General features: G+C 65.3%; 44 protein-coding genes, 2 tRNA genes and 1 pseudogene. 14 read left to right on the forward strand and 33 right to left on the reverse strand.

Annotated features, from left to right (window positions below; translation table 11 throughout):
* Positions 1–96: 96 nt before the first annotated feature.
* Positions 97–495, reverse strand: a complete 399-nt coding sequence (locus ABU113_RS13150; RefSeq protein WP_454559958.1) for a hypothetical protein — start codon at positions 493–495, stop codon at positions 97–99.
* Between ABU113_RS13150 and ABU113_RS13155 the strand changes: the two genes are divergently transcribed.
* From ABU113_RS13155 to ABU113_RS13165, 3 genes are all read left to right on the forward strand, one after another.
* Entirely contained in the window at positions 494–1,150 is a 657-nt protein-coding gene (locus ABU113_RS13155; protein ID WP_454559959.1) for a helix-turn-helix domain-containing protein, read from the forward strand. The genes ABU113_RS13150 and ABU113_RS13155 overlap by 2 nt on opposite strands.
* 271 nt (positions 1,151–1,421) lie before the next feature.
* On the forward strand, positions 1,422–3,806 hold the full coding sequence (locus tag ABU113_RS13160; RefSeq protein ID WP_454559960.1) for a TonB-dependent receptor plug domain-containing protein: 2,385 nt from the start codon (positions 1,422–1,424) through the stop codon (positions 3,804–3,806).
* Between the two features lie 386 nt (positions 3,807–4,192).
* Positions 4,193–6,532, forward strand: coding sequence for a TonB-dependent receptor (locus ABU113_RS13165; protein WP_454559961.1), 2,340 nt, complete (start codon positions 4,193–4,195; stop codon positions 6,530–6,532).
* A 177-nt stretch (positions 6,533–6,709) separates the two neighbouring features.
* On the opposite strand, the gene cobA is transcribed toward ABU113_RS13165, so the two are convergent.
* The 10 genes from cobA to ABU113_RS13215 all read right to left on the reverse strand — a co-directional run bounded on the left by cobA (position 6,710) and on the right by ABU113_RS13215 (position 20,704).
* Positions 6,710–7,510: a uroporphyrinogen-III C-methyltransferase gene (cobA, locus tag ABU113_RS13170; protein ID WP_454559962.1), complete on the reverse strand. Its 801-nt coding sequence runs from the start codon at positions 7,508–7,510 to the stop codon at positions 6,710–6,712.
* A complete protein-coding gene (locus ABU113_RS13175) occupies positions 7,507–10,086 on the reverse strand; it encodes a nitrate reductase (RefSeq protein WP_454559963.1) in 2,580 nt (859 codons plus the stop codon). Before ABU113_RS13175 ends, cobA begins: the two co-directional genes overlap by 4 nt.
* On the reverse strand, positions 10,086–10,427 hold the full coding sequence (nirD, locus tag ABU113_RS13180; protein WP_454559964.1) for a nitrite reductase small subunit NirD: 342 nt from the start codon (positions 10,425–10,427) through the stop codon (positions 10,086–10,088). Before nirD ends, ABU113_RS13175 begins: the two co-directional genes overlap by 1 nt.
* A complete protein-coding gene (gene nirB, locus ABU113_RS13185) occupies positions 10,424–12,925 on the reverse strand; it encodes a nitrite reductase large subunit NirB (protein ID WP_454560003.1) in 2,502 nt (833 codons plus the stop codon). Before nirB ends, nirD begins: the two co-directional genes overlap by 4 nt.
* A gap of 253 nt (positions 12,926–13,178) precedes the next feature.
* Positions 13,179–14,450 carry an alginate export family protein gene (locus tag ABU113_RS13190; RefSeq protein ID WP_454559965.1) on the reverse strand — a complete coding sequence of 424 codons (1,272 nt, stop codon included), beginning with the start codon at positions 14,448–14,450 and terminating at the stop codon, positions 13,179–13,181.
* Between the two features lie 48 nt (positions 14,451–14,498).
* The gene (locus tag ABU113_RS13195; protein ID WP_454559966.1) at positions 14,499–16,181 is read right to left on the reverse strand and encodes an ABC transporter ATP-binding protein; all 1,683 of its coding nucleotides are present in this window, start codon (positions 16,179–16,181) and stop codon (positions 14,499–14,501) included.
* A 23-nt stretch (positions 16,182–16,204) separates the two neighbouring features.
* Complete coding sequence (locus tag ABU113_RS13200) at positions 16,205–17,242, reverse strand: ABC transporter permease (RefSeq protein ID WP_454559967.1); 1,038 nt, start codon at positions 17,240–17,242, stop codon at positions 16,205–16,207.
* 26 nt (positions 17,243–17,268) lie between these two features.
* Positions 17,269–18,696 carry a CmpA/NrtA family ABC transporter substrate-binding protein gene (locus ABU113_RS13205; RefSeq protein WP_454559968.1) on the reverse strand — a complete coding sequence of 476 codons (1,428 nt, stop codon included), beginning with the start codon at positions 18,694–18,696 and terminating at the stop codon, positions 17,269–17,271.
* A gap of 221 nt (positions 18,697–18,917) precedes the next feature.
* Positions 18,918–20,126, reverse strand: a complete 1,209-nt coding sequence (locus ABU113_RS13210; RefSeq protein ID WP_454559969.1) for a CmpA/NrtA family ABC transporter substrate-binding protein — start codon at positions 20,124–20,126, stop codon at positions 18,918–18,920.
* Complete coding sequence (locus tag ABU113_RS13215) at positions 20,126–20,704, reverse strand: ANTAR domain-containing response regulator (protein WP_454559970.1); 579 nt, start codon at positions 20,702–20,704, stop codon at positions 20,126–20,128. The genes ABU113_RS13210 and ABU113_RS13215 overlap by 1 nt, the downstream gene beginning before the upstream one ends.
* A gap of 266 nt (positions 20,705–20,970) precedes the next feature.
* Here ABU113_RS13215 and ABU113_RS13220 point away from each other — a divergent pair, with 266 nt between their 5' ends.
* Positions 20,971–23,376 (forward strand): TonB-dependent receptor, encoded by a 2,406-nt coding sequence (locus ABU113_RS13220; protein ID WP_454559971.1) that lies wholly within the window; start codon positions 20,971–20,973, stop codon positions 23,374–23,376.
* A gap of 82 nt (positions 23,377–23,458) precedes the next feature.
* Entirely contained in the window at positions 23,459–24,301 is an 843-nt protein-coding gene (locus ABU113_RS13225) for an SMP-30/gluconolactonase/LRE family protein (protein ID WP_454559972.1), read from the forward strand.
* 69 nt (positions 24,302–24,370) lie between these two features.
* Here ABU113_RS13225 and ABU113_RS13230 read toward each other — a convergent pair whose 3' ends face one another.
* A complete protein-coding gene (locus tag ABU113_RS13230; protein WP_454559973.1) occupies positions 24,371–25,138 on the reverse strand; it encodes a sulfite exporter TauE/SafE family protein in 768 nt (255 codons plus the stop codon).
* 204 nt (positions 25,139–25,342) lie between these two features.
* On the opposite strand from ABU113_RS13230, the gene ABU113_RS13235 reads away from it, so the two are divergent.
* On the forward strand, positions 25,343–26,152 hold the full coding sequence (locus ABU113_RS13235; RefSeq protein WP_454559974.1) for a sugar phosphate isomerase/epimerase family protein: 810 nt from the start codon (positions 25,343–25,345) through the stop codon (positions 26,150–26,152).
* A gap of 10 nt (positions 26,153–26,162) precedes the next feature.
* Here ABU113_RS13235 and ABU113_RS13240 read toward each other — a convergent pair whose 3' ends face one another.
* The 3 genes from ABU113_RS13240 to ABU113_RS13250 all read right to left on the reverse strand — a co-directional run bounded on the left by ABU113_RS13240 (position 26,163) and on the right by ABU113_RS13250 (position 27,457).
* Positions 26,163–26,627, reverse strand: coding sequence for an acyl-CoA thioesterase (locus ABU113_RS13240; protein WP_454559975.1), 465 nt, complete (start codon positions 26,625–26,627; stop codon positions 26,163–26,165).
* Positions 26,628–26,741: 114 nt separating this feature from the next.
* Complete coding sequence (locus ABU113_RS13245) at positions 26,742–27,077, reverse strand: hypothetical protein (RefSeq protein WP_454559976.1); 336 nt, start codon at positions 27,075–27,077, stop codon at positions 26,742–26,744.
* A complete protein-coding gene (locus tag ABU113_RS13250; RefSeq protein WP_454559977.1) occupies positions 27,077–27,457 on the reverse strand; it encodes a phage holin family protein in 381 nt (126 codons plus the stop codon). The genes ABU113_RS13245 and ABU113_RS13250 overlap by 1 nt, the downstream gene beginning before the upstream one ends.
* Before the next feature lie 327 nt (positions 27,458–27,784).
* Between ABU113_RS13250 and ABU113_RS13255 the strand changes: the two are divergent.
* The 3 genes and pseudogenes from ABU113_RS13255 to ABU113_RS13265 form a co-directional block, all read left to right on the forward strand.
* Positions 27,785–27,982 (forward strand): annotated as a pseudogene (locus tag ABU113_RS13255) (cold-shock protein); the annotation flags it as partial.
* An 806-nt stretch (positions 27,983–28,788) separates the two neighbouring features.
* Complete coding sequence (locus ABU113_RS13260) at positions 28,789–29,790, forward strand: NAD(P)H-dependent flavin oxidoreductase (RefSeq protein ID WP_454559978.1); 1,002 nt, start codon at positions 28,789–28,791, stop codon at positions 29,788–29,790.
* A gap of 365 nt (positions 29,791–30,155) precedes the next feature.
* A complete protein-coding gene (locus tag ABU113_RS13265) occupies positions 30,156–30,680 on the forward strand; it encodes a hypothetical protein (protein ID WP_454559979.1) in 525 nt (174 codons plus the stop codon).
* A 66-nt stretch (positions 30,681–30,746) separates the two neighbouring features.
* Here the strand turns inward: ABU113_RS13265 and ABU113_RS13270 are convergent, their stop codons facing one another.
* Both ABU113_RS13270 and gyrA read right to left on the reverse strand, forming a co-directional pair.
* Positions 30,747–31,025: an ETC complex I subunit gene (locus tag ABU113_RS13270; RefSeq protein ID WP_454559980.1), complete on the reverse strand. Its 279-nt coding sequence runs from the start codon at positions 31,023–31,025 to the stop codon at positions 30,747–30,749.
* A gap of 136 nt (positions 31,026–31,161) precedes the next feature.
* Positions 31,162–33,864 carry a DNA gyrase subunit A gene (gyrA, locus tag ABU113_RS13275; RefSeq protein ID WP_454560004.1) on the reverse strand — a complete coding sequence of 901 codons (2,703 nt, stop codon included), beginning with the start codon at positions 33,862–33,864 and terminating at the stop codon, positions 31,162–31,164.
* A 220-nt stretch (positions 33,865–34,084) separates the two neighbouring features.
* Between gyrA and trmFO the strand changes: the two genes are divergently transcribed.
* Both trmFO and ABU113_RS13285 read left to right on the forward strand, forming a co-directional pair.
* Positions 34,085–35,464: a methylenetetrahydrofolate--tRNA-(uracil(54)-C(5))-methyltransferase (FADH(2)-oxidizing) TrmFO gene (trmFO, locus tag ABU113_RS13280; protein ID WP_454559981.1), complete on the forward strand. Its 1,380-nt coding sequence runs from the start codon at positions 34,085–34,087 to the stop codon at positions 35,462–35,464.
* 97 nt (positions 35,465–35,561) lie between these two features.
* Positions 35,562–35,637 (forward strand) — tRNA-Ala (locus ABU113_RS13285).
* Positions 35,638–35,763: 126 nt separating this feature from the next.
* Here ABU113_RS13285 and ABU113_RS13290 read toward each other — a convergent pair.
* From ABU113_RS13290 to ABU113_RS13350, 13 genes are all read right to left on the reverse strand, one after another.
* A complete protein-coding gene (locus ABU113_RS13290) occupies positions 35,764–36,411 on the reverse strand; it encodes a glutathione S-transferase family protein (RefSeq protein WP_454559982.1) in 648 nt (215 codons plus the stop codon).
* A gap of 44 nt (positions 36,412–36,455) precedes the next feature.
* Complete coding sequence (locus ABU113_RS13295; RefSeq protein WP_454559983.1) at positions 36,456–36,770, reverse strand: P-II family nitrogen regulator; 315 nt, start codon at positions 36,768–36,770, stop codon at positions 36,456–36,458.
* On the reverse strand, positions 36,767–37,738 hold the full coding sequence (locus ABU113_RS13300) for a sodium-dependent bicarbonate transport family permease (RefSeq protein ID WP_454559984.1): 972 nt from the start codon (positions 37,736–37,738) through the stop codon (positions 36,767–36,769). Before ABU113_RS13300 ends, ABU113_RS13295 begins: the two co-directional genes overlap by 4 nt.
* 303 nt (positions 37,739–38,041) lie before the next feature.
* Entirely contained in the window at positions 38,042–40,390 is a 2,349-nt protein-coding gene (locus ABU113_RS13305) for a TonB-dependent receptor (RefSeq protein ID WP_454559985.1), read from the reverse strand.
* A gap of 52 nt (positions 40,391–40,442) precedes the next feature.
* Complete coding sequence (locus ABU113_RS13310) at positions 40,443–41,582, reverse strand: thiolase family protein (RefSeq protein WP_454559986.1); 1,140 nt, start codon at positions 41,580–41,582, stop codon at positions 40,443–40,445.
* Positions 41,583–41,590: 8 nt separating this feature from the next.
* Positions 41,591–42,016 carry a Zn-ribbon domain-containing OB-fold protein gene (locus ABU113_RS13315; protein WP_454559987.1) on the reverse strand — a complete coding sequence of 142 codons (426 nt, stop codon included), beginning with the start codon at positions 42,014–42,016 and terminating at the stop codon, positions 41,591–41,593.
* Positions 42,013–43,623 carry an AMP-binding protein gene (locus ABU113_RS13320; RefSeq protein WP_454559988.1) on the reverse strand — a complete coding sequence of 537 codons (1,611 nt, stop codon included), beginning with the start codon at positions 43,621–43,623 and terminating at the stop codon, positions 42,013–42,015. Before ABU113_RS13320 ends, ABU113_RS13315 begins: the two co-directional genes overlap by 4 nt.
* A 21-nt stretch (positions 43,624–43,644) precedes the next feature.
* The gene (locus ABU113_RS13325; RefSeq protein ID WP_454559989.1) at positions 43,645–45,726 is read right to left on the reverse strand and encodes a hydantoinase B/oxoprolinase family protein; all 2,082 of its coding nucleotides are present in this window, start codon (positions 45,724–45,726) and stop codon (positions 43,645–43,647) included.
* 36 nt (positions 45,727–45,762) lie between these two features.
* On the reverse strand, positions 45,763–47,907 hold the full coding sequence (locus ABU113_RS13330) for a hydantoinase/oxoprolinase family protein (RefSeq protein WP_454559990.1): 2,145 nt from the start codon (positions 47,905–47,907) through the stop codon (positions 45,763–45,765).
* A gap of 43 nt (positions 47,908–47,950) precedes the next feature.
* The gene (locus tag ABU113_RS13335; RefSeq protein WP_454559991.1) at positions 47,951–48,748 is read right to left on the reverse strand and encodes a hypothetical protein; all 798 of its coding nucleotides are present in this window, start codon (positions 48,746–48,748) and stop codon (positions 47,951–47,953) included.
* Between the two features lie 41 nt (positions 48,749–48,789).
* A complete protein-coding gene (locus ABU113_RS13340) occupies positions 48,790–49,128 on the reverse strand; it encodes an acetone carboxylase subunit gamma (RefSeq protein ID WP_454559992.1) in 339 nt (112 codons plus the stop codon).
* 2 nt (positions 49,129–49,130) lie between these two features.
* Positions 49,131–51,149, reverse strand: coding sequence for a hydantoinase/oxoprolinase family protein (locus ABU113_RS13345; protein WP_454559993.1), 2,019 nt, complete (start codon positions 51,147–51,149; stop codon positions 49,131–49,133).
* 68 nt (positions 51,150–51,217) lie between these two features.
* The gene (locus ABU113_RS13350; RefSeq protein WP_454559994.1) at positions 51,218–51,808 is read right to left on the reverse strand and encodes a TetR/AcrR family transcriptional regulator; all 591 of its coding nucleotides are present in this window, start codon (positions 51,806–51,808) and stop codon (positions 51,218–51,220) included.
* A gap of 363 nt (positions 51,809–52,171) precedes the next feature.
* Here ABU113_RS13350 and ABU113_RS13355 point away from each other — a divergent pair, with 363 nt between their 5' ends.
* Both ABU113_RS13355 and ABU113_RS13360 read left to right on the forward strand, forming a co-directional pair.
* The gene (locus tag ABU113_RS13355) at positions 52,172–53,017 is read left to right on the forward strand and encodes an alpha/beta fold hydrolase (protein ID WP_454559995.1); all 846 of its coding nucleotides are present in this window, start codon (positions 52,172–52,174) and stop codon (positions 53,015–53,017) included.
* Between the two features lie 48 nt (positions 53,018–53,065).
* Positions 53,066–53,842, forward strand: a complete 777-nt coding sequence (locus tag ABU113_RS13360; RefSeq protein ID WP_454559996.1) for a glucose 1-dehydrogenase — start codon at positions 53,066–53,068, stop codon at positions 53,840–53,842.
* 96 nt (positions 53,843–53,938) lie between these two features.
* Here ABU113_RS13360 and ABU113_RS13365 read toward each other — a convergent pair.
* Positions 53,939–54,015, reverse strand: a tRNA-His gene (locus ABU113_RS13365).
* A 62-nt stretch (positions 54,016–54,077) separates the two neighbouring features.
* On the opposite strand from ABU113_RS13365, the gene ABU113_RS13370 reads away from it, so the two are divergent.
* Positions 54,078–54,557 carry an HIT family protein gene (locus tag ABU113_RS13370; RefSeq protein WP_454559997.1) on the forward strand — a complete coding sequence of 160 codons (480 nt, stop codon included), beginning with the start codon at positions 54,078–54,080 and terminating at the stop codon, positions 54,555–54,557.
* Positions 54,558–54,593: 36 nt separating this feature from the next.
* On the opposite strand, the gene ABU113_RS13375 is transcribed toward ABU113_RS13370, so the two are convergent.
* Entirely contained in the window at positions 54,594–56,537 is a 1,944-nt protein-coding gene (locus ABU113_RS13375; RefSeq protein WP_454559998.1) for a M61 family metallopeptidase, read from the reverse strand.
* A 148-nt stretch (positions 56,538–56,685) separates the two neighbouring features.
* Positions 56,686–57,444: a phosphocholine cytidylyltransferase family protein gene (locus ABU113_RS13380; RefSeq protein WP_454559999.1), complete on the reverse strand. Its 759-nt coding sequence runs from the start codon at positions 57,442–57,444 to the stop codon at positions 56,686–56,688.
* Between the last annotated feature and the right edge of the window lie 227 nt (positions 57,445–57,671).

Consider the following 57,671-nt stretch of genomic DNA (forward strand, 5'->3'; position numbering starts at 1 on the left):
CCGGAGGTCTTCATCCCGGCATTCGCGCGGGCGGCCCTGCAACCCCAACCAGCGATGCCGCCCGCGCTGGCGCCACGACCATCATTGCACTAACAATCAAATTGGACCCGTCCGTGGGGGCCGATCAAGTTCAGCGGCGAGCGCGGGAAAATCGCTGGCCTCGGGGTCCCGCAAGGTCAGCTTGACGCGGCCGGCATCGCCCTCGCCATAAACGGCGAAGCCCGCGCTGTCCGGCCCGCGATCGCTCATGGTAGCCAGCATCACCGACAGCATGGCGCCCAGCTCGGGCTCCAGCCCCGGGTTCCGCAGAAACAATCCGACAATTCCGCACATGGCCCGCTCACTCGCCGCGTTCGACTCGATGGCCTGATGCTGCATTGCGGCAGCAATCTTGTCAATCAATGAGAAAGAGTTTTTCTTGACAGGAAAATCAATCCGGCTTGCAATGGCACCGTCAACATGCTCCCAGTGCGAGACCTGACAGGGACGAGCCATGCCACGCGAGCGGACCCGCAAGAATACACCCGACACCACGGACGCCGAGCCGCTGGCCACCGGCTCCGGTGCGCCCGAAGGAGCGCCGACGCGCTCGATCGAGCTGGCCATCGGTGCCGAGGTGCGCGCCCTGCGCAAACAGATGGAACGTACGGTGCAGGAACTGGCGGATGCCAGCGGTCTGTCGATCGGCATGTTGTCGAAGATCGAGAACGGCCAGATTTCACCGTCGCTGGCGACGTTGCAGGCGCTGGCGGGCGCGCTCAACGTGCCGATCAGCCGGCTGTTCAACGAGTTCGAGGAGCGGCGGGACTGTTCCTACGTGCCAGCCGGCACCGGCGTCACCATCGACCGGCGCGGCACCAAGGTCGGCCATCAGTATCAGCTGCTCGGCGCCTCGCTGTCCGGCGAGCTGGCGGTCGAGCCCTACCTCATCACCCTGACCGAGGACGCGGTACCTTATACCAGCTTCCGCCATGAGGGCATGGAGTTCATCCACATGCTGGATGGCGCCATCAGCTACCGCCATGGCGCCAACGTCTATCCGCTGGGGCCAGGCGACTCGCTTCTGTTCGACTCCCAGGCCCAGCACGGCCCGGAGGCGATGACGAAACTGCCGGCGCGCTACCTGTCGATCATTCTCTACAAACGCTGAATCGCGGGAAAAGCCGCAGGAACCACATATGGTCGGCTCGTTTTGATGCCGCTCCCGCGTACAGCGCCATACCGAGCAAAGCAGCACCCGCCAGCACCCCGCTGCTGCCGCCGCAACGTTACCGGATTCGGACTATACAAGGTGTCACCTACAAAATATCAGGACACCAACTCATTGACACCAGAGTGTCATGTACCGTCCATATCACCTCCAGCGAATACTCGCTCACCTCAATTCGCTTGCCACCAAGGTAACTTCCAGTATGCGCACCATGACAGCCACGCTGTTGTCGACACTGTCGCTCCTTGCAATCAGTCATGCGTCTGCGGAAGCCGTGACTTCCGATACCCGCGTCCAGATGGATGATACCCTCATCGTCACTGGCACCAGGCGTTCGGATCGCACAGCCTACAGTTCGGCCGTGCCGATCGATGTGATCGCTCAGGAGACATTGCAGACCAGCGCCTCCGATGAGCTCATGGACAAGCTGGCGCAGTCCATACCGTCTTTCAACGTACAGCGCCTTCCTATGAGCGATGGCCTCGTCTTCGTGCGCCCCGCCACTCTGCGCGGCCTCTCTCCTGACCAAACCCTTCTACTAATCAATGGCAAACGTCGGCATCGCTCCGCTCTGCTGGGATCACGTGGCGCCCAGGGCGCCGACCTCGCCCAACTGCCTTCTCTCGCTATCAAACGGCTTGAGGTACTGCGCGACGGCGCATCGGCCCAGTACGGCTCTGACGCGATTGCCGGCGTGATCAATATCATTCTCGATGACGAGTCGGGTGTGACCGGGTTCGGCCAGCTCTCGCAGTATTACGAAGGTGACGGTTTCAACCGGCAACTGGGGCTCAAGGCCGGGTTACGCTCCGCCCGTGCATTCCTCACGCTGACCGCTGAATATGCCAGAGCCGAACGCACCTCCCGTTCCATGCAGCGCGCTGACGCAATCGCGTTCGAGGCTGCGACAGGAATAGACGTGCGCGACCCCGTACAGGATTGGGGGCAACCAGACCGCGAGACCTTCCGACTGGCTGCAAACGCCGGACTGGACATGAACGAGGCCATCGAAGCCTATATATTCGGCACATTTGGCCAGGCCAATGGCGTGAGTGATTTCAACTGGCGCAATCCGGCCAATACTGCCGGATACACTGAAACTACGGCTTTCCCTGGATGGACACTGTCATATCTGTTTCCTGCGGGCTTTTCACCTCAGTTCGGACAAGATGACGAGGATTACCAGGCCAATGCCGGACTGAAAGGCACCACAGCCGGTAGCCTTGACTGGGACCTCGGCCTCTCGTTCGGACGCAACAAAATCGCATACAAGATGACGGACACCGTCAATACGTCGTTCGGCCCCGAGTCTCCCACCACGTTCAAGCCGGGCTCACTCGTACAGGAAGAGTTCAACCTGAATCTTGATTTTATCTACACCCTAGACATCGGTGTGCCGGCACGTCCGGTCAACATCGCGTTCGGATTCGAACGCCGCGAAGAAACCTACAAAATCCGCGCTGGTGATCGCTATTCATGGGATGTCGGTCCCGGCGCCAGCGTGGGCCTGCCTTCGGGCTCCAATGGTTTCCCGGGCTACAGTCCGCAACAGGCTGGCTCATGGAGCCAGGAGAGCTACGCCGGCTATCTCGATATTGATGCCCAGCTTACTTCAGCATGGTCGCTCAATGTTGCCGTTCGCGCCGAGGACTATGCCGGTTTCGGTTCCACTTTCGACACCAAGATCGCATCCCGGTACGAGATGGTTCGTGGCCTCGCCCTGCGCGCGGCCTACTCCACTGGCTTTCGTGCGCCTACCCCAGGCCAGTCGAACTATACCCGCACCGCCCAGGGACTCGATACCAACACGCTTCAGGTGTACACGACAGGCCTCATCTCACCGAGCAATCCTATCGCCCGGTACTTCGGCGCCGTCGCGCTTGAGCCGGAAGAATCGCGGAACTTGAGCATTGGCTTGGTAGCCCAACCACTACCGCACCTATCGGCGTCGATCGACTATTACCGGATCAACGTCTCCGACCGCTTCGGACAATCGGGAAACTTCACGCTCACGAACGCGCAGCGTGCGGAACTCATGGCTGCCGGGATTTCCGGCGCGGAATCCTACGCCACCATTTCCTACTTCACCAACGCCTTCGACACCCGCACTCAAGGGCTGGACGTGGTGTTAAGCTATCGCGCCAATATCGGCGACAACAGCGCACTGCAATTCACAGGAGCCTACAACTGGAACACCACAAAGGTGATCCGCGCAGACAGCACCATCATCAACGACCTGGCCCGCATCAACATCGAGAGGCGACTACCACGACACAACGCTACCCTTTCGGCCAACTATAGCCATGGCTTGTTCAATCTCGGTGCCCGCATACGTTACTTTGGCGAGTGGACCGATGCACAATCGCAGTCCTCCTCTGACCTAATCCAGACGTTTGGCGCCGAAGTGCTGTTCGATATTTCGGCTAGCTATACGCTACGGGATACGATCAAGATCACGCTGGGTGCGGAAAACCTGTTTGACAGCTACCCGGATAGAGCGCTGTATCAAGCTGTACGCGGCCTCATTTACTCGCGCAATTCCCCATATGACAGCGACGGTGGTCGATATTATCTGCGAGTTTCGTTCAGATACTGACGATTGCCGCGATAGCCTGACCATGACAGCCTCCGGCCATGATAAGATGATTCAGCTGATGGAACCGGAGTCACCTCAGCGGCTAGGCGATATGAGTATCTCAATCACCACATAGTGTGGCCATGCGCGAATAATCGCGAAATCCACATAAAACTGTAACGATACGCTGCTCTTTAGCCCACGGACACCGGGGCTACTGATGACATCACGAAGTTGGGCGCAATGTGCGTCGATTGCGTATTCACGCAGCGATTTTGCACGCGATAACTCGCGCCATCGGGTTTCACAGACGGCTGCCGATCCACCAGTCACTCGAATCCGGACGTGAACGGTCCTTCCGTCGCATCCGGCGGATCCGACCTAGAATGGAAAGCAGGACAATCCCGATGAAGAATATTCTAGCAAGTGCGGTCGCACTTTCCGCATTGGCGTGGGCATCGAGCGCTCATGCCGCCGACGAGGCCGTCGCGGAGGAAGCGGACGCGCGCGATGACAGCACCATCATCGTAACCGCCGCTGGCAAGACCTACGCCGTTACCGAAGTTACGCCGTCGATGATCGAGCGCGTGGCGCCGATTGCCAGCGTCAACACCGCCATAAACGAACTGCCGGGCGTACTGGTAACCGAAGGTGACGCATTCGGCTCATCCGACTGGGTGACCAACATCACCATTCGAGGGTTTTCGACCAGCGATGGCCATATTGGCACAACCATCGACGGGCTGCCGAACGGCGGCTCGGGCTATGGCGGCGGCTCGAAAGCAAATCGCTATCTCGACGTCCAGAACCTGAAAACTGTCTCGGTCTCCCAGGGCACGGCCGACATTTCGTCACGCACCAACGAATCTCTGGGTGGCACCCTGGACTACCAGACCAGCGACCCCGAGAAGGAGCGCCGCTATCGCTTCAGCGCGGCCGCCGGCGATTTTGGCGGTCGCAAGCTTTATGCCCGCGTCGACACAGGCGAGATCCTGTCCGACACTTATGCTTGGATCAGCGTCTCCACATCACGGGTGAAGGATTGGGTTGCCGAGTCCGACACCACCCGCCGCGACCACTTCGCGGGCAAATTTACGAGCGATCTCGGCAATGTCGATCTGACTGGCTACCTATCGTACGACGATGCCAATGAAGGCGAGTATGGCAGCGTCTCGCTGGAAAGCTTCAAGCAGAACCCTGACTTCGACGGACTGACGGCTAACTGGACCGGGATTCCCTACATCGACCAGAGCTTCCGCTCAGGTTCACGCGCGCTGCGCAAGAACTTGTTCGGTTATCTGCGCGCCGCGATCGACCTTGACGAGGTGAAGATCGTCGCCACCGGCTATGGTCACAAGATGAGTGGTCGCGGCGACTGGCTGCCGCCTTATCTGGTCGATGTTACCAACGATGGTGCTGACGCACCCAACAGCGAGTACGACCGGTCCGGCACCGTTTATGGCGCCTCACCGCTCGGCCGGATCTATTACGTGACGCCAACCGGCGCCACCGCAGCACTCATCGAAGGCTGCACCGGCAGCGCCGGTATCCCCGCCGCCTACGACCCGTCCTGCTACGCGTCGGGCAGCACTCCTGTGATGTCCTATCGTCACACCCACTACAAGAACCGTCGCCTCGGCGCTGTGTTGGACGTGAACTGGGAGCGCGATTTTGGCGCATTCGAGAACCTGCTGCGCGGCGGTGTCTGGTACGAAAACGGCAAATCCAACGTGGTGCGCGACTGGCACAAGGTCACGAACGCGCTGTCGAGCTACCAGTTCGATCACGTGCCCTATTATGTGCAGTACGAGAACGATTATAGTGTGAAGGAGTTCGTCTACTACGTCGACAATTCCATCACCTTCAACGACCTGACCATTCGCGGCGGCCTCAAGCAGTACCACCTCGACCAGGATCGTACCCAGATCGTCGGTGGCAATCAGTACACCAGGATGAAGTATCATTCCGATGTCCTGTTCTCTGCTGGCGTCAACTATCGCCCCATGCCGGAACTTGAGTTGTTCGCGGGCTATGCGCAGAACTTCGCCGCGCTCAGCCGGGGCCTGCTGGATGAAGACGAATCCGTCCGCCGCGAAATCAAGCCCGAAACCGCTGACAGCCTGGAGGCCGGTCTCCGCTACACCGGCAGCAGGGTGAGTGGTTCGGTCACCGTCTATGACATCAAGTTCGACAACCGTGTGGTCTTCGTACCGTCCAACTTTGTCACCGGCATCGACTATCTTTCGGAAGTCGATGGCGTCTATCTCAACGTGGGCGGCGTCAAGAGTACGGGCATCGAGGCAGCGCTCGCCTTCAATGTCTCGCGGGAATTGAGCGTTTCGACCTCCTATTCGTATAATCGGGCCAAGTATCTCGGCACGGGCGACGCCGATCGCGACGAGGCACTGGAAATCGTGCCAGGGGCCCAGGTGTTCAACACGCCCAGACATATGTGGGTGGGTGCTGTCGACTACAACGGAGACATCTTCCGCGCAGGCGCGTCCGTCAAGTATGTCAGCAGCCGGTTCATTGACCGTCAGGGCAACGACCCCAGCGGTTCATTCTGGCTGACCAACGCCTATGTCGGTGTCAATGTTGGGGAGATCGCTCCGGCCTTGAAGGGTCTGGATTTCTCGATCACCGCAAATAACCTCACAAACGAACGCTACCTCGCCGGTGCGGACGGTGGCTCGGCGTTCCTGGGAGCGCCACGGACAATCATGGGCGCCGTGACACTCGACTTCTGATAACATGAATGGCGGCGTCGACTGTCATTTGGCCGTCGACGCCGTCTTCTTTTTTTCGCGGTCGATCCCTTAAGTTCACCTGTCCTTTCAGCGATCACCGCGCCCAGGCAACCGGGCATCACGCGCCCAATAGAAAACGCGCGGCTTGCCCCCGACCGCGTCCACAGCGGGTAATTCTCAAGCGCCGTTCCCACGCAACCCATGTCGCGCCAGCGTCGACGGCCGGCACCGTGCCGGGTCGGTCACACCGGGCGGCGCCAGGGCGCGGCCGATCAGCAGCAGCGCCGGGCCATCGCCCAGCGCCGTGCGGGCCGCCAGCGGCAGCAGGTCAAGGCGGGTGTGGAACCGGCGCTCGTCGTCCCGGCTGGCGTTTTCCACCAGCGCCACCGGTGTCTCGCCCGGCAGCCCGGCATTGATGAGCTGGCGTGACACATCGGGCGCGGCGGCCTTGCCCATATAGACCGCCAGAGTCGCGTCGGGATCGGCAAGACTGTGCCAGTCGAGATCGAGCGTCTCGCCCGCTCGGGCGTGCGCCGTCACCAGCACCAGCTTGCGGGCCAGCCCGCGCAGGGTGAGCGAGGCACCCAGACTGGCGGCGGCCGCGCTGGCGGCGGTGATGCCGGGGCAGATCGCCACCATGACGCCGGCATCACGACAGGCTTCCAGTTCCTCGGTGGCCCGACCGAAGATCGCCGGATCGCCACCCTTGAGGCGCACCACCCGCTCCCCGGCCAGGGCGGCCTCGACGATCAGGCGATCGATCGTGGCCTGATCCCGCGAATGGCGCCCGGCGCGCTTGCCGACCGAAATACAGCGCGCCGTGGCGGCCGCCAGCGCCAGCACGCCCGCGCCAACCAGCGCGTCGTGGAAAATCAAGCTGGCGGCGCGGATCAGCCGCTCGGCCTTGCGGGTCAGCAGCTCGGGGTCACCGGGGCCGGCACCCACCAGCCAGACCATGCCCTCGGGAAAATCGGTCATGCCGCGACCTCCTCCCGCGTACTGGTCGGCGCCGCCAGCAGCCGGGCAATCGCCGGACGGCAACTGCCGCAGTTGGTGCCGGCGCCCGTTGCCGCGCCAATGGCCTCGACGGTGGTCGCGCCGGCACCGCACGCCGCCAGGATGTCGCGCTCGCCGATGCCATGACAGACACAGACCATCGGCCCACGCTCCGGCGCCGGCGTGCTCGGCCGGCCAGCGAGCAGTTCGGCCGGCGCCGCGTCCCCCTGCCCCAGCTGCGCGACCGCCCAGTCGCGCGGTGGCAGTTCGCCGGTCCGGGTCACGTAGAGGGCGGCGGCCAGATCGCCCGCCACGTCGCGCACGGCGATGCGACGCATCCCGCGGGCCGGGTCCGCCACCTCCAGGCGTTCCCCCGCCGGCAGCAGGATATCGGCGTCGATCGCCCCCAGCCCCGCCAGTTCGCACAGCCAACCGCCGGTCACGCGCGCCCGCGACCACCACAGCAGCGCCGGCATCGCCGGCATCGCGCGTGTCACCAGGAAGGCGCGCCAGTCCGGCATCAGCGGCTCGACCCGCGCCGGCGTGTTCTTGAAGCCGGGCTGACCCGAGATCGGATCGACGACCGGCCCCGGCAGGCGATTGGCGCGCGCCTCCCCCGCCATGACGTCGGTCCAGTGCATCGGCACGAACAGCTCGCCGCGCCGCTGCCCCTCGCTCAGCGCCACGCGGAACAGGCTGGCGCCATGGGCCGTGGTCACGCGCGCCAGACCGCCCTCGGTCAGTCCTTGCGCCCGGGCATCGCGCGGATGCACCTCCAGCAAGGGGTCGCGCCGGTGCTGACTGAGGGTCGGCGACAGGCCGGTGCGGGTCATGGTATGCCACTGGTCGCGGTAGCGGCCGGTGTTGAGGCGGAAGGGAAAGCGCGGATCGACGGCAGTCACGGCCGGCGGCCGCACCGCCACCAGCCGGGCCTTGCCGGACGGCGTCGGAAAACGCGGCGCCAGTGGATGCGCGCCGCCCCACTGGAACGGCGCCATCGCGTCATAATCGGCGTCGCTGATCGCCGCCTTGTCCGACAGGTCGAGGCGGAAGCCATGGCGGGGCGCCAGCGCCGTCATCGCCGCATAGTCGCGGAACACCGCCGCCGGACCGGGGTAGGCGAAGGCCTCGCCCCAGCCACAGCGGGCGGCCACCGCACAGAGGATATCCCAGTCCGCGCGGGCATCGCCAGGGGGCGTCAACACGGCGCGCTGCCGGCTGATCCGGCGCTCGGAGTTGGTGACCGTGCCATCCTTCTCGCCCCACGCCAGGGCAGGCAGCCGGACATGGGCATGGCGGGCGGTGTCGGTATCGGCGACCACGTCCGAGACGACGACCGTCGGGCAGCGTGCCAGGGCCGCGCGCACGAAACCGGCGTCGGGCATCGACACCGCCGGGTTGGTCGCCATCACCCACAGGAACTTGATGCGCCCGTCATGTACCGCCCTGAACAGGTCGACCGCCTTGAGGCCGGGGCCGGCACACAGGTTGGGCGCGTGCCAGAACGCCGCCACATCAGCGCGTTCGGCATCCGAGAAGCCCAGGTGACAGGCCAGCGTGCTGGCGAGCCCGCCAACCTCGCGACCGCCCATGGCATTGGGCTGACCGGTGATGGAGAAAGGCCCCGCGCCCGCCCGGTTGATCCGCCCGGTGGCCAGGTGCAGGTTGATGATGGCATTGCCCTTGTCGACACCACAGACGGACTGGTTGGCGCCTTGCGAAAACAGCGTCACCATGCGGGGGTGGCGCGCTACCAGATCGGCCAATACCGCAAAGGTCTCGGCGGGGACGCCGGGATCGCCGGCCAGGCCCTTCCAGAAATCGTCAGGCACCTCGACATGACGGGCGAGATACGCCTCGTCCACCAGCCCGCGTGTCCGCATCGTGGCGAGCAGCGCGTTGAACAGGGCTATGTCGCCATCGGGCGCGACCGCCACATGCAGGTCGGCCTGCGCCGCCGTCTCGGTACGGCGCGGATCGATCACCACCAGCTTCGTGCCACGTTCGGCGCGCGCCGCCTCGATACGCTGCCAGATCACCGGGTGACACCAGGCGGTGTTGGAGCCCACCAGCAGAATGAGATCGGCGGTGTCGAGGTCGTCATAACCGCAGGGCACCACATCCTCGCCGAAGGCGCGATTGTGCGCAGCCACCGCGCTTGCCATGCACAGACGGCTGTTGGTGTCGATATTGCCGCTGCCGATGAAGCCCTTCATCAGCTTGTTGGCGACATAATAATCCTCGGTCAGCAGTTGCCCCGACACGTAGAAGGCAACACTGTCCGGACCGTGGGTCGCGATGCAGTCGCGCAGGCGCGTGGCGACAAGATCGAGCGCCTCGTTCCAGCCCGTCGGGCGGTCGCCGATCATCGGCGTGAGCAGTCGGCCCTCAAGGCCGACCGTCTCGCCCAGATGGGTGCCCTTGGAGCACAGCCGCCCGCGGTTGGCCGGATGCCGCGGGTCGCCCGCGATCGTCACCGCGCGCGCGCCGGTCGCCGTGGCGACAATGCCGCAGCCGACGCCGCAATAGGCGCAGGTGGTGCGGATCGCGCCCGTCATCAGGCGACCTGCCGGCCGACGACGGCCTCACGCAGCAGATAAATGCGACCGGCATCCACTTTCAGCGGAATGGTCGGCACACATCCCTTGTCGTCCCCCAGCGCCTCGCCGGTCTTCAGCGAGATGTTCCAGTTGTGCAGCGGACAGGTGACGACACTGCCATGGACAATACCCTGACTGAGTGGCCCCTGCTTGTGCGGACACTTGTTGACCAGCGCATAAAAGCGGTTGTCGAGGGTATGGAAGATCGCGATCTCCTCACCGCCCCGCACCGGCAGGGTCCGGGCATCGCCAGGCGCGATCTGACCGACCGGACCGACATCGAGCCATTCACCAATCATCGGGCGACCTCCAGGGCAAGCGGGCGCACCTCGGCCAGGTGCTGATGCAGCGCCGCGTCCTCGCCGGCGGCGCGCCTGGCCCACGGATCCTCCTGCATGAACTGTTGCGAATAATGAAAGCGCGCCGCCAGGCTGGGCACGGCGTCGGGATCACTGAACAACGCCGATTTCACGTAATCCAGCCCGACCCGCTCGATCCACGGCGCCGTCCGTTCCAGATACCAGGCATCCTCGCGATAAAGCTGGATGAAGGCGGCGCACACATCGAGCGCTTCCTGTTCCGTCGCCACCTTGCACAGCAGGTCGGTGGCGCGCACCTTGATGCCGCCATTGCCACCGACATGCAGCTCGTAGCCGGAGTCGACACAAACGACGCCGAAATCCTTGATCGTCGCTTCCGCACAGTTGCGCGGACACCCGGAGACGGCGATCTTGAACTTGTGGGGCATCCACGAGCCCCAGGTCATGCGTTCGATGGTGACGCCCAACCCGGTGGAATCCTGGGTGCCGAAGCGGCACCATTCGGAACCGACGCAGGTCTTCACCGTGCGCAACGCCTTGCCATAGGCGTGACCGGAAACCATGCCGGCGGCATTGAGATCACCCCAGATCGCCGGCAGATCCTCCTTCCTGATGCCGAACAGATCAATACGCTGGCCACCGGTCACCTTCACCGTGCGGGCACCGTATTTCTCGGCGGCATCGGCGATGGCGCGCAGCTCGGCGGGCGTGGTCAGGCCGCCCCACATGCGCGGCACCACCGAATAGGTTCCGTCCTTCTGGATGTTGGCGTGCAGGCGTTCGTTGACGAAGCGGCTCTGCTGGTCATCGACATACTCTCCCGGCCAGGCGCACAGCAGGTAATAGTTGAGCGCCGGCCGACAGGTCGCGCAGCCGTCGGGCGTGCTCCAGTGCAGTTCCTGCATCACCTGCGGGATGGCCTTGAGCTGCTTTCCGAGGATCAGCCGCCGTACATCGCCATGGGTGAAACTGGTGCATTTGCACAGCGTGCGCGGGCCGGCCTCCACCGCGCTCCCCAGCGTCAACGCCAGCAGGCTTTCCACCAGACCGGTGCAGGAACCGCAGCTGGCGGATGCCTTGCACTGCGAGCGCACGGCATCGAGGGCATGGGCACCGGCCTGGATGGTGGCGACGATCCGCCCCTTGGTGACGCCGTTGCAGCCACAGATTTCCGCATCATCGGACAGGGCGGCAACGGCGGCATTAGGGTGGCTGAGCGCACCCCCGGACGCGAAGGCCTGACCGAAAATCAGCGCCTCCCGGATCGCGGCGATATCCTCGCCCTTCTTCAGCAAATCGAAATACCAGCCGCCGTCGGCGGTATCGCCATAGAGCACCGCGCCGATCAGCCGGTTTTCCCTGACGACAACCCGTTTGTAGATGCCGCGGGCGGCGTCGCGCATCACGATGTCCTCGACGCCGTCGCCACCGGAAAAATCTCCGGCAGAGAACAGGTCGATCCCCGAGACCTTGAGCTTGGTGGAGGTAACAGAGCCCTCATAGCCTCCGCCCGGCGCGTCCGTCGCCGCTTCGGCGAGCGCGCGGCACATCTCCCACAGCGGCGCCACCAGGCCATAACAGATGCCGCGATGCTGCACGCACTCGCCCACCGCCATGATGGCGGGATCGGAGGTGACCATGTGATCGTCGACGACAATGCCGCGCTCGACATCCAGCCCGGCGGTGCGGGCGAGCCCGGTCGCGGGGCGGATGCCCGCCGCCATGACCACGATATCGGCCGGAAATTCACGGCCATCCTTCAGCCGCACCCCGGCAACCGCGCCATCGCGCCCGAGTATTTCCGCCGTGTCACCGCCGGTGACGATGGTCTGGCCGCGCCGCTCCAGTTCCGCCTTCAGCAGATAACCCGCCGCCTCGTCGAGCTGACGCTCCATCAGTGTCGGCATCAGATGCACGACCGTCACCCGCATGCCGCGCAGCGACAGGCCGTGGGCCGCCTCCAGCCCGAGCAGGCCGCCGCCGATCACCACCGCTGAACCGCCCTTGCCTGCCGCGGCAAGCATCTTCTCGACATCATCGAGATCGCGGAACGTGACCACGCCCGCCAGATCCTTGCCGGGCACCGGAATAATGAAGGGCTCCGAGCCGGTGGCGATCAGCAGCCGGTCGTAAGGCTCGATCCGGCCGGCGCGTGTCGTCACCGTGCGCGTCGCCCGGTCGATCGCCATCACCGGATCGCCCGCCACCAGCGTGATGGCGTTGTCGGCATACCAGTCCGCGCCATTGATGACGATATCATCGAACTGCTTTTCGCCGGCCAGCACCGGCGAGAGCATGATGCGGTTGTAATTGACGCGCGGTTCGGCACCGAAAATCGTGATGGCGTAGCGGCTGCAATCGCGGGCGAGGATTTCCTCGACGGCCCGACAGCCGGCCATGCCGTTGCCAATCACCACCAGGCGTTCCCGCACACCGCCAGCGCCTTTCCCGTCTCTTCCCGTTGTGTCGAAAGTCATCGGCGCGTTCACGATCCCGATCTCCCTGCCCCTGTCTCACCGCCGACGCGCGAACGCAAAAAAGCCGCCACGAACCAGCCCCGAAGGGTGGTACGGGCGGCGCCTTTGCCACACGTCTGTCAATTGTCCGGCGGTTGCGCTGAGTCGCCCTCCTGTGGGCGGCGCTGGTTCCGCGTCTGTTCAAGACTAGGTGATTCGCCGTCCCGGACGCAAGCGAATTTTGCAGTGCAGCATCCGGGACGGCACACGCCGATCAGTAGGCGATCTCCGCCTGCAGCCAGAATTTCCGGGTGTCGGCGAAACCGGCGGCATGCGCATCGAACTCGGCGAATTTGGCCACCACCGCGACGCGACCGCGCTTGAACCCCAGGCTCGCGTCCCATTCATCGCCATAGCGCGAACCGCCGGCATCGCTGTCGAAGCGATGCCAGGTGACGCTCGCGTTGAGCCCCGGCAGCGCCTTGACCCGCGTGAACTTGTAGCTGGCGCCCAGATACCAGTCCTCCAGGCCGGTGGCTGGCGTGGTCAGGAACGGATCAGCCCAGCCGTTGAACTTGTGCAGCGTCGCCATCGGTGTCTGAAAGGCACGCAGGGCGCCGCTGCTGGCGGCATCACTCCCCAGCTTCTCGTAACCGGCGGTCAGGCCCAGCGCCCCGTGCGTGAGGCCCAGCTCGGCCGCCAGATAGTCCACCGCGTAATCCTGCGGATTATCCTGCCAGTCCGCCTGGCGGGCGTAGCTGGCGGCGACGTTGAGCTTCACGCCGGGCGACAACGGCCAGGCGCCGGTGATCCGGATGCCGTAGGTCTGGGTGTCCGCGTTGCTCATCGCCAGCGCCCCACCCTGCTCGTTCAGGTCATAGTCGAGCAGATATGCAAAGGCCTTGATCTGCACCGATCCCAGTTTCGCACCGGCACCGAGAAACACGAAATCGCCATCGTAAGCGGTGCGCGACCCGCCATCGATGCCGAAGATCGTACGTTGGGCGATGGCATAGGTCGCATCCAGCGCCACCGGCCCCAGCGTCGCCTCGCCCCGCACGGCATCGAACGTCTGTTCATTCTGTCGCCAGCCAACACTGCCGACAAAGCGCTGATCGTCGATGTTCAGGCGCTGGCGACCGACGGTGAGCGCGCCCGCGCGCGCCTTGTATTGCAGCTGCAACCGGTTGAGCTCGATATTCGCCGGATCGGCGACCACGGAATATCGCGGCCGACGCTGACTGTCGGCGATGGCGAACGGAAAGGCGTTATAGTCATTGATCACGGCCAATGTGCCTTCACTCTCGGCCAGCAATGACAGGCCGGACGCATGCTTCACCTCCAGCCCCGCCCGCACCCGCACCGTCAGCGCGTCCGCTTCCGTCGTGGGTTGATCGACATGCTCATGGCGCAGTCGTGCATCAAGGATCGGATCAAGGGTCAGGCCCCCGCCAACCTTCACCGGATCCCCCGGCGCGGCATGCGCCGGGTAAGCGAGAGCGACCGGCGACGCCAGCAGCGCCGCCGTGATGATATGCACTTTCATGTTTTCCCTCCTGTCCCGTGCCGGAACAGACATCCCCCAATATTGCGATTATGCCGCCTCTGCGTGCGGTCCGTGGTCGTGTTCGGCCAGGAAAAGCAGCACTTCCTGACGATAGTCGTAAAAGGCCGGATGCTTGAGCAGCGCCTTGCGGTCACGCGGACGCGGCAGGTCGACCTTGAGTATCTTGCCGATGGTGGCGTTCGGCCCGTTGGTCATCATCACCACGCGATCGGCGAGCAGGATCGCCTCGTCGACATCGTGGGTGACCATGATCGCCGTCACCTTGGTGCGGTTCCATACCTCCACCAGCACGTCCTGCAGATCCCATCGGGTCAGGCTGTCGAGCATGCCAAAAGGTTCATCCAGCAACAGCAGGCGCGGACTGAGGGCGAAGGCACGGGCGATGCCGACCCGCTGGCGCATGCCGTTCGACATCTCGGCCGCCACCTTGTCCCGGGCGTCGGCCAACCCCACCCGGTCGAGATAATAGTCGACGATCTCGCGTCGCTCCGCCCGCGAGGCGTGCGGATAAACCCGCTCGACGCCCAGCGCGACATTCTGCCGGGCGGTGAGCCAGGGCATCAGGCTGGGCGCCTGGAATACCACCGCCTTGTCCGGCCCCGCGACGTCGATCTCGCGGTAATCAAGCACGATGCCGCCCTTGCTGATCGGGTTGAGGCCCGCGGCCATCGTCAGCACGGTGGACTTGCCGCAGCCCGAATGGCCGATCAGCGAGACGAACTCGCCCTTGTCCATCAGCAGGTTGAAATCCTGGACAACGGTCAGCGGCCCCTTGGGTGTCGGATACACCTTGTGGAGACTGTAGAATTCCATGTAGCGGCGCTCGATGCCGCCGCGCGCGGCGTCGAGATAGGCCTTCGGCGGTGGCGCGAGATCGAGCGGCGTCATCGTCGGCAGACTCCCTGCCTCGGCCACCACATCCGCCTTGCCGCCCGCCAGCGCGCCAAGATAATCGACGATCTGCGTGCGCAGGGCCTGGAAGGCCGGACTGTCGTTCATCGCCTCGCGGTCGCGGGGGCGCGGCAGCGTGACCGGGAAGATCCGCCCGATCCGTGCCGCCGGTGCCGGGGTCAGCACGGCGACACGATCCGCCAGCAGCAGCGCCTCGTCGACATCGTTGGTGACCAGAATGATGGTGCGCTTTTCTTCCGCGCGAATGCGATCGATCTCGTCCTGCAGCTTGGCGCGGGTCAGCGCGTCGAGCGCCGAGAGGGGTTCGTCCAGCAGCAGGATTTCCGGCTCCATCGCCAGGGCACGCGCCACCGCCACCCGCTGACGCATGCCGCCGGACAGCTGGGCGGGCCTGCGATCCATCGCATGGCCCAGACCGACCAGTTCCACCTTCTGCCGCACCAGCGCGCGGCGGGCCTCGGCAGTGCGATCCTTGTGTACCGCATCAACCGCCAGCGCGACATTCTGCGCCACCGTCAGCCACGGCAACAGCGAGTACGACTGGAACACCAGGCCGCGATTGCGATCAGGGCCATCGATCGGCTTGCCACGCAGCAGCAGCTCGCCGGCGTCGGGCTCGATCAGTCCGGCGATGGCCGAAATCAGCGTGGTCTTGCCGGCGCCGGAAAAACCCAGCACCGCGATGAATTCGCTTTCGATAACGTCGAGATCGATACCGCCCAGCACGTCGGTCACGGCACCGGTCTTGCTGGTGTAACGCTTGCGCACGTTACGCAGGGAAAGGATCGGATCAGTCATGAGCGTCTCCCGTCCGGCCAGGTTCAGAAGGTGCGGTTGCGACTGACAACGGCCTGGAGCGCCATCATCACCCGGTCGAGCAGGAAGCCGATGAGGCCGATCACCACCACCGCGACCATGATGCGCGCCAGCGATTTTTCGCTGCCGTTCTGGAACTCGTCCCACACGAACTTGCCGAGCCCGGGGTTCTGGGCCAGCATTTCCGCCGCGATCAGCACCATCCAGCCGGTGCCCAGCGACAAACGCATCCCGGTGAAGATGTAGGGCAGTGCCGACGGCAACACGAGGCGGGTCAGGCGCGCCAGCCAGCCCAGCTTGAGCACACGCCCGACATTGATCAGATCCTTGTCGATCGAGGCGGTGCCGATGGCGGTGTTGATGAGTGTGGGCCACAGCGAGCACAGCATCACCACGACGGCGGAAATGACGAAGCTCTTGGCCAGCGCCGGATCGTCGCTGGTCATCGAGGCCGCCACCACCATGGTCACGATGGGCAGCCAGGCCAGCGGACTGACCGGGCGCATGATCTGCACCAGCGGGTTGATGGCCGCGTTGAAACGCTGGGACATGCCGGCGACCAACCCCAGTGGCACCGCCACCAGCGTCGCCAGCACAAAGCCCAGCGCCACGGTTTTCAGCGAGGTCACGATCTGGTCGATGAACGTCGGCGGCCCCGACCACATCTGTCCCGCCGCCGCGGTCTGCGCGGCCATTTCACGGGCGGCGGCGAACTCCACCAGCAGATCACCGAAGGCGTGCAACACCTCGCCTGGCCCTGGCAACGCGCCGAGCGATGTCCGGACCAGCGGCGCCAACATTCCCCACAGCAGCAGAAAGCCACCAATGCCCGCCAGGGGCGGCCAGAGCGCCTCGACCACATGCCGCGCGGATGGCAGTTTCAGGGCCGGCAGCTTCAGGGCGGGCAGCGACAGCCCCCCCGGCAGGCCCCGCGCCCCCACCGGCGGGGCATCCCCCGTCGCCGGACCCGCGCGCTCGCCGGTGGTTCCGGCTGCATCCTTGTCCATCTCGAAAGCGTTCTTGCGCAAGACGACAGCAGTCATAGGTCAGTCCTCATCCATCCGACGTGTCAACGTACCCCGGCGGGGGAAACGCGCTGGCCCTGCTTGAGGCCGATGCTGAACTTGGCGAGATAGGCGTTGGGCTGCCGGCCGTCGTAGGTGATACCGTCAATGAAACCGGACTGCTCCGGCTTGAAGCCGTCGGTATCCGGCACGGCCGTCGCCGGGATCACGCCCTGGTCGACCAGCCCCTTGGCGGCGACCCGATAGAGATCGGGCCGGTAGACCGCCTTGGCGGTGTCGACATACCACTGATCGGGCTTGTCCTCGGCGATCTGTCCCCAGCGCCGCATCTGGGTGAGATACCAGATGGCATCGGAATAGAAGGGATAGCCGGCGAACTTGTCAAAGAAGATATTGAAGCCCGGTGCCGGGCGCGTGTCGCCGGGCGCGAAGGTGAACTTGCCGGTCATCGAGGCGGCGATCACCGCCTCGTCGGCGCCGACGTAACTGGGCCGGGCCAGAATTTTGACGGCCTCCGCCCTGTTCTTGCCGCCATCGGCGTCAAGCCATTGCTGGGCCTTGATGATCGCGCGCAACAGCGCGGCCGTGGTCTGGGGGTATTTGTCGGCGAAATCCTTGCGCAGGCCGAACACCTTTTCCGGGTTGTCATGCCAGATCTGGTCGTCGGTGATGACCGGCACGCCGATCTGCTTTTTCACCGCGGCCTGGTTCCACGGCTCGCCAACGCAGTAACCATCAATGGTGCCCGCCTCCATCGTCGCCGGCATTTGCGGCGGCGGGGTCACGGAAATCTGCACATCGGCGCCAATGGTGCCGGCAACGTCGCCGGGCAGGTAATAGCCGGGGTTGAGACCACCGGCGGCAAGCCAGTAGCGCAATTCATAATTGTGCGTGCTGACCGGGAACACCATGCCCATCTTGAACGGCTTGCCCTGCGCCTTGCCGGCCGCGACGACGGGTTTCAGCACAGACGCGGAAATGGGATGGACCGGCTTGCCATCGGCACCCTGCTTCAGCGATGGCGCGATCTGGCGCCATACCTTGTTCGACAGGGTGACCGCGTTGCCGTTGAGGTCGAGGCTGAGTGGCGCGATGAGATCGGCCTTGGTGCCGTAGCCGATGGTGGCGGCGATCGGCTGCCCCGCCAGCATGTGCGCGCCATCGAGCTGGCCGCCGACGACACCATCCAGCAGCACCTTCCAGTTCGCTTGCGGTTCAAGGGAAACGTTGAGGCCCTCCTCGGCGAAGAAGCCCTTTTCCCTGGCGATGGCGAGCGGCGCCATGTCGGTGAGCTTGATGAAGCCGAGCTTGAGATTGGGCTTCTCGACGCCCTGCCGGGACATCGCCCCCGCGGGTGCGTCCGCGCCCTGCGGCGCCGGGGCCTCCGGGCCGCACCCGGCCAGCGCCACGCCGAGCAGCAGCGCCGCGGTGAACCCCCGCCTGTTGAACCGAACGCTGTTTTCCCCGTTCATCGCGCACATTCCCCCGTTCAGGCGCGAACAACAAAAAAGCCGCCTCGACTTAGCTCACTGAAGAGCCAGATCGGGCGGCGACGTTGCCACGCAATGTTCCGTTTCCGCAGGAGGATGAACCTCCGCCCCACCTTGGGCAGCATCGTCCTGCGCCCTTAATGGGTAAGCGATTCGCCTATCCGCCGTAAAGCCTCTTCTCGCATTGCAGCAAAAATTTTCATTCAGGGCAGGCGGGCGAGGTAGCCGGCAAGGTCGGCCGGATCAAATGCCCGGTCGTCAAAAAATTGATTACTTTCCAGCGTGATGGAGCCCTGCTGGGTCCCCACGATGGTGGTGCCTTTCAGGCTGCCCTCGACCTTCGAACTGGCGCCCGGCAGCGGCTCGCCCGTCCCCAATAGTGCGCTGCGGTAAACATCGGGACGGAACACGCGGGCAGCGCGGATGGCGTCACCGGGATCAAAGCCACGCCCTTCCCACCGCACCATCTGGGTGTAGAGCCACTCGGCCTGGCTGACCCAGGGGAAGTTGGCGGCCTCGCGATGCTGGAACATGAAGTCGGGGAAGTGAACCAGCTCACCACCACGCGCCAGCAGCAGGCGGTCCGAGATCGCCCGCCGGATCAGCACCGCGTCACCATCGAGATACTCGGGACGCGCCAGGATCGCCGCATTGACATCCCAGTTCGCCGGGTCGACGAAGTGGGCGCCCGCCCGACGCAAGGCGCGCACCAGGGCCTCCACATCAGCACGTCGTTCCTCCAGCCTGGCTTCACGCAGCGCCAGCACCTTTTCCACTCCGCGGCGCCAGATCTGCGCGGTGACGAGCACGATCTCGCCGGCGCCGCGCTCCACCGCCACGCTGTTCCACGGCTCCCCGACACAGATGCCATCGACCTCGCCAGCCTCCAGCGCGTCCGCACAGAAGGGCGGCGGCACGGTGACGATCTCCACCTCCTCGTCCGGCCGCACGCCACACGCGGCCAGCCAGTAGCGCAGCATGTAGTTATGACTGGAATGACGGTGGACGACCCCGAAGCGCAGTCGCTTGCCGGCCGCCTTGCGGGCCTGCGCCACCACGGCCAGCGCCGCACCGACACGCGCCGGATCGCCCAGTTGCCCCGGCGTGCCCACCTGACGGGCCAGTTCGGGACGCAGGGTGACGGCATTGCCGTTCAGACCCAGCACGAACGGCACGGACAGTGGCTGGGCGGGCCGGTCGCGGCCCAGGGTGGTGGCGATGGCCAGCGGCGCCACCAGGTGCGCGGCATCACTGTGGCCGTAGAGCAGGCGGTCAAGCACCGTCGCCCAGCTGATGTCCCTCACCAGCCGCAACGACAGGCCTTCCGCCTCGGCAAAGCCATGCTCGCGGGCGAGAATCGGCAAACAGGCATCCACCAGAGGCAGGAAGCCGACAACGAATTCGTTGGGCATCAGCGTCCTCCCATCAGTGTGTGCGCGGTGACAACCGCCTCGGCGATATCGGCGATGCGCTTGCCCTGGTTCATGGCCGTGCGCCGGAGTTCCGCGTAAGCCTGCGCTTCCGGCAATCCCCGGCTGTCCATCAGGATACGCTTGGCTGTGTCAATGGTCTCACGCTCGGCAAGCTTGCCCTTGGCCTCGGCAAGGTCGGCTTGCAGGCGGGCGAAGGCGTTGAAGCGACGCACCGCCAGATCAAGCAGCGGGCGGATGCGGTGCGCCGCCATGCCGTCAACGACATAGGCGGAGACGCCCGCCTCCACCGAGGCCGCGATCGAGTCCGCGTCGCTCTCGTCGACGAACATGGCGATGGGTCGCGCCAGCGCACGACTGACGGCGAAATATTCCTCCAGCACATCGCGTGACGGATTGCCGAGGTCCATGAGCACGATGTCGGGCGCGATCTCGCCAATGCGCGCGACCAGGCCGCGCCTATCCGTGACGACGAAGATCTCGCAATCATCAAGCGCGGCCAGACCCTCGTGGATCACGGCGGCGCGCATGGCGCTTTCGTCGACTATGGCAATGCGCATGACTTATTGTGCGGTGCAAAAAGGACGGTTGGCAACAGCCTTGTTGCCCGAATGGCATTTTCCCCTTCCCGCCCGATCTCGTCCACCGCCCCAGCGGCACCAGACAAGCCGGGGCACGCCGCCATTGAGCGGCAGGAGCATCAATGCAATATGCTTGACGAAGCCTCTTATTATACTACGTTCACCAACATAAACATGATAACCGCCAAATTAATTCGGCGGGCAAACGATAAGACAAGCAAAATATTGTTTGGGGGGATTACTTCATGCGCAACATTCACCTGTACTCCGTCCTGCCCATTGGCCTGCTCATGACATCTCCCGTGCTGGCACAGGACAGCACGGGAGTCGCGAGCTCCACCGGTGTCGTCATTGACGAAATTCTCGTGACCGCTCGCCGCACTGAAGAAAAGCTTCAGCAGGTGCCGATCGCCATCACGGCGTTCAATCAGGACGCACTCAACGAGCGCAGCATCACCTCATCCTACGACCTTGCGCGCTCCGTTCCGGGCCTTGTGGTCAATGCTGGCTCCGGCAATGCCTCTCTTCCTGACTTCTCGATCCGCGGACGTGGCCAGTTCTTCGGCGCAGCGTCAGGTTCCGTCGAGACATATTTCGCGGACGTTCCGCTCTCCCCGCCATTCCAGATTCCGACCCTGCCGCCGCAGTACTTCGACCTTGCATCGGTACAGGTGCTGAAAGGTCCGCAAGGAACCCTCTTCGGCCGCAACACCACGGGCGGTGCCGTGCTCTTTGTACCGGCCCCGCCAACCGACAAGCTCGAAGGCTACGCCCGCGGCCAGTTGGGTGATTATCAGAATCGCCAGTTCGAGGCCGCACTGAACCTGCCGCTCAGCGAGAAGGTCGCATTGCGACTGGCCGGCTTCTACTGGCACCGGGAAGGCTACACCAAGACGCTGGGCGGCGAGCTCGACCTGACGACCTTCACGCCGCTCCCCGTGCAGGACTACAACAACCAGGATGTGATCGAGCTCCGCGGCACCCTGCGGGTGGACCTGTCCGACACGCTTACCAACAGCACGATCGTCACCTGGCACGGCGACAAGAATCGCTCTTCCTCCAAGGTAATCAAAGGTCGATCGGGAACAGCGTTCGGTGCCGGCGTTACGCCTTCCATTATTGATGACGCCCAACGCTCAACTCTCGACACCAACCTGGATCGGGACCGGTCCTCGACGTTCGCCATCATCAATACGACGACCTGGGATATCTCGGAGAATCTGCGGGTCAAGAATATCCTGAGCTACATTTCGGCCCGTGGTTATGGCAACAATCCATCGGACGTAGACGGCGCGGCGATTCCGGGCATCAATCTGGTCAGGCCCCTGCGCCAGCTCAAGAACCGCCAGCTCGTTAACGAACTCCAGCTGCAGGGCACATCGGCCGGCGGCAAGCTGGACTGGATCATCGGCGGCATGCATGACCAGACACGGCAGCCCGGCGGTGACAGCACGATGAACATCGTCACCAATACCTTCAGTTTCTCAGAGGCCGGACCGGACTACGACATCCAGTTCCGCCAATCCCGCTTCACGACACAGTCGCTGTTCGCGTCGCTGACGTATCATGTCACCGATAAACTGACGCTGACGGGCGCGGCGCGGCGGACGTGGGACGACATCTACGACCGGTCTGTGCAGGTAAACAACAACACCTCCAATCTCTCGGAGATTCCCGATCCCGACACGCTGCCAGCCAGCGTCGCGTATCTGGATCTTGTCGGCCAGCGGAAATTCCGTGGTTGGTCATACAATGTCGGCGCCGACTACAAGCTCAACGACGACGTCATGCTCTATGCCGGTTACAAGCGCGGCTACAAGCGCGGCGGCTTCAATGGCCGGGGTGCCGACCTGGCGAATTTCGGCCCCGAGACCGTGGATAATTTCTACGCCGGCGCGAAAACGAATTTCCAGCTCGCGGGCCAGCGCGGCACTTTCAACATCGAAGGTTTCTGGGACATCTATCACGGCGCCCAGCGCAGCTATCTCGACCTGTCGGGCGGCGCACTCGTCACCACCATTCAGAATGTGCCCAAAAGCCGGTATCGCGGTTTCGACACCGACCTCGCCTTCGCGCCCACCGACTGGCTGTCGATCTCGGCAAACTACACCTTTGTGGATGCCCGTCATCTGAAATACCCGGATGAGACGGTGGCAACGGCACTGTCACTGCTTCCCGAGGCGTTCCGACCGATCTTCCTGCAAAGCCATCCGATCTCGAACAACGCGCTGGCGGTCAACCCGCCGGGCGCCAACTCCAAGCACAAGGTGAACTTCCAGGCACGCCTTCACAAGGAACTTGAGACCGGCGTCGAACTGGCCCTCATTCCCAGCCTGAGCTACCAAAGCAAGCTCTATTTGGGGGACGCCACGGCACGGGTGCCGGCCATTCAGGAAGTCTTGTTCAATGGCGGCGCGCCTATCGACTCCGCAGCCGACGGCGCGAGCCAGATTCCCGGCTATACGCTGATCAATCTGCGCGCCGAGGCCAACAATCTTTTTGGCCGCGACATGGATCTGGCGGTCGGGGCCACCAACCTGACGAACAAGGACTATATTCTCGGCGGTGGCGGCATCTGGGCCTATGGCGTCGATGCAGTGGTCTACGGACCGCCACGCATGTTCTACATCGAGGCACGCTTCCGATTCTGAGTCGACCGTGCAACGGAACAACCAAGCGACATGGCTGACAGACCGTGGCAAGGAGCCGATGTCAACACTGACATACACGATAGTGGCGGACGGGCTCGCCTTTCCGGAAGGCCCCGTGGTCATGGAGGACGGTTCGGTGATTGTCGTCGAACTGGCCGCCGGGCGGATTACACGATGCTGGAACGGCGGGAAGGAGGCGATCGCCGAGGTCGGAGGCGGTCCGAACGGCGCGGCGATCGGTCCGGACGGCGCCCTGTACGTCTGCAACAGTGGCGGGATCGACCTCATGCGCCTGCAAAACGCGACCGGTCCCGGCAGTGAGGGCCGGATCGAGCGCGTCGATCTTCATACCGGCAAGGTGGAGCGCCTCTACGAGGCGACACCGGCCGCGCCCCTGTCCGCCCCCAATGACCTGGTGTTCGACGATGCCGGCCAGCTCTGGTTCACGGATCTGGGCAAGCACCATGACGGCGTGCATGAACAGAGCGCGCTCTATCGCTGCGCGCCCGATGGATCGGCGCTGCATCAGGTCCATCTCGCGCGATCCTACAACGGCGTGGGGCTATCACCCGATGGAAGCACCCTCTACATCGCCGACACGCACGAAGCGGCCCTGTATCGCACGACCGTCGCCGCACCGGAAACGCGGGAACTGGTGGCCAGACTGGACGGCGGGGTCGAACTGGACAGCCTTGCCGTCACAGCCGCCGGAAACATCTGTGTCGCGCGCATCCGGCGCGGCGGCATCGTGACCTTCGCCCCTGATGGCCGCCATGCAGCCTGTGAATTTCCCGACCCCTACACCACCAATATCGCCTTCGGCGGCGAGGATATGCGAACCGCCTGGATCACGTTGTCGGCAACCGGCATGCTCGTGCGCACCACTTGGCCGGAGCCCGGACTGCGTCTTCGTTTCACGGCCTGACCACCGCTACGGGCCTCGATAATCATCCTGACACCGTCACACCCGACAGCATGGCAAAGGCGCCAATGGTCAAAGCGCCGCCAGCCCGTCCCACACCAGCTTGGCGCCCAGCAGCAGCAGCAGGCCGTTGGTCAGCGTCAGGAAGCGCTCGTGCGGCACCCGGCGCACCAGCCAGACGCCGGCGAAGGTCGACGCGATCGCCACCGGCAGCAGCGCGGCGGCAAGGATCATGGTGTCGCGGCCGAACTGGCCGAGCGCGGCATAGGGCACCACCTTCATCCAGTTGAGCGCCGCGAAGTACAGCGCGTTGGTGCCGACGAAAATGTCCCGCTCTAGCCGTTGCGGCAGCAGGTAGATGTGCAGCGGCGGCCCGCCGGCATGGACCACGGTGCTGGTGAACCCCGAGCCGGTGCCGCACAGCAGCCCCAGCGGCCAGCTCGCCCGCCGCGCCACCAGCCGATGGCCGAGCGCCTGGCGGATCAGCTGGTTGGCGGCGAACAGCACCGAAATGCCGCCCACCGCCGCCAGCACCGCCGCCTCGCTGACACGCGACGCGAACAGATAACCCAGCAGCACGCCGACCGCGCCGGCCGGCAGCAGGATGGCGAGATTGCGCTTGTCCCAACTGCGGCGATAGACCCACACGCTCACCGCATCCTGCACGATCAGCAGCGGCAGCAGCAGCGCCGCCGCCTGCACCGGCGGCAGCACCAGCGCCAGCAGCGGCGTGCTGAGGATGCCGACGCCGGAGAAGCCGCCCTTGGCCAGGCCGACGATGATCACCGCCGGCACGGCGACGGCATAGAAGGCGGGATCGGAAAGAAGCGCGGGCAGCACGGCAACAGACCTGAGAGCAAGACACCAAGGCAATACCGCCTGCCTATCGCCTGTTCGCCCGCGAGGGAAGCGATCCTGCCAGCATAACCACCATTACGCCGGTTGCGGGAGCGACGGCACACCGCCCGGCCTGTCACTTGTGGCTGCTGGCCGTCGGTCGGCGGTGGCGCCAGTGTGGCCCTCACGACCGCCGCAGGAGACCTCATGATGCCCGCACGCCCCAATCCCTGGCCGATCGCGCTGGCCTCCGGCGTGCTGCCGGAGTTCAGCCCGGTCGCCACCGTCGAGGCGGCGGCCGCCGCCGGCTTCGATGGCGTCGGCCTGTGGTTCGAGGCCGCCGACTGGACCGCCGCCACCACCCGGGCGGTACGCGCGGCGCTGGCGGCCACCGGCATGCCGGCGCTGGACATCGAGGTGGTGTGGCTGAAACCCGGCGCCGACGACCCCGAGCATTTCCGCCTGCTCGACGTCGGCGCCGAACTGGGCGCGCGCAACGTGCTGACAGTGAGTTCCGACCCCGACCGCGGCGCCACCGTCGCCAAGTTCGCCCGGCTGTGCGAGCACGCCGCGCCGCTGGGCCTGCGGGTGTCGCTGGAGTTCATGATGTTCACCGAGGTCCGGACGATCGACGACGCGCTCGACGTGCTGGCCCGAGCCGCCCAGCCCAACGCCGGGCTGCTGCTCGACCCCATCCACCTGTCGCGCTCGGGCGGCACGCCGGCCGACATCGCCCGGGTGGCGCCAGCGCTGCTGGGCTATGCCCAGTTCTGCGATGCCCCCGCGCAGGCACCGCCGCGCGACGACACCGCCGCCATTCTGGAAGAGGCCATCGACGGCCGGCTGCTGCCGGGCGATGGCGCGCTGCCGCTGGGGGATTTTCTCGACCGGCTGCCGGCCGGCCTGCCGCTGAGCATCGAGCTGCGCTCCAAGGCGCTGCGCGAGGGCTACCCGGATGCGGTCGACCGGGCCCGCGCGTTGGCGACGGCGACGCGCGCCTATCTCGCCGGGCGCTGACGCGGGACGCTCAGGCGCTGGCGCCGGGCAGCAGCCACTGGGTCAGCGACTGGCGCAGGACGTCCGGCAGCGGCATCGCCTTGCGGGTCGCGCGATCGACCAGCACCAGCACGCCCTCGGCGGTCCCCACGTTGCGGTCCTCGACGAACAGGCCCTGGCCCAGGGTGAAGGACGAGCGTCCGATGGCGGCAACGCCAGTGCCGATGTCGACCTGGCCGGGAAAATGGATCTCGCCGCGCATGTTGATGGCGACCCGCGCCACCAGAAACAGGTGCGTCGCCCGATCCAGCTCCCCGAACACCACCTGGCGGTTGAAAGCGACCCGGCCGGTCTCGCAGAACACCGAGAAATTGGTGTTGTTGACGTGGCCCACCATGTCGGTGTCGGAGAAGCGCAGCTTGTCGTGCGCCCAGATGCGAAAGGTATCCCGGCTTCGCAATTGGGGCTCCAGCACCTCGAACCCTGTGGCCATCATCGATCGTCCTCCCGGTCACGCACGCGGTTGCATCGCTGGTGCCATGCTCCGCGCCTGTTGCGCGTCAGGATGTAGCGAGGTCATGCCAGCGCTGTCGAGGTTTTTGAGCCCAGCTCAGTCCGCCAGCAGGCAGGCGACGCCTGCCTTCAGCGTCACCGTGGCGATCTCGGGGTCGGCTGCCTCCAGCGCCACGTCGAGCGCCTTGCGGACATTGCGCCGCGACGGATCCATGGTCTCCGCCTTGCGGGCACCATGCAGCAGGCGCGCCACCGACGTCATCTGGTCGCGTGACAGGCGCTTGTCCATGCGCTCGGCCATGCAGGTCGCCGATCGTGCCGGCACGCCGAACTGCTCCAGCCCGCTGGTCACCGCCGAGCGGGGAGTCGCGCAAGCCGCCAGCGCAACGGCCGCGCCCCCCGCCAGCGCGACCACCCAGCCACGCCGCGCCATCACCACTGTCCCCGCTTGACGTAGCGCCGCTCCTTGAGGTCGCTGTCGATCAGCCACGACCCCACCATGCTGACCAACCCCACCACCAGCGCACCCAGCAGCGCAGAGCCGAAGCCCGCGACCTGAAAGCCGTCCAGCAACCACGCGACCAGGCCGAACATGGCGGCATTGATCGCCAGCAGGAACAACCCGAAGGTTACCACGGTGATTGGCAGCGTCAGAATGATGGCGACGGGCTTGACGATGGCGTTAACCACCACCAGCAGCAGGGCCGCCCAGACGAAGGTCATCGGCGCATCGAGGCTGACGCCCGGTACAAGATGGGTCGCGATCCACAACCCGCTGACGATCAGTACAATGCGAATGAGAAAACTGGCCATCACACTCACCTGCCTTTCTGCGGGCGTTCAAGGTCTCGATGGTCGCCGCGTCGACGGGCATTGCGACACGCAAACGCCGTCAACGCAAGCCCGCTTGCCGCGATCGCAAGACGGCCTGCCCCATTTTCAGACGGCTTGATCAATTATCTATTTACCCATTTGGTGAGCAACCCGTGCACCGTGATGTTCACCGCATGCGCATCGCTTTGCCATGGCAAGCCCCCTAAAACTCTGTTATAGGAGTGAACTGCGGATCTTGGGCTTTCTTTCATTCGGAAATTGCGCCCGGAAGATCGGGCACGACTGAAGACAAGGAAGACCAAGACCATGCCTATCGGAACCGTGAAGTGGTTCAATGTTGAAAAGGGATACGGCTTCATCGCCCCGGAAGAGGGTGGGACAGACGCATTCGTCCATATTTCCGCAGTCGAACGCTCGGGCATGCGCGTCCTCGTCGAAGGGCAGCAGGTGGAGTATGAGCTGGGCATGTCCAAGCAGGGCAAGCCGGCGGCCCAGAACCTGAAAGTCATTGGTGGCCCGACCCCGGAAGAAGCGGAAGCCATGGCGCCCAAGCCGCGCCGTGACTTCGGCGGTGATCGCCCGCGTTCGGGCTTTGGCGGCCCGCGTGGCGGCGGCTTCGGCGGCGAGCGCTCGGGCGGCTACGGCGGTGGTGGCGGTGGCGGCTTCGGCGGCGAACGCTCGGGCGGCTACGGCGGCGGTGGCGGCTACGGCGGCGAACGTTCTGGCGGCGGCGGTGGCTATCGCGGCCGTGGCGGCGGTTTCGGCGGTGACGACGGCGGCTTCGGCGGCGGCCGCGGCGGTGGCGGCTTCGGCGATGACCGTCCGCGCGGCGGTCCGGGTGGCCGGCGCCGGTTCGGCTGAACCGACACCGACAACTGATCGACCCGTAACGGCCGCCCTTGGGCGGCCGTTATACATTCAGCCCCCCGAAATTCGGCTCATGGCCATGGAAAGTCAGCAGAACCACCTTCAAACCGCACCCATGAGTGGCAAATTGATATGCAGTCGACATTGACTTCCGCGGCAAAACGTCTATTCCAAACCAGCCCGGAACCTCACAATCATAAGTTTGCAACCCGGGTGCCATAACAATAATGAACTTCGCGTGCGGCGAAGTTACCGCATAGGGTAAAGCTGTCACGGGGGGCTGCGCGAGCAGCCCCTTTCTTGACGCCAGCCGCATCGGGCTCCGCCGAGCGCCCAGCCGCCGGCACACACCCCCCACGAACCCTGTTGACCGCCCGTGCAGGACTGGCAGACTGTTGCCGCATCCAATAATTTCTGATCTGCTTTTATGAGGTTGTTACACCATGGCCATTGCCCAATCCCAGATCGCCAACTCGCTGAAAGCCAAGCTGCGCCTGCCCGTCGTTGGCTCGCCGCTGTTCATCATCTCCGGCCCGCAGCTGGTGATGGCCCAGTGCAAGGCCGGCATTGTCGGCTCGTTTCCGGCGCTCAACGCCCGCCCGGGCCATGTGCTCGACGAATGGTTGTCGGAGATCAAGGAAACGCTGGCAGCGCATACCGCCGCTCACCCCGAACGCCCGGCGGCCCCGTTCGCGGTCAACCAGATCGTCCACCGCTCCAACGGCCGGCTGGAACATGACCTGGAGATGTGCGTGAAGCACAAGGTGCCGCTGGTCATCACCTCGCTGGGCGCCCGAGAGGAAGTCTTCCAGGCCATTCACAGCTATGGCGGTCTGGTGTTCCACGACGTCATCAACATCAACCACGCCCACAAGGCGATCGAGAAAGGCGCCGACGGTCTCATCGCCGTGTGCGCCGGCGCCGGCGGGCATGCCGGCACCCTGTCACCGTTCGCGCTGGTGCAGGAAATCCGCCAGTGGTTCGACGGCCCGCTGCTGCTGTCGGGTTCGATCGCCAATGGCCGTTCCATCCTCGCCGCCGAAGCGATGGGCGCCGACTTCGCCTACATGGGTTCGGTGTTCATCGCCACCGAGGAGGCCAACGCCGACCCCGCCTACAAGCAGTGCATCGTCGATGCGATTGCCGAGGATATCGTCTATTCCAACCTGTTCACCGGCGTGCACGGCAATTATCTGCGCCAGTCCATCGAGGCGGCCGGCCTCGACCCAAGGAACCTGCCGGAATCCGACCCCAGCAAGATGGATTTCGGCTCCGGCGGCAACACCGACGCCAAGGCCTGGAAGGACATCTGGGGCTGCGGCCAGGGCATCGGCGTCGTCAAGGCCGTCGAGCCGGTGGCAGCCGTCGTCGACCGGCTGGAACGGGAATATAACGCGGCCCGCGACCAGTTGCTGGACGCCCCCGCGGCACTCGCGGCGCAATAGCCGCGCCGGCGAGCGATGGCGGCCAGTAGTGCGGCCGCCATCGCCCCCACCCCGGCCCGACACCGCCTCCTTTGGCGCGACCCGGCCCGCCACCGGCCGTTCCGCCTTGACTGATGCCCCCTACCCGCCTGACGCCCGCCCGGCGTTGTAGCGTCGGCAGCAAGATCGGGCGGCAAGAAGATCGGGCGGGGCAATATCCACCGGGCAGGATCCGCTGCCTCTGGGAAGCGCCGCGATGGGTAAGCGCCGCCAATCGTGGCAGGACCGGCGGTTTTCCGCCCGTGTCCGCCGGCGAAACGCCCGCCTTGGTGGCGGCACAACTCTTGCTTGCTCCTGTTACGCGAACAACATGAGGAGCAACCACCATGTCCGACATCACCATCGGCCCGCTGCGGCTCGACCCTGCCACCGCCCGCCCGATCTCGGCCGCCAACCTGCCGATGATCAAACTGGACGAGCGGACCACCGAGGCGCTCAAGCGCTTCAAGGACAGTCTGGACGATCCGGCGGCGCGGCCGTCACCGCCTGCCGACCCCCTCTATGCCACGGTCAAGGTCGGCGGCCGGGTGGTGGCATCGCTGAGCAACAGCGGCGTCGCGAGCTTTCCGCGCAGTGCTGACGCCATCCCCGGCCTGACCTCCGACGGCATCGGCCCGGAACTCGCCGCCGCCCGGGCGGCGCAGATCGCCCAGGCGCTCGGCGGCACCGTCGAGATGGCACCGACCGCGCTCAGCCAGACGCAGTGGACGGCCTCGCCCTATGCCAGGAGCCTGCAAGACAGCAGCCGCGGCGAACAGGCCCTGGCCCAGCTCAGCGCCCTGCTCGATGCCGGCAGCCACGCCGGGATCCAGCGGCAGCTCCAGCAAGCAGCCGAGCCGATGACGCCGTAACCCACCCGCTGGCGTTCGCGGCCGGCGCGTGCTGCGGACACTGGTGGCCGGGTCTGACGGCCGGCTTTAGCGGAAGTTGTCGGCGTAGGACTGCAGCTTGAGGGCGCGCGGCTGATCCGGCAGCACCTCGTAGGCCAGGCCGTGCTTGTCGGCGTAGGCGATCGCGGCATCGCAGGAGTCGAACTTCAGGCGCACCTGCGACTGGGTGCTGGCGCCACCGGCCCAGCCCATCAGCGGGTCCGGCCGCTTGGCGGCGTCCGCCTCGAACTCCAGCAGCCACAGGCGGGTGTTGCCCTTGCCCGATTGCATGGCCGTCTTGGCCGGCCGAAAGATACGCGCCTTCATCTGCTTACCGCCCTCTGTTGGCCTATAGCCTGGTCGTACCGACGTCGCAGTCCTGCCGCGCGGCCGCGCCGCCGTCAAGACCCCCGTCCGACCAGACCCCCGCCCGAGCGAGGCGCGGATCGTCGCGGACGCCGGCTCAGGCCTCCGCGCCGTCCCCGACATCGCCATCCTCGGCCTCGTCGTCGCCGTTGCCATCGTCCTTGACCTGCGCCACCGACACCACATGCTCGTCGTCCGCCACCCGGAACAGGGTGACGCCCTGGGTGTTGCGGCTCATGATGCGCACCTCGCCGACGCCAATGCGGATGATCTTGGCCTGGTCGGTGATCAGCAGCAGATGGTCGTCGTGCGCCACCGGGAAGCTGGCCACCACCGGCCCGTTGCGGGTCGAGCTTTCGATCGCCGTCACGCCCTGGTTGCCGCGACCCATGGTGCGGAACTCATAGGCGCTGGTGCGCTTGCCGTAACCGTTGGCGGTCACGGTCATGATGAACTGCTCGGCCGCCGCCAGCGCCGCCATACGCTCATCCGACAGCGTCGCCGGCGCCGGCTCGGCCTTCCAGGCCGCCGACTTCAGATAGGCCTCGCGCTCCTCCTGCGTGGCGTCCTGACCCTGCAGGATGGTGAGCGAGATCACCGCGTCGCCCGCCGCCAGGTTCATGCCGCGCACGCCGGTGGACGTCCGGCTCTGGAACTCGCGCACATCCGCCACCGGGAAGCGGATCGCCTTGCCGCCACGGGCGGCGAGCAGCACGTCGTCGCCTTCCCCGCACAACGCGACGCCGATCAGCCGGTCGTCGGCGTCCTCGTCCTCGAAGCGGATGGCGATCTTGCCGGCCGACGGGATGTTGGTGAAGGCGTCCATGCTGTTGCGGCGCACGCTGCCCTTGGCGGTGGCGAACATGACGTGGAGCTTGCCCCACTCCGCCTCGTCCTCCGGCAGCGGCAGGATGGTCGAGATGGTCTCGCCGTCGCTGAGTGGCAGCAGGTTGACCAGCGCCTTGCCCTTGGACTGCGGCGTGCCTTCCGGCAGCTTCCACACCTTCAGGCGATAGACCTGCCCCTTGGAGGAGAAGAACAGCACCGGCGTGTGGGTGGAAGCGACGAACACCTGGGTCATCACGTCCTCGTCCTTGGTCGACATCGCCGAGCGGCCCTTGCCGCCGCGACGCTGCGCCCGATAGGTCGAGAGCGGCACCCGCTTGATGTAGCCGGACAAGGTGACGGTGACCACCATCTCCTCGCGCTGGATCAGATCCTCGTCGTCGATGTCGCCGAGATCCCCCTCGGCGATCTCGGTCAGGCGCGGCTTGGCGAACGAGTCGGCGATCTCGACGAACTCCGCCCGCATGTCGCGGTAGAGCCGGGCGCGATCGCGCAGGATCTCCAGCAGATCCTCAATCTTCGCCGACAACTCCTTGAGTTCATCGCCGATTTCGTCACGACCAAGCGCCGTCAGGCGATGCAGGCGCAGGTCCAGAATGGCCTTCACCTGTTCTTCCGACAGCCGGTAGCTGGTCAGCGCGGCATCGCCCGGCGACACCGCCTCGACGAGCTGGACATAGGGCAGGATCTCATCGATCGGCCACTCACGGGTGAGCAGCTTCTCGCGCGCTTCCGCCGGCGTCGACGACGAGCGGATCATCCGCACCACCTCGTCGAGGTTGGTGACCGCGACCACCAGGCCGAGCAAGATGTGCGCCCGGTCGCGCGCCTTGTTCAGCTCGAACTTGGTGCGGCGGGTGATGACCTGTTCGCGGAACTGGATGAAGGCGGTCAGCACCTCCTTCAGCCCCATCTGCTCCGGCCGGCCGCCGTTGATCGCCAGCAGGTTGACCGAGAAGCTCGATTGCGCCGGGGTGTAGCGGTAGATCTGGTTCAGCACCACGTCGGCGACGGCATCGCGCTTGAGCTCGATGACCACCCGCACGCCCTCGCGGTTGGACTCGTCGCGGATTTCCGAGATGCCCTCGATCCGCTTGTCCTTGACGCACTCGGCGATGCGCTCGACCAGCGTCGCCTTGTTCACCTGATAGGGGATCTCGGTGAGGATGATCGCCTCGCGATCCTTGCCCCAGGTCTCGATGTGCGAGCGCGAGCGCACGATGAAGGTGCCGCGCCCGGTGCGATAGGCCTGCAGGATGCCGCCCCGGCCGAGAATGATGCCGCCGGTGGGGAAGTCCGGCCCCGGCACGATGGGCAGCAGCTCTTCAACCGTCAGCGCGGGATTATCGATCAACGCACAGCAGGCATTGATGATTTCACCCAGATTGTGCGGCGGGATATTGGTCGCCATGCCGACCGCGATACCGCCGGCGCCATTGACCAGCAGGTTGGGGAAGCGGGCCGGCAGCACCACCGGCTCGCGTTCCGAGCCGTCGTAGTTGGGCTGGAAATCCACCGTGTCGCGGTCGATGTCCTCCAGCAGATTGTCGGCCACCTTGGCCATCCGCGCTTCGGTGTAGCGCATGGCCGCCGCGCGATCGCCGTCCATCGAGCCGAAGTTGCCCTGACCGTCGATCAGCGGCACCCGCATCGAGAAGTCCTGCGCCATGCGCACCAGGGCCTCATAGATCGCGGAGTCGCCATGCGGATGGTATTTACCGATGACGTCACCGACGATGCGGGCCGACTTCCGGTAGGGCTTGTTGGCGGTGTAGCCGTTCTCGTGGCACGAGAAGAGAATCCGCCGGTGCACCGGCTTCAGACCGTCGCGGACGTCCGGCAGCGCGCGGCTGACGATCACGCTCATGGCGTAATCGAGATAGCTGGTCTTCATCTCCTCGACGATGGAGATCGGGCGAATATCGGAGGGGTCCGAGCTGGGGTGGTCGGTCAGGTCCAACGGTCAATTCCTGGATAGGCGCCAAGGCGGTCTTGTTGCTTCATGTTGTAGCCAAGCCGGTGGTCAAATACCAGTTTTATGGTCCGTGTCCATGTCTGCATCCATGTCCGGGCCGATGTTTCGGTCACGCGCCCGACCGCCTGCGCGCCGCGGCCACGCCGTGCGCGCGCATTAAGGCATGGACCCCGCCGGCGGCCTTGCCCATATAGCGACCATGAGCATGATCCCGACCCCCAGCAGCGACCCCATTCACGTCATCGGCGGCGGCCTTGCCGGCTCGGAAGCCGCCTGGCAGCTGGCCGAGGCCGGCCTGGCCGTGGTGCTGCACGAGATGCGCCCGGTGCGCATGACCGACGCCCACCAGACCGACGGCCTGGCCGAACTGGTGTGCTCGAACTCGCTGCGCTCCGACGACCCCAGCCACAACGCGGTCGGGCTGCTGCACGAGGAGATGCGCCGCGCCGGCTCGCTGATCCTGCGCTGCGCCGACCAGACCCGGGTGCCGGCCGGCAGCGCGCTGGCGGTCGACCGTGACGCTTTCTCACAGGCGGTGACGGCGGCGCTGGCCGCCCACCCGCGCATCGCCCTGGAACGCGGCGAAGTGGTGGGCCTGCCGCCGGCTGCGTGGTCGAGCGTCGTCATCGCTACCGGGCCGCTGACGGCGCCGGCGCTGGCGGAAGCCGTGCGCGACCTCACCGGCGAGGACGAGCTGGCCTTCTTCGATGCCATCGCCCCCATCGTCTACAAGGAGTCGATCGACTTCGACATCGCCTGGTTCCAGTCCCGCTACGACAAGGCCAGCGGGCCGGGCAGCGACGGCAAGGACTATATCAACTGCCCGCTCGACAAGGAGCAGTACTTCGCCTTCGTCGAGGAACTGCTGGCCGGCGACAAGACGGTGTTCAAGGAATGGGAGGCCAACACCCCCTATTTCGACGGCTGCATGCCGATCGAGGTGATGGCCGAGCGTGGCCCGCTGACGCTGCGGTTCGGGCCGATGAAGGCGGTCGGGCTCGACGATCCGCGCACCGGCCGCTGGCCGTTCGCCGTGGTCCAGCTGCGCCAGGACAATGCGCTGGGCACGCTGTACAACATGGTCGGCTTCCAGACCAAGCTGAAGCACGCCGAGCAGGTGCGCATCTTCCGCACCATTCCGGGGCTGGAGAACGCCCAGTTCGCCCGCCTGGGCGGCCTGCACCGCAACACCTTCATCCGCTCGCCCCGGGTGCTGGACGCCAGCCTGCGCCTGAAGGCCGACCCGCGGCTGCGCTTCGCCGGCCAGATCACCGGTGTCGAGGGCTATGTCGAGAGCGCCGCCATCGGGCTGCTGGCCGGCCGCTTCGCCGCCGCCGAGCGCCTGGGCCTGCCGCTCGACCCGCCGCCGCCGACCACGGCGTTTGGCGCCCTGCTCGGCCACATCACCGGCGGCGCCGATGCCACCCACTTCCAGCCGATGAACGTCAACTTCGGACTGTTCCCGCCGCTGGAGGCCAGTGTCCACAAATCCCAGCGCAAACCGGCGATGGCCGAGCGGGCGCTGCGGGATGCCGACGGCTGGCTGGCCCGCACGCGCGCGGCTGTCGCGGCGGCATAAAATCGACGCATATTCCGGCATCTGGAATATTGCATATCCCGGCAGGCCAGCGTATATGCGCCGGACTTCGCCGCTCGACGGCGCGGACGACCGGTGTGGGGCCGTAGCTCAGATGGGAGAGCGCAGCAATCGCACTGCTGAGGTCAGGGGTTCGATCCCCCTCGGCTCCACCATCGTACCGGTCTGAATTTGCTGAAAAATCTATAGCTATCGTGGCGCCCGCATGGTGGCCTGTGCGCAGAGGGCGTCCCCCGATTCGCGGCAATCGGGGAGCGCTGCGGCATTGGGCACCGGACGCGTCAGGCCGGTTCCGCCTTGGCCATGGCGCGCTGGTAGGCCGGGCGCGCCTGGAGACGCTTGATGTATGCGCCGATGTGCGGATAGGCCGACACGTCAACTTTGACAAAGGCCCCCATGGAGGTCAGCGGAAAGGCCATCATGATGTCGGCCACGGTGAACGTCTCGCCCGCCAGCCACGTGTTGCCGTGCGCCAAATGATCGTCAAGTGCCCGGAGATAGCGATCGATACGCGCCTGCATGAACGGGATGATCGGCCCTTCGGCCAGGAGCATCATCATCGCCGGCATCAGGGATCCGTTGGCCATGTGATACCAGTAGAGATAGTCGGTGTAGTGCGGGTCGCCCGGCCCCACCACCAACCGGCCAAGGCCCTCGCGGGTCAGCAGATATTCCACGATCGCCCCGGTCTCAGCCAGCACCAGCGCGCCGTCGGTGATCACCGGCGCGGTACCGGAGGGATGGAGCTGACGATAGGCCTCGGGCGCCGTCCGCGTGATAGGGTCACGCTGATGCAGCACCAGTTCGTAGGCAAGTTCCAGCTCCTCGCACAGCCAGACGATGCGGTCGGATTGCGACACCCTGAGATGATGAATCGTCAACATGAACTTATCCCTTTGATCTGAAACTGAAAACACATCCGGAAACATGAACGTCAGGGCTTTGGACAGGGCCGTCCACCCCTGCCGCCTTCCTAGAAACGCCCTCCCCTGACAACGTCCACTGTGCCTACGAAAAGCACCAGACCGTGACTATCTAGCAACGGTGACAGATGGTCGACGAGGCGATCGGTCTTTTCCTGCGACGCCACCGCGAGAAAAATCTGCTTGGCCTGGGCCCCGCTGATTTCCTCGTCGGCCCAGGCGCCGTTCCGGCCGGCGCCACCCTCCACGCGAAGCAGGCTATAGCCCGAGATGCCGGCTCTGTTCGCGGCATCAATCACGAGCGGGACAAGGGGGCGGTCGACGAGAACCTCGATCCGGCGGCGCTGGACAATGTTGGCGATCATGCGGCGAACCTCGTGGCAAGCGCGATACAGGCAGGAATGCCCACGGTGACATTGAAGGGAAAAGTGACGGCGAGCGCCATGCCGAGCGACACCCCGGGGTCGGCTTGTGGCAACGACATCCGCATCACTGCCGGAACAGCAATGTAAGACGCGCTGGCGGCCAGAATACCAAGCGTGGCAGCGGACCCCGTATCCAACCCAATGGCGGTGCCGACCAGTACACCGACACCTCCCTGGAGCAACGGCAGCAGGACACCGAGCCCCACAAGGCGCCAGGTCAGGCTACGGGTCTCGCGCAGACGGCGCGCGGCGACCAGGCCCATATCGAGCAGGAACAGGCAAAGGACGCCCCGGAAGCCTGTCTCGAAGAAGGGTAGTACCGGCACGGCGCCGTCCTTGCCGATGATCAGGCCGATCACGAAACTGCCGACCAGGAGCACGACAGCACCGTTCAGAAACGTCTCATGCCACAGCGCCGTCCCTGATCGTCGGGCGCCGGACCCGAGCGCGCCTCCGGCCAGCAACAGCCCGACGATGATTGCCGGCGTCTCCATGGCCGCCATCACCGCCACCATGTAACCGGCCGGCGGCATCGCCAGGGAGGTCAGTATCTCCGAGCCGGTGACGAAAGTGACCACACTGACAGAACCGTAGTGCGCCGCGACGGCAGCCGCGTTGACACGGTCCAGCCCGCCAGCCTTGCGCAACACGGCATAAGCCGGCACCGGGAGCAGCAGGCTGAGCGCAATGCCGGCGGCCAGCGCCAGCAGAATGGCGCTGGAGAATCCGGCCTCTGCCACCTGGATGCCACCCTTCAGACCTATCGCGGCCATCAGGTACAACGACATGCCCTTGGCAATCGGCTCGGGAACCGAGAGATCAGACCGGGCCATCCCGGCGAACGCCCCCAGCACGAAAAAGAGGATCATCGGCGATAGCAGAACACTCAGACCCGTCTCGGCGACCATCGATTCTCCATCCCATCCAGCCTCGGTCACAGCGCGTGACGCCTGCCGACAGCCCTATCCAAGGCGATCTGCGGGCCCATATAAGGCGATCCGCAGGATTGACCATCCCCCTTGCCGCTTCCAGCGTCCCACACCCGGCGGACCACGGCAGCTCCCCGCCGAACGCTCCAGGGGTGACAACGGACCTGCCACACCCCGCCATAACCAACATGGTCGACTCAGCCCAGCAAGCCGTGCCCGGACGCAAAGGGCCGCTGCCCTCACGGACAGCGGCCCCCTGATGTACCTCCTGGCGCTCGACGCTCAGAAGCTGCGCTTGACCGACAGGCCCCACTCGCGCGGCCGGCCGATGGTGGCCTCGGCAAAGCCGAAGGCTTCCACCACCGTGCCGGCGGTCCGGTAATATTTGTCGGTGAGGTTGGTGCCGAACACCGACACCGACCACAGCGAGTCCGGGCTGTCCCAGGTCATGCGCGCGTTGAGCAGCCAGTAGCTCGGCTGGGCGATCAGCGCGTAGTTGGACGGATCCTTCCAGCTCTTGCTCTTGTAGGCGGCATCACCACGAACCGTCAGCGCTCCCATGTCGCCCAGCTCGAACGCATATTGAGCGGCCAGGTTGATGGTCCACTTCGGCGCGTCCGGCAGCTTGTTGTCCAGCGACCACGGCACGCCGGCATCGAGATCCTTGTACTCGTTGTCGAGGTAGCCGATGCTCGCCGACAGGTCGAGACCGGCCGCCGGACGGGCCATGATCTCCGCCTCGAAGCCCCACAGGTCGGTCTTGCCCGCATTGTTCACCACCAGCAGGATGTTGCCCGTGGAGTCGGTGGTGTTGGTGGACAGCTGCAGATCCTTGTAGCGGCTGTAGAAGGTCGCCACGTTGACCAGCAGTCGCCGGTCGAGCCACTGCGACTTGAAGCCCGCCTCATAGGCCGTGAGATATTCGGGATCGTAGCTGCCGAACGAGGCCGGGGTCAGCGGCCGCGGGTTCCAGCCACCCGACTTGAAGCCCTTGGAGTAGGAGGCATAGAACAGCATGTCCGGGTTGGGCTTGTAGTCGATGCCGAGTTTGGGGGTGAACTCCTTCCAGCTCTTGCTCTCGGTGTCGCCTGGCATCACCACGCCGCCCGAGGCCGGATAATAGGAATAGAGGTTATATTCCTTCTTCTCCCAGGTGTAGCGGGCGCCCAGCGTCAGGCTGAACGTGTCGGTGACCTTGTAGGTGCCCTGGGCAAAACCGGCCCAGTTGGTGACCTTGATGTGCGAGGTCGTCGCCAGGTCAAGATCGAGCGCCGCGTTGACCGGATTACCGGCGCCACCCGCGAAGGGCCCCTCGGGCCCCAGCGGCACCAGCGGCCCGGGCAGCAGTTCCAGCGCCTGATACAGGCCGGACATCAGCTTGGGCGTGGCGAAATCGCGGCCTTTCTCGGTGAAGTAATAGAGACCGGCAAGCCAGGTCAGCCGATCCTCGAACGCCGTGCCGGTGAACTGGAACTCCTGGCTGAACTGATGCTGCTTCTGGTCGTTGCTGGTGTCGATGATCGGATAGGGCGTCTGGTCCATGTCGACGCCGAACTGGGTGTCCATATCGCGGTAGGCGCTGATGGACTTCAGGCCAACGGCATCACTGAGCTGCCAGTCGATGGTCGCCGAGACGCCCCAGATGTCGGCGTCGTCGCGTGCCGGCCCGGTGCCGTTGGTCTCATAGTCGCCACTGGTGAGCCAGCGATCGTCGAACAGCGAGTCCGCGGGCAAGCCAAGCACCGCGTTCTGATACGGCGCGCCGAGCGCATTATAGAGGTCGGCGACCGCCGCCGGGAAAAAGCCAACCAGCACCTTGGCCGGTCCGTGCTGGCGGATGCGGGAATAGTCAGCCGCCAGCAGGATGTCGAGGTTGTCGGACGGCTGGACGTTGATGGCGGCACGCACCACGTCCTTATCGATGTCACCGGTGCGCACGCCGTCCACCAGCCGCTTGCCATAGCCATCACGGTTGGCGCTGGAGAAGGACAGCTTGGCGGACACGGTGTCGCTGAGCGGTCCGCTGATCATGCCGCGCGCGTCGATGCGGTCGTAACTGCCGGTGGTCAGCTCGACATTGCCCTCCAGCGTCGAGCTCGGCTTGGAGGTGACGATGTTGATGGCGCCACCGATGGTGTTCTTGCCATACAGCGTGCCCTGGGGCCCGCGCAGCACTTCGATGCGCTGGACGTCGGCGAGATCCATCATGCCACCCACCGAACGGGCGATATAGACGCCATCGAGGTAGATGCCGACACCGGGGTCGGTGGGGAAAATGAAGTCATACTGGCCGACACCGCGGATGAATACCGCCGCGTTGCTGCTGCCGGCATCGCCGCGGCCGGTGTTGATCTCCAGGTTCGGGGTGAACGACGACAGGTCGTTCAGGTTGGCCATCGAGCGGGCCTGCAGGCTGTCGGCGGTAAAGGCCGAGATGGAAATCGGCGTGTCCTGCAGCCGTTCCTCGCGCTTTTGTGCCGTGACGATGATCTCGCCGATCTGGGTGTTGTCGGCCTCGGCATTCTCCGCCGCCAGCACCGGCGTAGCGACACTGGTCAGCAGGCTGGCGCTGCCTGCCAGCAGGGCCCAGCGCCACGAGGCTGGTTGCGATCGCTGATACTCTCTCTTCATCTTATCCTCCCCAATCCGGCTGTGCCGCTTGTGTGGTTGGTCCGTATTTTCGTTACCGACTGAGAATGGCGACGGTGCACGACTTGGTGTCGCCGGCCCGGTCGCCGCCCATGCACTGGGCAAGGCCGGTGCGGGCGCCCGTCACCTGACGCGCGCCTGCCTCGCCGCGCAGCTGCATCACGATCTCGACAATCTGGGCGACCCCGGTGGCCGCCACCGGATGGCCGCGACTGAGCAGGCCACCGGACACATTGACGGGAATACGCCCGCCCAGCGACGTCTCGCCGGCCGCCGCCAGCCGACCGCCCTCGCCGGCCGGGCACAGGCCCAGCGCCTCGCAATGGAGGATTTCGGCGATGGAGAAGGCGTCGTGGCACTCCACAAGATCGATGTCCTCGGGCCCGACGCCGGCGCGCTCATAGGCCTGTCGCGCGGTCCGCGAGTCCGTCTCCCAGCGCACCATGTCGGCAAGGTTCTCATAGCTGCCAGAACCCAGCACCGCCGTGTTGAGCCGGATGGCGCGCGGGGCCTGGCGGGCCAGCCGGTCGGAGGCCAGCACCACCGCCGCCGCGCCATCAGCGATCGGGCAGCATTCCGAGCGGGTGAGCGGATCGGCGACCAGCGGCGCGGCCAGTACGTCCGCCACCGTCTCCTGCCGCTGGAACAGCGCCAGCGGATTGCGCGCGCCGTGGGCACGGCTTTTGGCGACCACGCTGGCCATCTGCGCGCGGGTGGTGCCGAACTCGTGCATATGGCGCATCGCGCGCATGGCGAAACTCGCCGGCGTCACCAGCCCCAGCTGGGTGTCGATCTCGCTGCGCCCGGAATTGATCAGCCCCAGGCCCGGCACGCACATCTTCTCGACGCCCAGCACGATGGCGCAGTCCATCTGGCCGGCCTCGATGGCGTTCCACGCCAGCCACAATGCACTAGAGCCGGACGTGCAGGCGTTCTCGACATTGAGCACCGGCACGCGGCGGATACCCAGCTCCGCCAGAATGCCCTGGCCGATGGTGGTATCGCCGAACAACATACCGCCCAGCGCATTGGCGACGTAACCGGCTTCGACCTGCGCCGACGTCAGACCGGAATCTTCCAGCGCCGCCCGCGCCGCGGTAGCGCCTAACTGAGCGATCGTTCGATCCAGATGCCGGCCGAACGGGGTGATGCCTATGCCTACAACTGCCGTCATCGCCGGGCCTATTGCGTATCAGTGAGAAGGGTGAAGTACGGCCGCCGGCAGGGTTCGCCGTTCAGGCCGACGCCCAGTGTCGCGCTCGCCAGTCGTACCGGCGCACCAATGGCCAGCCGGTCAACCTGTGCCGGGTCAAGCAGCATGAACACCCGCAAGGGGACATCGTCGAGGTCGACGTAGCCGACGCCATAGGGCTCCGGCAGGCCGAACGGCGCCTTGGTGCGCACCACGGTGTAGCTGTAAAGCCGTCCAGTCCGGCCGATCTCGATCGGCTCAAGCCGCGTGCCGTCCTCCGGGCACCGCTCGGCGGTGGGAAACCAGGTGCTGCCGCACTGCCGGCAGTGACCGCCAACCAGGGCGCTGCCGCCGGCACCCTCGACAAACACATCCGGTGCGAAGGCCGGCACGTTGTGCGCGGTGTCGCCGGTCATGCCCGGGCCTTTCGTGGCGCCTCGGCCACCGACGGATCGCTCTGGCGATCGTAGGTATCGGCCGTCACGCCCGCCGCGCGCAGGGCATATTTCTGCACCCGTTCAGTGGGCGTCTTGGGCAGCGCGTCGAGAATGCGCACGTAGCGGGGCACCATGAAATAGGCCATGCGCTCCTGGCAGTGGCGGATGAGATCCACCGGTTCGAGGCTCTGGCCCGGCTTCAGGGTCAGGCAGATCATCACCTCGTCCTCGCCGACGTCGGAAGCCACCGCGACCGCCGCAGACTCCAGCACTGCCGGATGGGCGTTGACCGTGCGTTCCACTTCATAGCTGGAAATATTCTCGCCGCGCCGGCGCAGCGCATCCTTCTTGCGGTCGACGAAATAGAAATAGCCTTCGGCGTCGCGGCGCAGAAAATCGCCGGTGTGGAACCACAGATCGCGCCAGGCCTCCACTGTCTTTTCCGGCATCCGGTAGTATTCCAGCATCATGCTGTTCATCCGCCGGGGGCGGATCAGCAGCTCGCCGGGGGTATCCACCGCCACTTCCTGGCCCTCGTCGTCCACCAATTGCACCTCGTAGCGATCATCGAGCACCCGGCCGCAACTGCCGGGCTTGCGATGGTCGATGGTGTTGGTAAGCGGAATACCGATCTCGCTCATGCCGTAGCCTTCAACGATGCGGACGTTGAAGCGCTGCTCGAATGCCTCGAACAGATCCTTCGGCGCGCCGGCCCCCATCATGATCCGCAGCGGCGAGGTGGCGTCCTCCGGCGTCGGCTCGGCCTTCCACAGAATCGGCAGAATGCCGCCAATATAATTGAACTCCGTGCAGCCATGGCGGCGGATGTCGCTCCAGAAACTTGAGGCCGAGAAGCGCCGCGCCAGCACCATGCGCGCGCCCGACAGCAGGGCCGGCAGGGTGGAGAGGAACTGGGCGTTGCCGTGAAACAGCGGCAGCGCGTTGTACAGGCAATCCGCCTCGCCATAGCCGCACGCCTCGGCGATGGTCTCGGCCATGTACAGCGGATAGATCTGCGGCACCACGGCGCCCTTCGACGGACCGGTGGTGCCGGAGGTGAACATCATCGCCAGCGGATCGGCCGGGCCGATGTCCGGCGCGTCGGCCAGTGGATCGCTGTTGGCGAGAACGGCATAGTCACGCACATCCGCGCCGAGGCCGGTGCGGTCGCCCTCCCCCAGCACGACGACGGTGCGCAGGTCGTGCAGTGTCGCCCGCACGGCGCGCAGCTGGTCCAGGAAGACGTCCTCGACCACCATCACCGTGCTGTCGGACTGGGCGATCATATAATGCAGCAGTTCGCCGCGATGGGCGGTGTTGAGCGGCACCTCCACCGCCCCCAGCCGGGACAGCGCGAACCAGGTGAACAGGAACTCCGGCCGGTTGCTCATCATGATGGCAACCTTGGTGTCGCGCCCGACACCGGCCGCCGCCAGGCCGCCGGCCAGGCGGTCGACCGCCGCGGCGATCTCGCCGTAGGTGAAATGCTGCTCCTCGAAGGTGAGGAAACGGCGGTCGCCGGCCATGGCCGCCCGCTGGGCGAGCAGGCCATGGACGGTCCGGCTGATCAACTGCTCAACGCGCACGACGCATCCGCTCCCTGAGGCTCAGCCGTTGACGACGCGGGCGGCCGGTGGGGCCATGCCGTCACGCGGATTGGGCCAGGCGCCGAAATAGCGCAGCGCCTCCTTCGGCGGGCTCTGGGTCGCCCAGCCGCGCGCGAACTCGTCATAGGACTTGCCGCGCCGCTTGCGCTCCTCCCGCGCCGCGAGCCGACGGGCGCGCGTCGCATCCTCGTCGAGCCGCAGCGAGGCCTCGTCGTAGGCGATGCGATAAATGTTGCGGGCCGCCCAGTGGGAGACGAGGTTTTCCCGCAGGTCTTTCAGCACCGACCGGGGATCGCGCTCCAGCGGATCACCGTACCCGCCGCCGCCACCGATGGCGACATAGTAGGTGTCGCCGTCGTTGAACGGCTTGACCACCATCGAGACGTCATTGTCCTGGCAGTCCCCCTGTTCGGGATTGTCCGGCGCCATCACCTCGGCGAGATTGTGCGGCAGCCGCGCATCGCTGTGGGCCAGCAGCTCCTTGAGGTTGCTGTTCATCACCGTGCGGACGAACACCGGCGGCACGGCATAGCCGCCGAACAGACCCAGCGTGGTCGGGAATCGCGAACCGCCACCCATCGAGCCCAGCATGAACTTCTGGGTGTCGTGCACCATCAGGCCGAAACCGACGCCCGAACCGCCACGATGCGCACCGTGGCCGTAGGAGTTGTTGAAGAAGTTGCGGAAGGTATAGAGGAACGGCCGGTCAGCCTCGGTCGCCTCGACATCGGAGCAGTCGCTCATGGTGGCGAAGAAGGCACCGGCGGCGTTGACACCGTCCATGTCCGGTCGCGCGCCGCACCCGGTGGCGTTGATCTCCGGCGTGATGTCGGCAACACCCTCGCCATACTGGTTGAGGCCGCCGAAGGTCGGGATGGCGAAGCCGGAGAACCACGCCGCCACCGACCGCGAGGAATCGTAGCTGTAGGTCATGCGCGCGCCGGCGAGGAAAATGCCCTGGGTGAAGCAGGTCTGCACCAGCGGCGCCAGCGAGGTGGAGGCGTCACCCTTGGCGTTGACCATGGCATCGTCCGGGAAGCGCCAGTCGATCGCCTCCAGCAGACCGTTGTTGGCCGGCAGATCATGAAACAGCCAGCCGCAGTAATAGACGCACGACAGACCGAGAATGCCTTGGAAGAAGCTGTTGATCGGCCGGTCCTCGACCAGCGGCGAGCTGTTCTCGAAATCCATGGTGATCCGGTCGCCCTTCTTGATCACCGTCAGGTTGATCTTGGTCAGGCCGGGATCGGTGCCGACGGTGTCGAGGAAGCGCGGCTGGCGATAGACGCCGTCGTTGAGCTCCGCGACGCGACGCCGTGCGGCCTCGCCGGTCTGGGTGAGGATGCGCCGCAGCGCGCCGATGAAGAAATCCGGCCCCTTGTCGTCGATCACTTCCAGCACGCGGCGCTGGGCGATACGGGCGGCCGCCAGGCGTGCCTTGATGTCGAGGATCATGGTGCGCGCATCACGGGTCATCGCCGCGAACATGTTGAGGATGTCCTCACGCAGCTGGTAGTTCTCGCCGATCTTGATCGGCGGCACCAGCAAGCCCTCGTCATACTTGGTCTTGGCGGTGTTGCAGGTACCGCCCGGCTCGGTGCCGCCGGCCTCGCCGGTGTGCACGGCCGCGCCGATGAAGCACATCAGCCGCCCTTCGTGGAATACCGGCACGGCGAGCCCCATGTCGGCGTTGTGCACACCGCCATAGAACGGATCGTTATAGAAGAAGCTGTCGCCATCGCGCACGCCCACCGATGGCTCGTTGACCCAATGCTTGACGATGTACTTCAGCGGCAACTGGCCCAGCACCGCGTGGTGGTAGATGCCGGTCGCGCACACCGCGAGGTCGCCCTGGGCGGTGAAGATACCGAAGGCGACGTCGCCCCAGCGCATCGCGGTGGAAGCGCCGAGCTTCATCGTCGTCTCTTTGCCCTCCAGCGCGATCATGTGCATCTTGTGCTTGTAGATGTCGAACTCGACATCATCGATCAGCGCCTGGGCCGCGATTTCGGCCTCCGTCATCGGCTCCGGCCGCAGACGTTGCACCACTTCATGGTCTCGGGTGTAGGCGATGCCGCTCATCCTGTATCTCCCCGTCGTATCTGTTATCGCGCCGGCTCAGCCGAGCACGCGTTCAAGGACGCCGTTACGCCAGGCATCCATGGTGAAACGCCACCCCGGCGCGACCACGTAGGTGGTCTCGCGGGATTCGATGATGCATGGTCCGGCCATCCGGTTGCCCGAGACCAGCCGCGCGCAGTCATAGACCGGCGTGTCGACATGGCCCTCGCTCGGGCCCCAGTAGACCGGGCGCGTCTCGCGCAGCGCCGCCGCGGCCGGTTCCGGTGACGCCAGTTCCGCGGCCTTCAGCGTCATGTCGCGATGAATGACCGAGGCCGTGAGCAGGAAATTGTCGACATTGATGCCGCCGGCCGGGAACGTCGCTTCCGGCGAATAGACCTCGCCGTAGCAGCGGGTAAACAGGTCGCACAGCGCCTCGACATCGGCCGTCGAGGTCAGCTGCAGCGACGGCGCCGTCACTCGCGTCATGTTGTACTGACTGCCGTAGCGCATATCGAGTTCGAGCTTGAAGCGCATGTCGGCGTCGGCGTAGCCCTCCAGCCGCAGGTCGCGGGTGGCCAGATCGACCAGCTCGGCGACGACGCTGTTGAAGCTGTCGAGATCGGCGAGATAGGCCTTTTCCGCCCACTGGAACAATTTGAGCGAACGCGAGCGCTCCCACACTTCCTTGATCGGCATCGTCGAGGCGCCAAAAGCGCCGAACACCGAGGATTGCAGCGGCATCACCACCTTCTTGACCCCGATATAGGGCGCGAAGCCGCAGGCATGCGCGCCACCGGCGCCGCCGCAGGCGTAGAGTACGAAGGTGCGCGGGTCATGCCCCTTGAGCGCCACTTCGTTGAACACTTCCTGGCCCATGCGCGCATCGACCAGCCGGCGGATACGCCAGGCGGCCTCCTCGATGGAGATACCCAGCGGACGGGCGACCTTCTCCTCGATCACCTTGCGCGCCAGATCGACGTCGAGCAGCATTTCGCCGCCGAGATAGTTTTCCGGGTTGTAGAGCCCCAGCACCAGGTCTGCGTCCGTCACCGTCGGCTCACGCCCACCCTGGTCATAACAGGCCGGCCCCGGCATCGAGCCCGCCGACTGCGGACCGACTTCGAGCACATTGCCCATGGTTTGGTTGATCCAGGCGATCGAACCCCCGCCGGCACCGATGGATTTCACCTCGATCGCCGGGATGTTGGTGCGCCAGCGATCAATGACCGGAATGAAGTCGTGCGCCTTGATCTCGCCACCCTCGATCAGGCCGATGTCGAACGACGTGCCGCCCATGTCGGTGAACACGATGTTCGGGTCACCCGACAGCTTGCCCAGCGCCGCCGCGCCATGCAGACCGGCGACCGGTCCGGCATTGTGGGTGAGCACGGCACGGGTGCGCGAGGATTTCTTGGTGCCGCCGGTGTTGTGCACCAGCGTCAGCGGCTTGCGGAAACCGCCGTCACGCAGTTCGTTACCGAGCTTGTTGAGCTCATCCGCCATCAGACCGTGGATGTAGGCATTCACCACGGCGGTCATGGTGCGGGTGTATTCGCCGGCCTTGGGAGACACCTCCGACGACAGGATCACCGGCATCGAGCCGAGATAGTCCTCGGGATATTCCTCCTCGATGATCTGCTTGATCTGGCGTTCATGGTCGGGGTTGATGAACGACCACAGCAGCGACACCACGAAGCCCTGGGCGCCACGATCCACCAGCGTCTGCAGCTTTTCCAGCACTTCCTCGCGCTTGAGCGGGGCGATCACCTTGCCGGAATAGTCGACGCGCTCGCGCACGCCCACCACCATGTCGGGCTGGATCAGCGGCGCGGGCTTCTGGATGCGGGCCAGATCGCGCCCTTCCTGCCAGCTCATGCCATCGGCCCAGCTGCGGCCGCGACCGATGAAGATGGTGTCCTCGAAGCCGGCGGTGGTGATGAGGCCGAGCTTGGGGCCGGTGCGTTCGATCAACGCGTTGGTGCCCACCGTGGTCGAATAGCGCACGCTGCCCACGGATTCGAGGAATTCCTCCAGCCGCAGGCCGTTGGCGCGGGCCAGCAGCCCCATGCCACGCATGAAGCCCACCGACAGGTCGTAATGGGTGGTCGGCGTCTTGCAGGTATTGAAGCCGCCATCCGCATGCGCGCAGAAAAAGTCGGTGAAGGTTCCCCCGACATCGATGCCCACATTGAAGCTCATGGTCTCTCCCCTTGGTGCCGGCCCGCCGTGCGCGGTCCTGGCATCATGCTTTCGGTTGTTTCAGATCACTCACCAGGGCGCGCAGATCCTCCACCGAGGAGTCCGCGGCCAGCAGATCGTCGTTCAGCAGCAGCAGCGGCTGACAATCGGCCAGCCCCGCCACCCAGGCCCGCGCCACGTCGGGCCGGTCGAACGGCAGCGCCAGGCCCACCGCCGCTTCCGTCGCCAACGCGGCGAGCGCGTCCGGCGTCGGCGGATTGCCGGCGGCGTCGGCGCCCAGCACATAGGCGTCCAGCTTCAGCTTGGCGAACTCAGCGGCCGCCTCCGCCGGATAGCCCGACAGCATGACGCCCAGCGGTACGTTGAAATAGCCCGCCACGTTGCGCAGGGTGTTATAGAGTTTGCGCAACGCGATGGAGACGCTGGCCGTTCCCAGTGCCGCGCCTTCCAGCAGCAGCACCAGGTCAGGCCGGGCCTTGCAGACCTGCTCGACCAGCGCCGTCATGCGCTCGCGTTCCGCCTCGCCCGGCGTGTCCCCCGCGCCCCCGGCATGACCCGCCAGCAGGCCAGTGATGGTGACCACCCGGGCGAACGGCGTCGCGCCCTCGCCACTCAGCCGGTTGGCGGTTTCCACCGCAGCCTCGACAACCCCCGGCGCGGCCGCCGGATCAATGTCGATGACCAGGGCATCGCCGCCCAGCAGCGCGGTGACCTTGCCCAGTGCCGGCACCTGCAGCGCGGGGTCGCCAGCGATATCAGGCCAGGCCTGGCCCGCCACGCGTCCGGCGAAGGGGCCCGGTCGCACCACGACCGCCGACGCCGCGCCACGGCCTCGCGCCATCGCATCCCGGAAACTTGCCTGTGCCATGACGGTTGCCTCGGTTACGCGCTGACGCCGTGGCGACGCTTCAACGCGTCGATGTCGAGTTCGATCTCGTGCGTCAGCGGATGGCCGGGCGGCAGATACTCGTTTTCCAGCATGGTACCGCAATTGGGGCAGTAGAACTCGACCAGCCGGCAGTAGCGGGAGTCCGGCGTAAAGCTGTAGCTGCCGCCTTCCACCAGCGGCGGATGGACCTCTTCCAGCGCCCGCTCGGCGACCAGACAGCCATGCTTGTAATTCTCCCGCGCGCTGCCCAGGGCATGGCCGCAGCGATTGCAGCACCAGTGTTCGCTGTCGAGCGCGATGTCGAGATATTCAGTGATGCGGACCTTGGTCATGGTTACACCCGCTCAAGCAGAAGATTGTTGAAACGATCGACGGTGAGCCGCCAACCAGCCGGCACGAACACGCTGGTCTGCACCGACTCGACGATGGCCGGGCCGAACAGCTGGTGGTCGCGTTGCAGCATGTCACGATCGTAAATGGCGACTTCCACCCGGCCGCGACGCGGATCGAGATAGACCGGGCGGCTGCCCTTGTTGGCCTGCGCCACATCACGGGTCGCCGCCGGCAATTGCGGCAGATGAAAGTGCGGCACCGGCGCCTTGGCGAAATAAGCCAAGGTGGTGAGCTGCAGCGGGCCTTCGCTGCCCAGAGCCTCGTGTGCCGCACGCAGCACCTCGGTGGCGGCGGCGCTATCGTCGAGCACCGTCAGCGGTGCCGCGACTATCGCCTCCTGCCCGCCGTCGCCCGCGCTGAAGAACAGCTGCAGGTCGGCGTTGATGTCGGCGACATCGAAGCCCTCGCCGCGCATGTCGCGCTCGGCCTCGGCCCGGGTGTCGGCAACCGCGCCGGCGATGGCGGCGAAGTCCTGCGGGCCGGCGATGGCCCGGTCGGTCCGCCGGTAATAGATATGGCCGGCGTCCATCAGCGAGGAGCCATAGGCCGACGACACCGCCGAGAACGGCGTCATCAGCACCACGTCGAGACCCGCCTCGCGGGCGATGTCGCAGGCGTGGATGCCCCCGGCGCCACCATAGGCGATGGTGGGCAGCCGGGCCGGACGGCCGAGCCGGTCGGCAACCGCGCCGACGGCCGCGCCCATGGCGGCCTCCACCGTGGTCTTGATCCGCCAGGCGGCCTCTTCCACCGACACCCCGAGCGGCTGGGCGATCTGGGCGTCGATGGCGGCGCGCGCCTTCTCCACGTCGAGGCGCATGCCGCCGCCGAGGAAATAACCGGAGTCGAGAATACCCAGTACCAGGTTGGCATCCGTCACCGTCGGCTGGGTACCGCCAAGGCCGAAGCACACCGGCCCCGGCAGGGCGCCGGCCGACTGCGGCCCCACTTTCAGCGCCCCGTCTTCGACATGGGCGATGGAGCCACCGCCCGCGCCCAGCGCGTCGATGGCCATCATCGGCAGGTTGCAGGCGAAACCTTCGACGTCCGGGCGCAGCGCGTAGCTCGCCTGACCGCCCTCGACATAGCCGATGTCGAACGAGGTACCGCCCATGTCGGTGGAGATCAGCGTGTCGAAGCCATAGAGACGGCCAATCTCGCGGGCACCGAACAGACCGCCAGCGGGGCCGGAGTTGTAGGTATTGATGGCGCGCGTCTTGGCGACGCGGGCGACCGCGCCGTTGTTGTGGCCGATGAACAGCGTGCCGCGATACTGGCGCTGCCGCAGATCCTCGCCCGCCTTGTAGAGCAGGCGCGCCAGCTTGCCGTGGATATAAGCGTTGAGCACCGCCGCGTTGAGGCGTTCGGCCTTGCCGGGGCGGGTGGAAATGTCGGAGGCGAGAAAGGTCGAGACCGAGCCGAGATAGTCGCGCGGATATTCCCGCTTGATCACCGCCCGCACGTCCCGCTCGTTGGCCGGGTTGAATTCGGAATTGGCCAGCGCCACCACCAGGCCACGGGCGCCGCGGTCGATCAGCGTCTGGGCCGCCTCAAGGATCGCCTTGGCGGCGGGCGCCCGCACCACGGCGCCTTGTGCATCGACCTCCTCGTCAAGGCCGATCACCATGTCGTCGTACACCAGCGGCGCCTTGCCGTCGGTCCGCGCGGTCGGCGCCAGTGGCTCCATGCCGCGCGTGACGATCAGGCCGATCTTGGCGCCGTTGCGCTGGATGATGGTGTTGGTGCCGATGGTGTTGGAGAAACGGATGATATCCGTCTCGAACAGCAGCTCCGGCGCTTCCCGGCCGAAGGCGCGCGCGCCGGCCTGGATGCATTCCAGAAAACACACTGTAAGGTCATGCGGCGTGGTGGGCACCTTGACGGTGCGCACGTCACCATCGCGGACAAAAAAGCCGTCCGTGAAGGTGCCACCCGTGTCGATATCGACGGTAAAGCCCATCTTTCCTCCCCTGCCTCATCTGTTCACCGGCGCCAGTTGACCTGGCTGTTGACCCGGACCGGAAAGCCTCAGCTTCCGGGCGGCGCCTCGCGGACCGCGCGCATGATGAACCCGATGATCTCGTTAAACACCTGCTCCTCCTTCAACTTGCCGACCGGCCTGAACCAGCGCAGATGCCAGTTCACGACGCCCAGCACATTGAAGGCCATGATTTTCGTCTCGTCCGTGCGAACGATGCCGGCAGCTTTCAGCCGCTCGATCTCGCCCACGTAAATCTCCAGCACTTCCTTCTGGACCCGGCGGTTGGCCCGCTTGCCCATCGGCGACAGACGTTCCTCGTCAATGAAGAAAATCTTCGATTCCCGGTGATGCTGGACGGAGGCCTCCAGGTGGGCGCGCACCAGGGCCGTCAGCCGTTCCAGCGGGTCCTGCTTGTCAGCCAGCGCCGCGTGCAGCTTTTCCGGCAACGCCTTCACCGAATATTCGAGAATGGCCAGCCACAGCGCCTCCTTGTTCTCGAAATAATGGTAGACGTTGGACACACTGCGTCCGACCGCCGCCGCGATATCCCGGATGGACGTGCCCGCGAACCCGTTCTTGGCGAACAGATCCACCGCGACCTCCACCAGCTCGTCGCGGCCCTTGGGGCTCTCGACCATGGCGCTCACTCCCTTCAGTTTTAGCACTCGCGCCATGAGTGTTACGCCCCTCCCCATCTGACGGCAACCACCGCCCGCTTTGCGTTCTCCGCCGCCCAACCCATTAGATCGAACGACCGTTCTAGTCATGATCGAAAGCCGCCATCGCTGTCAAGCGAGCACGAGGTGATTTTTCGACTTTTGAGTTAATTGCATGTTATAAAAGGAATTATTCGAATACCATCGACACATAGACCTTCATCCCGACATTTTTCACGTGCGCGAACTCGAACGATCGTTCTATCCTTGGCTCGAATCGCGGTCAGCAGACGACGGGCGGACACACCGCCCGGCGCGATGACCCAAGGGGGGAGATGAAGTTCGATGGCGGATACCGTGAACTCCGATTTTCTGCTGTGCGCGGGCCGCCGCCTGCACGTCCGGCTGTGGCACCGCACCGGTACGCGCACGGTGGTGATCTGGCACGGGGTGACCGGCACCTGTCGCGACCATGATGCGCTTGCGGCACACATCGCGGGCCGCGGCTGGCGCGTGATCGTGCCCGACGCCCTGGGCTGCGGCCTGTCGGACTGGGCACAGGATGCCGACCATGACCACAGCCTGACCTCATACGCCGACATGGCCCGCGATCTGCTGCGCCAGCTCGATGCGCCCGTAGTAGATTGGATTGGCACATCCAAGGGCGGCGGGCTGGGCATCGTGCTGGCCGGCGCGCCCGACAGCCCGATCCGTCGCATGGTCCTCAACGACGTCGGCCCGACCCTGCCCGCGAGTTTCTGCACGGCCATCGCCAAGCGGCTGGCGGATCCGCCGACCTTCGACAGCTACGCTGATTTTCGCAGCCATCTCGCGCGCTTCATCGAGCGCGGCGGCGGCCTGGTCGACGACGCCATGCTCGACCATCTGACCCTGGTCTGGGGCCGCCGCAGCGACGATGGTCGCGTCACCTACCACCATGACCGCGCATTGGCCGGCCAGTTCCTCCATCACCCGGAGGATTTCGCGCTGTGGCCGCAATGGGACGCCATGACCTGCCCGGTCCTGCTGTTGCGCGGTGAGTTGTCCCCGGTCCTGTCAGCTGCCGAAGCCGAGGAGATGACCCGTCGCGGCCCTCGCACGACACTGGTGACGCTGGCCGGCCAGGGGCATGTCAATTTTCTCGATCACCCCGAGCACTGGCAGGCGATCAATGCCTTTCTCGACAACTGACGCGGCAATCCCAACGCCGCACCACCAACCATCATGAGGGAGACAATAATGGGACGGGTACAGGACAAGGTGGCGATGGTGACGGGCGCGGCCCAGGGTCTCGGGCTGGCCATGGTCCGGGCACTGGCGGCGGAAGGTGCGCGCGTGGTGCTCACCGACATCGACGCGCCGCGGGGCGAAAACGAAGCGGCGGCGCTGCGGGCGTCCGGCCATCAGGCCATGTTCTGCCAGCATGACGCCACCAGCGAGGACGACTGGACCCGGGTGATGGCAGCGGTGCTGCAGGCCCATGGCCGGCTGGATGTGCTCGTCAACAACGCCGGTGGTGGCGTCGACTGCGACATCGAGCAGATGACGCTGGAGCATTTCCAGTGGATGGTGAAGCTGAATCTCGACAGCGCCTTCCTCGGCACCAAACTCGCCATCGAGGCAATGAAGGCAACCGGCGGCGGCTCGATCATCAACGTGTCGTCGGTGGGCGGCCTGGTCGGCACCGCGCCCCTGCCCGCCTATTCCGCCGCCAAGGCCGGGGTCAAGCTGCTCTCCAAGTGCGTCGCCCTGCATTGCGGCCAGCGCGGCTACAACATCCGTGTCAACAGCATTCATCCCGGCCTGATCAAGACCGCCTCGGCCATCGACGTCACCAAGATGGCGACTGGCATGGAGGAAGAGGACGCGCTGAAGGCCTTTGCCGCCATGCACCCGATCGGCCGGGTCGGCAACCCGCCGGAGATCGCCGCCGGCGTCGTCTTCCTTGCGTCCGACGACTCCAGCTTCATGACCGGTTCGGAGCTGGTGATCGACGGCGGCTACACCGCGCAATAACCTCAATCGGCTACGGAGAATGGCTCGGCGACGGCGTTAGACGCCCGCCGGGCCAAGGCCTTCGGCATAACATGCTTGCTATGTGATTGGAAAAGCTGGGGCGACCGAGGGGACTTGAACCCCCAACCCCTGGTACCACAAACCAGTGCTCTAACCAATTGAGCTACGGCCGCCACGACGCTAAGACGCGCGTTCATAAAAGCGATGCTGCCTAGCGTCAAGGGACTCCGCGAACATGTCTGACACACCCACCGCACAACCCGCAACGCCGGCCGTTGCCGCCAACGACACCATCGTCCGTTTCGGCTTTCCTGCCACGCTGGTGGCCGATTATGCGCACTGGCAAGTGCTGCTGCGGCCGGCCCAGCCAACCCTGGGTTCGCTGATCCTTGCTGCCAAGTCCGATGCCATCGCCTTCAGCGCCCTGCCGACTGACGCCTTCGCCGAACTGGCGCGTGTCAGCGCCGACATCGAGTCGGTCCTGCGGCGCCTGGTTGCCTATGAGAAGCTCAACTATCTGATGCTGATGATGGTGGACCCGCATGTCCACTTTCACGTCATCCCGCGCTACAGCGGCTCACGAACCGCCTGTGGCCTGACCATCACCGACTCCGGCTGGCCCAAGACACCCGATCTCGGCGCGGCGATCAACCTCGACACGACTCAGGTCGAGACCTTGTCGCAATGGCTCACCGCGCAGTGGCCGACAGCCTGACCACGGCCGGCAACAAGGCCGCCTCGGGATAGCCGCCTAGTTGCGGGGCGCCAGCAGATCATCAAGCAGAGCCGGCTTCCCGGCCAACCGCTCCAGGTGCGGGTAGCGCAGACCCCCGGTGTAGTTGATCTCGACGGTCTGATACCGCTCGTCACGCTTGGTCAGCAGGCGTATCGGCGCCGCGCCGGGCTTGGCGGCGGCGGTGACAGCCGCCTTGAGGCGTTCAGCCGTGTAGGCCATGTCATTCACCGCCACCAGCGTCACGCCGGCCGCCAGTCCCGCACTGAACGCCGGACTATCCCAGCTGACTTCGGTCAGCCGCCCGCCCTTGTCCGCCACAAGGCCGAGGGAGAATGTCAGATCGAGAACGCCGCGCCGGCTTTCCCATACTCTGAAGTAGGCGGTGGGAGCGTCCTTGAAAACCAGGCGGTACCCCCCTCTCTCGATACCTCCAAGCGGCGCGCGTTCATGTGAATCGAGCCGTTCGCGAAGAAAGGCCGCCCAGTCGTAAGGCATTACCATGCTCAACGTTGTCACCACATCGTCGACCGCATAGGTCATCGGCCCCAGTTCCCCGTCGTGCACGCCAAAAAACGCCGCCGCGAAATCGTCGAGCGACCGTCTTCCACCGGTTCGTTCACGAATCAGCTGATCGACATCGAGCCAGAGCAGCATGCCCTCGGAGTAATAGTCCTCGCGACGCTGCCAGCTGCGCCAGGGCAACGGCCGCCGGTTGGCGAGAATCGGATCGTTGGTGGTATCCTGCAGCGACCGCCATTGCCGCCCGACGCGGGCATCGTAGGTGGCAGCGACTGTTGCCATGGCCTCGATCACCTGCTGCCTGTCGATCAGGCCGGAACGTGCGGAGAGCACCCAGCCCCAGAACTCCGTCTGCCCTTCATAGACCCACAACAGGCTGTCCCGCATCGGCATGTGATAGTCGGGAGTCCACAGTTCGGCCGGCCGGCGGAACTTGCCATTCCAGCTGTGCACGAACTCGTGGGGCAGCAGATCGCGGTCGGGGAAGCTCTGCGCCCAGCCGGTGAAGTAATCGGGCGCCATGCCGTTTTCGCTCGACTGGTGATGCTCCAGCCCGATGCCACCCAGCCTGTCGCTCAATGCCAGCAGGAAATCATAGTGGGCGAAATGGCGCGATCTGAACACCTTGTAGGTTTGCGTCACCATCTTGCGATGAATTGCCAGTTGCGCGTCGCTGACAGTCAGATCGTCTGGCTTGTCTGCAAAAACGTTCAGGTACACGGGCACCCGGGCACCGGGATCGAGATCCAGCTTCTTGAAGTGCCGACCGGCGAAGACGGGCGAGTCCATCAGCATCTCGAACGACACTGTCCGGAAATCCACCCAGCCGTCACCACGCGCCGTGCCGCGCAACGCGGTACCATAGTGCCAGTCCGCCGGTAGTCGCACACTGGCGGCGACCGGAATGCCGCGCGTGAAATAGCCTGCCGGGTAAAAGGCCATCGCCAACCATTGCAGGTTGAGCATCTCATCCGTCATGACGATCCGCCCGACCCGGCCTTCAACCGGCGAGAGATACTGGAAGTCGAGCGTCAATGCCTCGACCCCCTCGGGCACCGAGACATGAAAGGCGGACATTTCCGTCACGTCCCGTGTCCAGGTCAGGCGCTGTCCGTTGGCGGTGATAACGAGACCGGCCATCTTGTCGGCATCGCCGCGCGGCGTGTGCCCGCCCGGAATCCATTTGGGGAACAGCAGCGTCATCGGTCCGGCGGCCGCAACCGGAATCGTCTGCCGCACGCGGAAGATGCGGCGAACGATGTCGGTGGCGTCCACCTCAAGGCGCAGGGTACCCGGATAAGCGATATCGCGTGGCTGAGCGATCGCCGCCGGCGGCGCCAGAGGCTGCGGTGGCACCAGAGCTTCCGCCAGTGCCCCGCCAGGCATGGCCGGTGCCAGCAGTGACACGGCCAGGATGACACGTTTCAACCAACGCTTCACGCAATTCCCCCAAGAACGATAGGCGATACAGGCTCATGACACCCCATGATCCTGCTTGGTGCGGTCCGGAATGTCGAGGCTGGCAACGTTGCCGGACGCCGGAATGCGGGAGGTATCCCGTCCGGACGGTCGCGCACCTGGCGAATGCTCAGGCGCTCAGGCGGATCGCCTCGGCGCGGGACCACTGCGCCGTCAGCGCGCGCGCGCGCTCGACGTCGGCAGGAAAGTCCACCTCACCCCATCCATGACCTTCGATGGAAACGACGTTCACCGGGTTAGTCTCGGCGATACGACCAATCACCCGCAGGTACCATGACTTCACGCCTTCCGCGGTATGCATCACGGTGTCGACGGTATCGGCGAACAGCCTGGCACCCGCCCCCTTGAAGACCAGAAAACCGATGGACTCGGCGTTGACCTGCTCCAGCGGCAAGGTCTTGCCGATGGCGAGCAGGCGGCTACCGGCGCGCACCACCTTCATGTCATCGGCGTCATAGGTAGACTTAACATCAATGGTAACGTTGATACCTTCAACCGCCTGGGCCAGCACCGCCGCCACCAGCGCCGGCGTCACCAGCGTGTCGCCGTTGAGAATCAGGAAGTCTCCTTCCATCATGAGCGGCCGGGCCAGCCACACCGACCCCAGATTGTCGGCCACCTGATAGAATGGGTTGAACAGGGTACGCACCCGCGCCCCGCCGAAATCGCGCGCCGCCAGATGGGCCTCGACCTTGTCGGACTGGAAGCCAACCACCACCACGATGTCATCGATGCCATTGGCCAGCAGCGCATCGAGTTGCCAGTCGAGCAATGTTCGCCCCGAGCAGTCAATCAGGCACTTGGGCTTGTCCGCCGTCAATGGCAGCAGGCGAGACCCCTGGCCAGCACTCAAGATGATCGCACGCATGACAGCTCCATCGTTGCGCAATCGTTCTGTAACCCTACCTTCACGATTGTTCCCAAATATGGCGCCCTCAAGGCGGCGACAAGGCGACCCGACAACTGCGCTGCCCATTCATCAGGCAATCGCACAAGAAATAGGCACACCTGCGCCCGTCCGGTCAGCGACCACTGCGCCCACGCTCACTGCTGGCCACGGATTCCGCCACCTGACGGATTGGCACGCCATTTGCT

This window comes from Parapedomonas caeni (assembly GCF_041060555.1).
Classification (GTDB): domain Bacteria; phylum Pseudomonadota; class Alphaproteobacteria; order Sphingomonadales; family Sphingomonadaceae; genus CAUJIW01.

Coding starts and splice junctions, on each gene's coding strand:
- ABU113_RS13155 (WP_454559959.1), top strand. CDS start 494: ATGCCACGCGAGCGGACCCGCAAGAATACACCCGACACCACGGACGCC.
- ABU113_RS13150 (WP_454559958.1), bottom strand. CDS start 495: ATGGCTCGTCCCTGTCAGGTCTCGCACTGGGAGCATGTTGACGGTGCC.
- ABU113_RS13160 (WP_454559960.1), top strand. CDS start 1,422: ATGACAGCCACGCTGTTGTCGACACTGTCGCTCCTTGCAATCAGTCAT.
- ABU113_RS13165 (WP_454559961.1), top strand. CDS start 4,193: ATGAAGAATATTCTAGCAAGTGCGGTCGCACTTTCCGCATTGGCGTGG.
- cobA (WP_454559962.1), bottom strand. CDS start 7,510: ATGACCGATTTTCCCGAGGGCATGGTCTGGCTGGTGGGTGCCGGCCCC.
- ABU113_RS13175 (WP_454559963.1), bottom strand. CDS start 10,086: ATGACGGGCGCGATCCGCACCACCTGCGCCTATTGCGGCGTCGGCTGC.
- nirD (WP_454559964.1), bottom strand. CDS start 10,427: ATGATTGGTGAATGGCTCGATGTCGGTCCGGTCGGTCAGATCGCGCCT.
- nirB (WP_454560003.1), bottom strand. CDS start 12,925: ATGACTTTCGACACAACGGGAAGAGACGGGAAAGGCGCTGGCGGTGTG.
- ABU113_RS13190 (WP_454559965.1), bottom strand. CDS start 14,450: ATGAAAGTGCATATCATCACGGCGGCGCTGCTGGCGTCGCCGGTCGCT.
- ABU113_RS13195 (WP_454559966.1), bottom strand. CDS start 16,181: ATGACTGATCCGATCCTTTCCCTGCGTAACGTGCGCAAGCGTTACACC.
- ABU113_RS13200 (WP_454559967.1), bottom strand. CDS start 17,242: ATGACTGCTGTCGTCTTGCGCAAGAACGCTTTCGAGATGGACAAGGAT.
- ABU113_RS13205 (WP_454559968.1), bottom strand. CDS start 18,696: ATGAACGGGGAAAACAGCGTTCGGTTCAACAGGCGGGGGTTCACCGCG.
- ABU113_RS13210 (WP_454559969.1), bottom strand. CDS start 20,126: ATGCCCAACGAATTCGTTGTCGGCTTCCTGCCTCTGGTGGATGCCTGT.
- ABU113_RS13215 (WP_454559970.1), bottom strand. CDS start 20,704: ATGCGCATTGCCATAGTCGACGAAAGCGCCATGCGCGCCGCCGTGATC.
- ABU113_RS13220 (WP_454559971.1), top strand. CDS start 20,971: ATGCGCAACATTCACCTGTACTCCGTCCTGCCCATTGGCCTGCTCATG.
- ABU113_RS13235 (WP_454559974.1), top strand. CDS start 25,343: ATGATGCCCGCACGCCCCAATCCCTGGCCGATCGCGCTGGCCTCCGGC.
- ABU113_RS13240 (WP_454559975.1), bottom strand. CDS start 26,627: ATGATGGCCACAGGGTTCGAGGTGCTGGAGCCCCAATTGCGAAGCCGG.
- ABU113_RS13245 (WP_454559976.1), bottom strand. CDS start 27,077: ATGGCGCGGCGTGGCTGGGTGGTCGCGCTGGCGGGGGGCGCGGCCGTT.
- ABU113_RS13250 (WP_454559977.1), bottom strand. CDS start 27,457: ATGGCCAGTTTTCTCATTCGCATTGTACTGATCGTCAGCGGGTTGTGG.
- ABU113_RS13260 (WP_454559978.1), top strand. CDS start 28,789: ATGGCCATTGCCCAATCCCAGATCGCCAACTCGCTGAAAGCCAAGCTG.
- ABU113_RS13265 (WP_454559979.1), top strand. CDS start 30,156: ATGTCCGACATCACCATCGGCCCGCTGCGGCTCGACCCTGCCACCGCC.
- ABU113_RS13270 (WP_454559980.1), bottom strand. CDS start 31,025: ATGAAGGCGCGTATCTTTCGGCCGGCCAAGACGGCCATGCAATCGGGC.
- trmFO (WP_454559981.1), top strand. CDS start 34,085: ATGAGCATGATCCCGACCCCCAGCAGCGACCCCATTCACGTCATCGGC.
- ABU113_RS13290 (WP_454559982.1), bottom strand. CDS start 36,411: ATGTTTCCGGATGTGTTTTCAGTTTCAGATCAAAGGGATAAGTTCATG.
- ABU113_RS13295 (WP_454559983.1), bottom strand. CDS start 36,770: ATGATCGCCAACATTGTCCAGCGCCGCCGGATCGAGGTTCTCGTCGAC.
- ABU113_RS13300 (WP_454559984.1), bottom strand. CDS start 37,738: ATGGTCGCCGAGACGGGTCTGAGTGTTCTGCTATCGCCGATGATCCTC.
- ABU113_RS13305 (WP_454559985.1), bottom strand. CDS start 40,390: ATGAAGAGAGAGTATCAGCGATCGCAACCAGCCTCGTGGCGCTGGGCC.
- ABU113_RS13310 (WP_454559986.1), bottom strand. CDS start 41,582: ATGACGGCAGTTGTAGGCATAGGCATCACCCCGTTCGGCCGGCATCTG.
- ABU113_RS13315 (WP_454559987.1), bottom strand. CDS start 42,016: ATGACCGGCGACACCGCGCACAACGTGCCGGCCTTCGCACCGGATGTG.
- ABU113_RS13325 (WP_454559989.1), bottom strand. CDS start 45,726: ATGAGCGGCATCGCCTACACCCGAGACCATGAAGTGGTGCAACGTCTG.
- ABU113_RS13330 (WP_454559990.1), bottom strand. CDS start 47,907: ATGAGCTTCAATGTGGGCATCGATGTCGGGGGAACCTTCACCGACTTT.
- ABU113_RS13335 (WP_454559991.1), bottom strand. CDS start 48,748: ATGGCGCGAGGCCGTGGCGCGGCGTCGGCGGTCGTGGTGCGACCGGGC.
- ABU113_RS13340 (WP_454559992.1), bottom strand. CDS start 49,128: ATGACCAAGGTCCGCATCACTGAATATCTCGACATCGCGCTCGACAGC.
- ABU113_RS13345 (WP_454559993.1), bottom strand. CDS start 51,149: ATGGGCTTTACCGTCGATATCGACACGGGTGGCACCTTCACGGACGGC.
- ABU113_RS13350 (WP_454559994.1), bottom strand. CDS start 51,808: ATGGTCGAGAGCCCCAAGGGCCGCGACGAGCTGGTGGAGGTCGCGGTG.
- ABU113_RS13355 (WP_454559995.1), top strand. CDS start 52,172: ATGGCGGATACCGTGAACTCCGATTTTCTGCTGTGCGCGGGCCGCCGC.
- ABU113_RS13360 (WP_454559996.1), top strand. CDS start 53,066: ATGGGACGGGTACAGGACAAGGTGGCGATGGTGACGGGCGCGGCCCAG.
- ABU113_RS13370 (WP_454559997.1), top strand. CDS start 54,078: ATGTCTGACACACCCACCGCACAACCCGCAACGCCGGCCGTTGCCGCC.
- ABU113_RS13380 (WP_454559999.1), bottom strand. CDS start 57,444: ATGCGTGCGATCATCTTGAGTGCTGGCCAGGGGTCTCGCCTGCTGCCA.